Genomic DNA, 57,671 nt, shown 5'->3' on the forward strand with positions numbered 1-57,671 from the left:
GATACCTCAAGGCCCGCATCATCCCCGACAAGGGCGCGGCCGGCACCATCGTCGCCCAACTGGGCATATTCTCGCCGCTGCCGGCCCCGGCGCGCCGGAGCGTCACATACGACAACGGCACCGAGTTCGCCGGCCACTCCACGCTCGTGGAGGCCCTGGGCATGCTGACCTACTTCGCCGACCCGTACAGCTCCTGGCAGCGCGGAAGCAACGAGAACAGGAACGGCATGCTACGCCGCTACCTGCCCAAAGGCGGCAGAATCACCCCGGACATGGCCGACGAGCTGCAGGCGATCGTCAACGAGATCAACAACCGGCCCATGCGCCTGCTCGGCTACCAGACACCCGCCGAAGCCTACCAGCAGGAACTGCTAAACTTACCCCACCAGCCACAGTGTTGCACTTCAATCTAGACAACGGGCTCATTGTGAACTCATCGAAGTATGCAGCCAATAAATCGCTGAAATAGAGTGAAGAATTCAACTGTTTAGAGCATTACTACTTCGCCAAGTTCACAATGAACGATTCACTCCCCGATTTTTTCAAGAATGACATCGAATTCGAGGGATTTCAAGAACGTCAGTGCCCTGAAATGTGAGGGTCTTCCCATTTTTCCGTCTCTGCGATGGATGGCCCGTGATTGTAATCAATCATTCGCCAGCGCAAGGATCCATCTGGCATATCGAGCGGAATCAGGTGCGTCCAATGAGCATTGCGCATGGAAATCAGGCTCGAAAAGTCATCATGTATGCGGTTCAGTCCAAGCAAGGTCTGCAGGGTCTGAGAAATCCAGGCACCATGCGAGAAAAAGAAGAGGTCAGTATCGGAACCAGCCCGTGAAGACCAATCCATGATAGCTGCGGCACCACGCTTGCCCACCTCATCTTTAGGCTCAGCGCCATGCTTGAGTTCGCCACCCTGGTAGTTCGCCCACAGTTTGTAATCCTGAGGCCACTTCGCGCGCATTTCGGAAAGCGAAAGACCTTCCCAATCACCGAAGCTGCGCTCCCGCACTCGTTCATCGGGATGAATCTCGATTCCGAGGGGATCTGCAAAGGCATGAGCGGTTGCCATGGCTCTTCCCAAATCCGATGACACGACAACCTGATGCCCCTGTTCAAGCACCGGGTTCACATAGAGCTCGCCCAATGCCGCGGCGGTCTGTTGAACCTGCCATTGACCCACCGAATCGAGAGGTATGTCAATCTGGCCCTGCAAACGCTGTGCAGCGTTATACGAGGTTCTTCCATGACGCACCAGCGTGATTGAGCGTGCATGGTGATGTGGGTTTTCGACGCTCATCTCAGTTTTCCCGTGAAAGATGCAACGAATTCACGTTAGGCGACGCAGACTCTTCATCTTCGACATCTGCAGTATGCTCTGGCAAATCCAACTCGATCGCCGGGCAATCACGCCAGAGCCGTTCCAGATCATAATATTCGTGTGCCTCACGATTCATCACATGAATAACAAAATCGCCATAATCAAGCAATATCCACTGAGCTTCCTGCAATCCTTCACGCGATCTCGCATCACGCTGTTTCTGGATATGCAGTTGCTTCTCGATCTCCTCTGCAATGGCAAGAACCTGACGGTCATTGTTACCAACTGCAATCATGAATATATCGGTTATTGCGAGTGGCTTGGTCACATCAAACGCCACAATATGCTCAGCCTTGATTGCATCGGCCGCGAGTGCGGCAACCTTCACGCAATCTATTGAGTCCTGAACTGCCGACACGAATCCGCCCTTCTTCTTAACAATTTGTCCTACCCATTATGCCGCATATGCAAGTCTTCGCCAGTACATACTATATTTTCGCTCAGCGCTCCCAGGAAGGCTTCCAATGCTTCTTCTCGTGCTGCGTATTTTCGGAATACACCATGGAATTGTCCGCAACCTGATGACGAATGACCGACCCTGCACCGGTGGTGACACCATCACCGACCTCAACCGGAGCGACAAACACATTATCGGCACCCACGTGCACATTCGAACCAATTTCAGTATGGTTCTTGTGAACACCGTCATAATTGGCCGTTATCGTTCCACCACCCACATTGCTGTGCTCACCAATGTGGGCATCGCCGATATAGCTCAGATGGGGAACCTTCGAACCCTTGTCAATATGAGCCTTCTTCATTTCCACGAAAGCTCCAGCCTTGGTCTGTTCCTTCAGCTCATTGCCCGGACGCATATACGTCCACGGACCGATATTTGCCTCTGCACCGATATGCGATTCCTGCACTCTCGATCGCTCCACCGTCGCGCCCTCATCAATCCGGGCATCGATCAGGGTGGTGTACGGGCCAACCACAGCCCGTTCTGCAATAACCGTATGCCCTTGCAGGAAGCAGCCAGGAAGCACTGTTACATCGCAAGCGATTTCAACGTCATCCTCAATCCATGTGGTTTCCGGGTCGAGAATCGTAACTCCATTCAGCATCCAGCTTTCACACACGCGTCGGTTATGGGCCTTCGCAAGGTGTGCCAACTGTATACGATCGTTCACACCCTCTACAGCCAATGCATCAGGAGCTGCAAATGCTCCAACATGCCTTCCGCTTCGGCGGGCCTCCTCAAGCGCATCAGTGAGGTAGAACTCGCCCTGGGCGTTATCGGAGTCAAGCCCCTCGACTGAAGCACTCAAGACGTCTGCATCAAAGACATAGACGGAGGTATTCACCTCGTGCACCGCCAGTTCGGTGCTGTTCGCATCCTTCTGCTCGACGATACGAAGCACATTGCCCTGCTGATCGCGGATGATGCGTCCGTAACCGTATGGATTATCAAGCATCGCGGTCAGCACGGTTGCGCCGTTGCCACTTTCGATATGAGCATGAATCAATGACTGCAGTGTCTGAGCGTCAAGCAAAGGCATGTCCGAAGCAGCAATCAACACAGCTCCGGATAGCTTATCGTTCTGTTGCCCGTCGCCACACAGCTGTTTCATCGCGCACTGAACCGCACGTCCTGTTCCAGGAATGTCATCTTGCCGAATGATGGTTACCGCATCATCGTATGATCGCGCAGCTGCGGCCACACGTTCAGCCTGATGGTGCACCACGACTGCAAGTCTCTGCGGGTTCAGCTGCTGAACCGACGAGATGACGCGGTTCAGCAATGTCTTGCCACCCAGCGCATGCAGGACCTTCGGTGTCTGGGAACACATGCGGGTACCTTCACCGGCCGCCAGAATGATTGCAGCGGACACGCCTTCATCAGCCTGCTGCTGAAGTTGCCCATCGTGCTGCGATTTCGATGTTTGTTGTGAATTCTCTGTCGTCAATATCTCGCCTTGATGTGTTGTTCCACCCGCAAAATCGCCACGACTCAAAGCTCAACCTCACCTGTCTGTGCAACGGTGATGAGATCCTTGATGCCGTCGACGACCCAGTCTGGACGGAATGGGAATGTCTCGACCTCGTCGCGCTTCGTGATGCCCGAAAGGACGAGGAAGGTATTCAGACCGGCCTCGACTCCCGCAATGACATCGGTAGCCATACGGTCACCGATCATTGCCGTCGTCTCCGAATGACCGCCTACGCGGTTCAAAGCGGTTCGGAACATGATGGGATTTGGCTTGCCAACGAAGTATGGCTCTCGACCAGTCGCCTTCGTTACCAAAGCCGCAACCGAACCCGCTGCAGGTAGAACACCATGCTCGCTTGGACCGGTCGGATCAGGATTGGTGCACAGGAATCGCGCGCCTCCAAGAATCAGACGAATGGCCGTGGTGATTGCCTCGAATGAGTAGGTTCTCGTTTCGCCAAGAATGACGTAGTCTGGCTTGGAGTCAGAAAGCACATAACCCGCTTCATGCAGAGCGGTGGTCAGTCCGGCCTCACCGATGACGTATGCCGAACCATTGGGAATGGTGCGTGACACAAAATCAGCGGTTGCCAGCGCCGATGTCCAGATGTTTTCTTCAGGAACGTCGATGCCACTGCGTTCAAGACGCGCAGCCAAGTCGCGAGGCGTGTAGATGGGATTATTCGTAAGCACCAAGAAACGGCGGTTATTACTTTTTAATGTATCAATAAATTCTGCTGCACCTGGAAGAGCAGTGTTCTCATGGACAAGAACGCCGTCCATATCGGTCAGCCAGGTTTCGATTTTTTTAACCGTCAATGCAGATCCTTTCCTCCGACCGGAAAGCTTGCCGGCCGCCAGTAATATCACATAACGACCGGTTGGCCCAACTCCGTTCCCCCACCTGGATTCGAACCAAGACTAGAGGTTCCAAAGACCCGTGTGCTGCCATTACACCATGGGGGAAAAGCGGAACGTATTCCGCCAACAAAACATTATGCCATGTTCCGTGGATTTGGAAAGTCCACGGCATGGCGAAAACTCCCACTACCTCAATTTTCATAACGCCTGAAACTGCAATCGTCACCTGCCGGGCAACCGGTAAGTGACGATTTTTATGCATAAAGCCAGGCTGAATCAGTCAGGCGAAAAGGAAACCTTGACCGTGGTGCTCAGGGTAGGTATCGAAGAGTTCAGCGACAGAACCGTCATCGAATACAGCCTTGATCGCACTCGCCAGAAGCGGTGCGATGGAGAGGACCGTGAGTCCGTCCCAGCGCTTTTCCTCAGGAATCGGAACGGTATCGGTCAGAACGACCTCGCGAGCCCCGCAGTTCTTCAAACGTTCGACTGCCGGTCCAGAGAGAATTCCATGGGTTGCCACCACGGTGATTGAATTCGCTCCAGCCTCGTGCAGCACGTTGATTGCCTGAATGATGGTGCCGCCGGTATCGATCATGTCATCGACAAGCACACAGTCCTTGCCCTTCACGTCTCCGACGACGCGGTTGGCAACGGCCTGATTAGGACGTGTGATGTCTCTTGTCTTGTGAATAAAGGCGAGCGGACCACCACCGAGGCGCTGTGCCCACTGCTCTGCAACGCGAATACGACCCGCATCTGGGGAAACGACGCTGATATTGGAAAGATCAAGACGATCCCTGACGTAGTCGACAAGCACTGGCATGGCGATCAAGTGGTCAACGGGACCGTCAAAGAATCCCTGCGACTGCGCTGCATGCAAATCAACCGACATGATGCGGTCAGCCCCGGCAGTCTTGAGCAAGTCGAACATCAAACGGCAGGAAATAGGTTCACGGCCACGATGTTTCTTGTCCTGTCTCGAATACCCGAGGAATGGGCATACGGCGGTAATGGAACGTGCAGAAGCTCGCTTAAGTGCATCAATCATAATGAGCTGTTCCATGATGGACTTGTTGATTGGTGTTGTATGACTCTGCAATACGAATACGTCGGCACCGCGAACCGATTCGGTATAACGAACGTACATCTCGCCATTGGCGAAGTCATAAGCAGTTGTTTCCAACACCTCAATCCCCAACTGCTCTGCCACATCTGCAGCTAGCTTAGGATGAGACCTACCAGCAACCAGAATCAGGTTCTTATCCGGATTTCCTTCGAGAATTGTGCTCACCATTTCTCCAAACTTGGTGTCATTGAAGCGGACAACATCACATAATAACTGCCCGCTGTGACAGAAATCCTTGCAGTGTTGACACTGCTGTCACAAGGCATCTTTAACCGTGATACAAGCCGTGCTTGCCTATGTATTGCACCACGCCGTCGGGAACCAGATACCATACCGGCTCCTGTTTTTCGCAGCGTCTTCTCACATCCGTCGACGATATCGAAAGCGCAGGAATCTCGAGCATGTCAACGGTATGTGGCGGCAAGTCAAGATTCTTCGTAGTCGAGGAATATCCAGGTCGGGACACTGCCACAAAGTGGGCCAGATCCCACATCTGTTCAAAATCCTTCCACCGCATGATCTCGGCAACAGCATCCGCGCCAGTTATGAAGAACAGCTCCGCATCCGGCCGTGCGGCCTTGATATCTCGAAGCGTGTCAACGGTGTAGGTGATACCGGGGCGATCGATATCGACCCGAGACACCGTGAACTTCGGGTTGGAAGCTGTGGCGATAACCGTCATCAGATACCGATCCTCCGCGTTGGTGACAACCTTGTCTAGCTTGAAGATTGGACGGCCTGTCGGTACAAAGATGACTTCATCCAAGTCATAGACCCAGGCCACCTCTGAGGCAGCAACCAAGTGCCCATTGTGAATGGGATCGAAAGTGCCACCCATTATGCCTACTCTCGGCACCTGATGCCTGTTGCCGCGCGTAGACAATCGACTCGAATGGGCGATGTTTCTTTCAGCCGAAAGCGTGGCCATATGTCGTCTTGCAACAGCCTCGCTCACGCCTCGTTCTCCTGCTCTTCATGCTCTTCGCTCTGGCGGTGCCGATGATCCGTTTCCACCTTCATACGTTCGATATCGTCAACGGTCGGATCCGAATTGTCAGGATCGATCCGATCCATATCCGCATCCCACTCCTCCTGCACAACCCTGCGGATTTCCGCAAAGGTCGGCAGAGGGAAGCCAGGCTGATAGATTCTTCTCACCTCTGCCACACGCTCGGTGATGCGAATCAGCGTGTCTGCAAGCCCGTCGACGTTGCCCGTTCTCTCCATATCCTGGAATCTTGGGATATACCCCTCCATGTTGGCAACCTGCTCGTGCACGGTCGCCAATTGCTGAGCATCGACATCGACAACATCCTCGGCATCTTGCTCTGGCCAACCGATCAGCACGGCATCCGCATATTCCAAGGAAGCTCGCTGCGCTGCAGTTGCAATGCCATCCTCAATCTGGACGAGAAAAACGTATCGAGTCAAACTTAACCGTTCCGACGCCACACGAAGCCAGATCTTCGGATCTTGCGATGCTTCGCGTATGCGCTTGACTACCGCTTCATTCATGGACGTATCTGCCCCATTCCGTATCCAATCCATTTGGTCGTGGTCAGTTCCTGAAGTCCCATGGGACCTCGCGCATGAAGTTTCTGCGTGGAAATGCCAAGTTCTGCACCAAGACCAAACATGCCCCCGTCGGTGAATCGAGTCGAGGCATTGACCATAACCACCGCAGAATCAACACGTTTCGTGAACTCCTCGATCGCGGCATAATCCTGCGAAATAATGGCCTCGGTATGCCCGGTCGAGTACCGGTTGATGTGTTCGATGGCCTCATCCATGGAATCAACCGTTTTGATTCCCATCTTGAGCGCAAGATATTCCGTGCCCCAATCTTCAGGCTCAGCAGCCCGTAATTGCAGGCCCTCAATAGCCTCGATGCCATCCGCGCCATCGATGATGTCCCTGGAAATCGCATCTGCATGGAGTTCAACCTGATATGACGACAAGGCGCGAGCGATCACTGGAAGGAATTGCCTGGAAACACTCTTGTGGACAAGCAGTTTCTCTGCCGCGTTGCAGACACCGACACGCTGTGTCTTCGCGTTGATGATGATGGGAACAGCCTTTTCCAGATCCGCGGCAGAGTCCACATAAATATGAACGTTGCCCGCTCCAGTTTCAATGACCGGCACCTTGGAATTCTCAACGACCGAACGAATCAGGCCAGCACCTCCACGAGGTACCAGCAAATCAATGTATCCGCGAGCCTGCATGAGCGCATCGGCCCCTGCCCGTCCGAATTCGTCCACCGATGTCACCAGGTCACTGGAAAAACCTTGATCGGTGAGCGTCTGTGCAATGACTCGCAAGATTGCCTTATTGGTTTCCTGAGCGGCATGACCACCACGGAGCAGCACGGCATTGCCCGATTTCAAGGTCAGGGATGCCACATCTATCGTCACATTGGGGCGAGCCTCATAAATCATGCCCACCACCCCAAGCGGGACGCGAACCTGGGTGAGCCTAAGACCGTTCGGCAGATTGTTGCCCCGCACCATCTCACCAACCGGATCAGGAAGCCCAGCAACGTTGCGCACTCCATCAGCCGTGGCGACGATGCGTTCAACGGTGAAATGCAAGCGATCCAGAAGACCTTTCGACATTCCGCTGTCAAATGCCGCCTGCATATCCAACTCGTTGGCAGCGGCAATGTCATCGGCGTGCTCGACCAATGCATCGGCAATCGCATTCAACAGCAGATTCTTGCGCTGACTGTTTGCCTGTGCAAGCTGTGCCTGGGCCTTGCGGGCCTTCGTCGCCATTGCACATACCTGTTCAAGAGCTCGAGCGAACGGCACCGATGCGTCCGCCTTCGCCAAATGAGCGGAATCCGAGGATTGCGATGACGATAAGGAAATCACTGTTGACATGAGCCTTGTCCTTCCCTTGATGATTCTCGATTCTACGACTCATGCCCGGTACTTCGCAGCCATTACGTCGTCGGTGGACGTGGGCCACGAATCCGCGCCCACGTTATCAACCGATTGTATGCGAAGTTATGACTAGTCGATCTGATCCAGTCCTGGATAGAGCGGGAAGTCATCGACCAGCTTGTCTACGCGAGCCTTCAAGGTGTCTACATCTGCAGATGAGCCCTGAGCGAGCGCCGTGCCGATAATGTCGGCAACCTCTTCGTATTGCGCAGTGGAGAAGCCTCGAGTGGCAAGTGCGGAAGTGCCGATACGCAAGCCGGATGCAATTGAAGCCGGACGGGGGTCGAACGGAACCGTATTGCGGTTGATGGTGATGCCGACCTTGGCGAGCAGATCCTCGCCCTGCTTGCCATCCATGTCACTGTGTCGCAGATCGACCATGACCAGATGCACATCGGTGCCGCCAGTCAGCACGGTGATGCCATTGTCAGCAACATCCTTTGCCATAAGTCTGTCGGCAAGAATGCGTGCGCCCTCCAGGGTGCGCTCCATGCGATTCCTGAATGCAGGTGATCCTGCAACCTTGAATGCCACGGCCTTTGCGGCTACGACATGCATCAAGGGACCGCCCTGCTCTCCGGGGAACACCGCTGAGTTGATCTTCTTCGCGTATTCCTTCTTGGCGAGAATAAAGCCAGCGCGCGGTCCGCCCAGTGTCTTGTGAGCTGTGGATGACACGACATCGGCATAGGGAATTGGGCTGGGATGCAATCCTGTGGCGACCAGACCTGCAAAGTGAGCCATGTCAACCCAGAATTTTGCGCCAACCTCATCGGCGATCTCCTTCATCGCCTTGAAGTCCTCGATGCGCGGATATGCACTCCATCCACCGATAATCATCGCTGGATGCGTTTCAAGGGCGCGCTGGCGAATGATTTCGGGATCAATCAGGAAGGTATCTGGATTCACGCCATATGATTCGGCATGATAAAAGCGTCCGGAAAAATTGATTTTCATGCCGTGCGTCAAGTGACCGCCGTGGGAGAGCGCAAGACCGAGAATCGTGTCTCCCGGCTTTACCAAGGTCTGATATACGGCGGCATTGGCCTGAGCTCCTGAGTGTGGCTGGACGTTGGCAAACTCGGCATGGAAGAGTTCCTTGGCACGTTCCCTTGCAAGCGTCTCGACCTTATCCACTTCTTCGCATCCGCCATAATAGCGACGTCCCGGATATCCTTCGGCATATTTGTTCGTCAGTACCGAACCTTGAGCCTGCAGAACGGCTTTGGGGACGAAGTTCTCCGAGGCTATCATCTCCAGTCCTCGCTGCTGGCGATGAAGTTCCGAGTCCAGAATCTCTGCGACCTCAGGATCACTTTGCGATATTGGAGCATTGAAGATATCAGTTGAAGTTTGCGCCTGGACTGCTTGCACCATAGGTGTCCTCCTTGAACAGAAGAGATGTTGTCGGTTGCAGGCTCTTCGGGTTTGCAACCGAGGTGATGTGGTCAGTCTAGCGCCAGAACGTGTCACGAGAAGAAACAGAACGGAAAATGACCGAAATTTGCCCAGAGAGGCCGTTAGACTGGAGCTGTTTGGATTATCAGGCCAAGATTAATCAGGATTGTTGAGGATTCGACCGTGAACACATTTCATAGCACGCGAAGCAACGCTGACCAGCTCACCGCCAAGCAGGCAATACGCAAAGGCATTGCCAATGATGGTGGGCTGTTTGTTTCCGACTCGCTCGGCGATGTGCAGATTGATCTGGATGCCATAACCGACAAGTCCTATCAGGACATCGCCCGTATTGTCCTTGCTGCGCTGCTTCCCGACTTTACGCAGACTGAACTCGCCGAATGCATAGGCGGTGCCTATGGTCCGAAATGGAGTGACTCGGGAATCACACCGCTGCGTCCGGTTGCCGATGACTTTGTGCTCGAACTCTTCCACGGGCCAACGAGCGCCTTCAAGGATATTGCCCTTCAGATGCTGCCCCGACTGATGGCAAAGACCATCGCAGAGCCCTCCCCGACTGCAGCGGATCAGAGCACATCCGATCAATCCAATGATGCGCGTACCACTCCTGCAAAGGAACGCATCATGATTCTGACGGCAACGTCGGGAGATACAGGCAAGGCAGCACTTGCAGGATTCTCCGATGCTCCCGATACGGCAATCACGGTGTTCTACCCTCAAGGCCAGGTCAGTCCGATTCAGCAATTGCAGATGACCACCCAGCTGGGCAGCAATGTTGCGGTATGCGCCGTGAAAGGCAATTTCGACGATGCCCAGAGTGCCGTCAAAGACATCTTCGCGGATTCTGACATGGCAACGGATCTCTATACCGATTCGAAGACGATACTTTCGTCTGCCAATTCCATCAACATCGGCAGACTATTCCCTCAGGTTGTCTATTACTTCGTCGCGTATTCTCGCTTGTTGACCGATCAGGTGATCAATGTTGGCGACGAAGTCGAATTCTGCGTGCCAACGGGAAACTTCGGCGATGTGCTCGCCGGATATTACGCGATGCGCATGGGTTTGCCCGTTGCAAAGCTTATCGTTGCAAGCGATACCAATAATGTTCTCTGTGATTTCCTCACCACAGGCATCTATGACCGCAATCGTCCGTTCTTTACCACCAACTCGCCCAGCATGGATATTCTCATATCGTCGAATCTTGAGCGCATGCTCTATTATTTGTCTGACGGCGATACGGAACTGATTTCGTCTCTCATGACGGATCTGAAGGAGACTGGACGCTTCGAAATTCCCGAAACACTCAAGAACAAGATTTCGCAGATCTTCTCTTGCGGATGGACCAGCGAGGATCAGGTGAAATCAGCGATTCACGATTGCTGGGAACAACACCATTATCTTATTGATCCCCATACCGCATGTGGCTATCATGTCTTGAACGATATGGAGGCCGATCCACTCACACCGAGAATCCTTCTTTCCACGGCAAGTCCATACAAATTCCCGCGAGTGGTCGGCGAATCGCTCAACCTCAAACTCCCAGACAACGACTTCCAATGCATGGATGCCGTCGCTGATGCCACAGGTATCACACCCCCGAGCCAGCTACGCTTCCTTGAGACGGCTCCCGTTCGTTTCAAGGACGTTATTGCAATCGCAGACATGAAAAACTATGTGCGAAAAGCCTCAACATGGGCAAATCATGAATGATTGCCGTTCATTGTGAACTTGTCGAAGTATAAACAGTGTTTTTGCGCTTGATTCCTCTGAAAAATCGGGCAAAATTCCCATTTATACTTCGACAAGTTCACAATGAACATGGAACACAAGATCCTTGGGTGTTTAATGGCGCTGCCAGCCAGGTTTCCACGTCAACTCATGTCGTATGCACTGCTCCAGAACATATATTCGTGTTCAACGCCGGTAACGAATATGTCAACGAGCCCATCCATCTCTGATTCACTGATATTCATGGCCAACTTGTCGATCGTATTGATCAGCCACACAGCGCCCTGCCAAAAATCATCCGATGCATAGATATCTACCCATGTCCTGTACGGATTTGACGCAAGATTATCCCCAGCTTCGAGCGAGAGACGCCTACCGTAATCCGCATACACCCATGCGCAGGGTAACACTGCAACAAGTATGTCCAGCACTGGTCTGGAAAATGCAATCGAAAGAATGTTCGAAGTGTATGCCCGTGCGAAGGCAGATTGCTTGGCATGCAATATCTCGTCCATGGTGATGCCATATTCCTTGACATACACCTCATGCACGGAACTGCGCTCCTTGGCAATCGCAGCCTGAATCTCTACCATGTGTTCGACGATATTGTCATCCTGCGCCTTGGCCATAATGAGCGCATGTACCTTGGCATAATCGGTGAGATACAGGTAATCCTGAAGCATATAGAAGGTAAAGCGTGCACGCGTGAGTGAACCTGCCTCCAGATCACGGATAAAGGGTTGCTTGTATCCCTCTTCCCAGACCTGCCTGGCGGCATTGTAGAACCGTCTGGCAATCGGTGAATCAGGCAAGTTTCTCAGGGGCGTTCTGAAATCGGCGAAATCCGCATTCGGCTTTTCCAAAAAAGGCCGAAACTGAGCAATCGATGCTGTATCTGCATTGGCTTGCGTGTGCAATGCTGGCAGAGCCGTTGATGGTACTTCGTTCTGTAATATTATGTGTGACATGAAAATCCTTAAGTTCTATTGAATTACAAGATGCTTGGTGCATCGGAAAAATCGTTCAGCGTGCCGTCGGCAATCAGCTGAATTGCTGCCCAATCCTTTTCTGATGAGGCGTCGTACATGGCCCACGTCTGCATCCCCGCTGATTGCGCGGAGTGAACGGCAGTGAGCAGGTCTTCAAAGACAGTGCATGATTCAGGTCTGACTCCAAGAAGACGAGCCGCATAGAGGTAGATATCGGGGTATTCCTTCCCCCGGCAGTTCCCGTCACCCGTGCTGCAGACCGTATGAACATAGGGTGCAAGACCCGCATGCTTCATGGCTGGTTCTCGCAGTGTCGGAGGCAAGGTTGTTGCAATCGCAAGTTTCGCACCTGTCTCGTGCAGATGACGAACATACGCTACAGCATGTGGCTTTGGCACCACATTATGGGCGTATTCATACGCAGCCATACGATTCCATATGGCCATCAACTCTTCGGGAGTATCGGAGAAGTGAAAACGCTGCTTGACGTACACTGCGATTTCATGAAACTGCATGGACGCAACGGATTTGGAAAAATCCTGAGGGCATTCGATGCCTCTCCCTGCGAAGAATTTCACATCCATGACATCCCACACACGCATGGAATCCAGCAAGGTACCATCAAGATCGAAAATTGCAGCCTTGCCCTCGTTCGATGTGGACGAAATGCTCATTGTTTAGCGAACCACCTGGCTCTTGCCAACAACGGAATCATCCAAACCATGCTCATAGAGGTCCCAGAAATGATGTGTTGGTCCGTTACCATTGCCAAGCATGAGTGCATGCTGTATGGCCACGGTGACATATCGCTTGGCACGTGCAATGGCCTGGCCTCTTCTATAACCAAGTGCCAGCTGGGAAGCGATGGCAGAGGAATAGGTGCAGCCCGTACCATGCGTATTCTTTGTTGGAATTCGGGATGTGGTGAACTCATGGAATTGTTCGCCATCGAAGAGGACATCTCTGGCATCTCCGTGAGCATGACCACCCTTGACCAGAACGCTCAGGCAACCCATCTTTTGTATGACCTGTGCCGCCTTGCGCTGATCAGCAACGCTCCTGATCTCCATATCTGAGATTCGCTCGGCTTCGGGAATATTAGGTGTCAGGACACCTGCACGGGGAATGATGATATCGATCAGGGTTCCAATGCAGCTCGGATCCATCAGCGCAGCACCATTCTTGGCATACATGACTGGATCAATCACCACATGCTCCGGATTGTATTGTTCGAGTTTCTCGGCAACGGCGTGCATGATTTCAGGACTGCCGAGCATGCCAATCTTGACCGCCTTGGGAGGAATATCCTCGAAGACGGCATCGATCTGATCCTTGATGATATTCACATCGATATTCTGCACGCTGATGACACGAGCGGTGTTTTCTGCAACGACCGAGGTGATGACCGACTCTGCGAATACCCCGTTGGCGCTCATCGTCTTGAGGTCTGCCTGAACTCCTGCTCCACCCGAGCAATCTGAACCTGCGATCGTAAGCACAGGAATCAGCCTGGTTCCCTCATACACACCAGAATTCTTGATGTCTGCGGCAATATCGACCGGATCGCCATGATTTGTCGCTGGGCTTTTTGTGATTATATGTTCTGCAGTGTTATTCACCATTGTTCCTCCCTACGCTGGTATTAACCAACAGGTTCTAAGGGTCAGGCATATGCCTATCTCAACTCTCAACGAGTTCCCCTGTAACTGACAACATGTCGAAGCTAACTCGCGACACCGACAACTGTCAGGATTTTAGGTAAGGAACGAAGTGCACTACATCCGGCTCGCATTGAGCAGCTCATGAGCATGGCGCAACGAAGTAGCCGACTCACTGCCAGCCAGCATCCTTGCAATTTCATGCTGTCGCGAGTCGCCTTCTACCCTGTTCACCACAGTTTCGATATGGCTTCCCCCTGCTCCATCCGATGCAGATTCAACGGTCCGCTTGCTGACTGTAAATTGAGTCTGTGCCCATGAGGCTACTTGTGCAAGATGCGTGACCACAATCACCTGAGCATTGCGGGAGAGTATGGCCAGTCGTCTGCCGAGCTCGACCGCAGCCTTGCCGCCGACCCCAGCATCGACTTCGTCAAAAATGAAGACCATGCCCTGTTCCACTGCCGAAGCTGAAGTATCGTGACCGGCTTCTCTCTCTGCCATGGATAATTCCAAGGCAAGCATCAGACGGCTCAGTTCACCACCTGATGCACTCTTGCCCATAGGCAATCGCGCAGAGCCGGGAAAAGGTGTAAACAGGAACTCAATGTCATCGCAACCATGTGAATCCAGCAACCGCTCATCCACATCAATCTGCGATGACGCACCATCAGCGGTATCGGAACGAGCAGACTCAAGCGAAGCAACAGTGGAGGCATCAAATCGTGAAGTCACCTGAACATCGAGACAAGACCCTTGCATCGCCAGGGAATCCAACTCCGAACTGACCTGGGCGCCAAGCTTCTTCGCTGCGCTCGACCGTGACTTCGAAAGTCGCACAGCACTCTCGCCAACTTCATGAAGCAACTCGATACGCTGAAGTCTCAGCGCTGCCACATGCTCGGGCGATGCTTCCACATCCTCGAGTTCAAGCTGCGCCTTATCCCTCCATTGCAACACATGCTCGACATCAGGACCCCATCGTTGAACGAGACCGTTCAAGGTGTGGATTCGCCCATTGATGACATCCAGATCGCCATCCTCGTCATTACTGTCAAGCTGACCCGCGAGAGAGAATACGATGTCAGCAAGTTCCTCATCAACCGACTCCAACCGTGTGATGCTCTCACCAAAGACTGCGGGAACGCCTATATCCTCCAACGCTCGAACGGCATCATGGATCTTGGTGACTGCGTCGGATTGATCCTCTTCCACATCGATCTGTGAAGCATCAAGTGCTGCCAAGGCCTTATTCACACCTTGAGTGATGGCTGCCAAATTTTCGATGCGTTCTCGCCGTGATTTCAATTCCTCCAGCTCACCTGTATGAGGTGAAGCATCATCGATCGCCGCAATCGAAGCTCGAAGATAGTCCGCGCGATCCTGAGCCGAACTCTGTTGACGATTCAAGGTGTTGAGACGCTCATCCAATTGCTGCAGTGCACGCCAGCGTGCGGCGTATTCCCCGCGAATCTGCTCATTATGCGCATATCTGTCAAGCATGTCTCGTTGTCTGGCACTGGATGCCAGTCTCATCTGATCGGCCTGCCCATGAATGGTGACCAATTCAGAACCAACATCGTGGAGCAGGGAACGCGGCACGGTATGCCCGTTGAGTATCGCGCGGGAACGCTTGTGAGAGGGCAAGGAACGTGTCAGAAACAGCTCTCCATCTTCCAGTTCCACACCCGCGCTTTGGGCAATGGATGAGGCGGTGCAATCTTGCTCCACATGAAATATTCCCTGTGCCCATATGTCCGCACTCGCAGTGTCAGTGCGGCCTGTCTGAACACTGGCTCCAGAAATCAGCCGTATGGCATCAAGAAGCATGGACTTTCCAGCCCCAGTCTCCCCCGTGATGGCAGTCATCCCTGTGCCAAAACCAAGATTCGCATGCCGAATGGGTCCGAGATTACGAATTTCGAGTTCCTCAAGCATCTCGGTCTCCATTCGGAGCATCATATGCCGCCATGCTGTGCGGAGCGGAAGAAGACGAATCCGGTTCGTCGTTGTTGCCGACTGGCTGCGATGGGACAGCATCGTTGTCGGATCCGAGCACTGGATCACTCCCCCCGGTCCGGCGTGATTGCGCATAGCTCATATTGCCGAACTGACCCCTAAAGTGTCGGTTTTCTCTCCAACCGATAACTGGCAGACTGAATTTGGTGACCAGCCGCTTGGTGAATGATGTTCCAGAGAGTCTTGCCAGGCGAAGCCTATCGTGTGACTCACGCACGAGAACACGCGAACCCTTGGGAACCCAGCGCTGACGGCGCCCATCGCAGCAAATCCATCCGTCCGAAGTGGACTCATCAAGAATGTCGAAGGTGAAGGTGGAACTCGAACCGATGATCAATGGCCGGGCAAATAGCGCATGCGCGGCAAGCGGAACCATCTGCAATGCCTGAACATCAGGCCACACGATAGGTCCTCCAGCAGAGAATGCATATGCCGTTGAACCCGTCGGTGTCGCGACAATGACGCCATCACAGCCAAAGGAACTCATCTCAACGTCATTGACCCGAATACTCAGCTCAACCATCTTGCCACGGTCAGAGCGTTCCAGGGTCATGTCGTTGAGCGCCCAATCGGTTATGGGCCCCTTCGATTTGGGAAGCCACAGGTCAATGTGTGCAACCATGCGGGCATCGATGGAATAGTCACGGTCGGCAATCTTGCCGATTGCCTCGCTCATTTGGAAGCTCTCGAATTCGGCAAGAAAACCAACATGTCCAAGATTAATGCCGACTATCGGGACATTCGTGCATTTCACGAGTTCCGCAGCACCCAGCATGGTACCGTCACCTCCTAGAACCACCACGATCTCCGTGTCATCATCGACAACTCGTGGCTGCGAACCATACGAGGGTACCTCAAGATTATCTATCACATTGACGGTGAAACCTGATGCCTGAAGTTGATCCACGGCTTCGCTCACCACATTGCTGCTGGAACGAATACGACGATGGGTGACAACCACAGCTTTGCGTTGAACCATAAATCCATGTTCCTTCCCCAGGCAGTACGCGCTGCGTTCGGCAACGTTCATGTTCTGCAAGCAATCCTAATATCACCCAAAGAAAGATGGGGCCTGTGGCTAAACTCCAAAGGTCGAGGTTGACATTCGACGCTCTGCAGATGAGCCTGCACGTGTGCGATGTTCATCGAAGCGTGAGGTTCAGTTCTTGTGAAAGTCCATCCAGAGCAGATATTCCCTATTGCCATGGGTTCCCTCTATTGGCGAAGGCGCGGATGCCCGAACGACGAAACCCTGATCGCGTGCACAATTGATGACCTTCTGCAAAGCCTCCTGCCGCAACGCTTCACTCTCTACAATGCCATGATGTCCCAGGCGTGTGCGGCCAACCTCGAACTGTGGTTTGATCAGCAGAATACAAGTCGCTGCCTGTTGAAGCAACAAGGCAATTGCAGGAATCACATACGTGAGCGAAATGAATGAGACATCAGAGACGACGCATTGCGGCTGAAATGGCAAATCTTCTGCCGCGGCGTCTCGAATATTGACACCATCCATCTCAAAAACACGTGGATCGGATGCAATCCGCTCATCCAGCTGACCATGGCCGACATCGAGGGCAATGACTCGCCGTGCCCCTCGTCGCAGTGCAACATCAGTGAAGCCACCGGTTGATGCACCAATGTCAAGGCAATCAAGTCCTGCGACATCCGGCATCCCGAGAGGCAGAAAAACTTCGAATGCACCAGCGAGCTTCAGAGCACCGCGTGAGACATAATTCTCACCAAGATCAACCGAAATATGATCATCAGGCAATATGAGGGTCGAACTTTTCACTGCAATCTGGCCATTGACCCTCACCTGGCGAGCGGCAATGGCCTGTTGAGCCTTTGTTCGCGACTGAATGAGATCAGCTTCTACAAGCGCCCTGTCAAGGCGCTTCGGAGGGACGGACATAGACGAACGATCAGTGTGAAACTTCATCTAATTCCTGCTGCAGTCGCTTCAATACCGTGGTGAAGGCCTGAATCTGATCGCTCAAGCTCGACTGATTGACGTGTTCAAGCTCCGGAAAGCGATGCTCAATACCTTCAGCTGATGATGGTGAACCTGGAGTTGACATTGATACGGATCCATCCGTATGATGCTCAGCATATTCATGTGACGCATCCATGATTCAATCCTCTGAAGCTGTGGGTTGAAGAGCCTGCTCGATGACACTGGTGTCGATTTCTTCGGCGGCAACACCGCTATCCATTGCCTCCCAAGCGACACAGCTGGCAGCACGAAGTGCATCCAAGCCATCATGCGCATGAACTGCGGAAGTTGAGGCATCCAATTCAAACCGCTTGCCATCGAGACGCAACACACAATCCCGACAACGCCACTCGCCCATTCTGATCCTGTTCACCGCAGGATGCGCCATATCGAGTCCCAAAAGGTCACGGGCAATATAGCTTGGCCGCTGGATGACCGAGGCAGTCATGATCATTCTTGGAGTGGCAACTCCGGTAAGCACCACGAGCGAGTCATAATCGCCGCGGTTGGCGGCTTCAATATCTGTGTCCAGGCGATCACCGACGGGAAGGCAGGTATCTCCAGGAATGGGATTGCCATCACGGGAGAACAGCATTCGTGCCTCGTCGTACATCGCCGATTCAGGCTTGCCCGCAGAATCGAGTGGATGCTTACCTGTGGTTTCTATGATGGGCAACTGCAACGCGCCATTGCCAGGGGCTATCCCCTGCTCGCGGGGAATCGTCATGTCACGGTTGGTCACGTAATATTGAGCACCCTGCTCAATGGCGTAGGCCGCCTGTGCCAGTTCATTGAAGCTCAAGTCCTTATGCCATGACTGCAACACGGCATCAGGATGCTCGCGAGCATCATCGACTACCTCAAAGCCAACCTTGCGGACTTCATCGCGAAGATGTTCAGCACCAACAATCAGCACCTTGGCGCCACTGTGCAGATGATGGGTCAGCATGCGTGCAGCGACGATTGCCGAGGTGATGATGTCGGATCCTTGAGCATTGACTGCGAAGCCCTGGAGCTGCTTGGCCACGGTATCTGGAAAGCGCGAAGGGTTATTGGTGGTATACGACGGCCTCATGCCATCGGATTGTGCCTTGGCGATGCCCTCGGATGCGTGTGCAACGGGATCATCACCTCGGTACACAACCCCATCCAAATCGAGCAAAGCCAGGGCATAGCGTCTTGCAAGCGGCTCCTTGCTTTCTTTCAGGCATCGCGTGTGATTCATAACCATCAACCTTACCTATGTGATATGTCAGTTGTCACTGTTGTCAAATATAACTGTTGCCAGTTGTCACTGTGCATCAGTTGTTGTTGGATTGTGTCTCGGGCTCACCGGCATCATGGGACTCGACATCAGTTTCAGCCTCCTGTGGTGCATTCGTGCGTCGAACATCATTATGGAATGGGCGATCGCCGCGTGTCTCATGTCGACCATGACGATCGGAATATTCGTCTCTATCCGCTGCAATGCCAAGATCCTCGAAATCTCTTTCTGAGATTTCCTCCAGATCATGGTCAACGACAATTTCCTCGGCGGATTCATCATCGTCGGCATCGGCATATTTGGTCTCAAGCTTATCGAGAAGTGTGTCAAGGTCAGCTGCCTCATCGGTCTTGCCGGCCTGCTCCAGGAAGTTCTGCTCAGCCTGAACAGCACGCATGCGATATTCACCAGAAAGTCCCTTGGCGTTTGCAAGGGTTGCCACGGTATCCACAGCCTTATCCAAAAGTCCAAGGTCGGCAAGAGCTCCTGCATAGACAAGGAACATCTCGGCCTTGGCTTCGCCCTTCAGCTGCTTGCCTTCATCGGAAGATGCGACCTCCAGCGCCTTTTTAGGATTGCCTACACCACGTTCACAGTCAGCGATGAACGGCAGGTAATCCAGATAGCCATTCATGCGGAATGCAGTTCTGAATTCGCGCATGGCAAGCTTGTATTCGCCTTGACGATAGGCGATGAATGCCAGGGTTTCGCGTGCAACATCGACGCGAGATGCCTGCCTTGCTATCCACTTCGCATGATCCAAGGCAGCTTGGGGATCATCTTCTTCAAGAGCATAGGCTGCGAGCATGTGCAGTCCGGTGTTCTCTGCATGCTCCTTGCTCAGGCCGCGCAAACGCTCCTTCTCATCCTTGGAAAGCATGGACCATTCCATGCCACGAGGCATGCGTGGCTCACCAGGGCGTCGATCCGTATATGGATTCTGCGATGGGAAGCTGATCGTGCCATCTGAATTGCGACGTGGCTTATCGACTCCTCGTTCGTCACGGTGCTGATAGTTGTCGGAACCGCGATGCTCAAAGTGTCGATTGTCACGATATTCTCCGCGGCTGGCACCTTTTCTATCGAAGCTGCGATGCTCGAATCGACGCTCAACACGTCCGCCGTCATGATCATGATCGCGTCTGTCGTCACGATGATCGTCGTATCGTTTGAAATGACGCTCCCCGCGATCATTGCGATCATTGCGATCATTGCGATCGTGATGCCCGTTGCGATCAAAGCGGCGATTGCCGTAGCTGCGACTGCCGTAATCGCGACGTTCTCCACCCCGGCTATCGCCGCCACGGCTATCACGACGGTCATCGTGATTGTAACTCTTGTGGAAGTTGGGACGTTCGCCGGCCTCTTGGCGATCCCTTGATGAAAAACGACGATCGTCATGACGACGATCCCCATAAGCAGCGTTGCGATCGCCACCTCCCCGATTATCGCTGCTATGGTTGCGATTGTTGAAATGACGGTCACCATAGTTGCGGCGATCATCAAATTTGCGATGCTCACCATTGCTGCGACGATCATCATTGCGACGATCATTGCTGCGATGGTCGTTGCCAAAACGACGATCCCCATAGTTGCGATGCTCACCATAGTTGCGATGCTCGCTCGAATTCCTGTGCTCGCTCAATGTGCGGCGTTCACCATCGTTGTGACGCTCATTACTGCGACGATCGTCATTATTGCGATGATCATTGCCACGACGGTCAAAACTGCGATGATCGTTGTCGCGACGTGCATTGCCAAAGCGACGGTTACCACCATTGCGTCGATCGCCACCAAAACGACGATTGTCATTGTCACCACCTTCGCTGTGAGAGCGATTATGCTCAAATCTGCGAGATCCGTCATACTGACGATTACGGTTTTCGTGAGACCTGTGCTCGCCCGAAGCTTCATGATGCTCGGATCTCACACCCTGATCCTCTCTTCTGCGATGATCACTCGATGAACCGCGCGATTCAAAGCCACCACGAGCATGCGAACCGCCACGCGAGCCGCCGAAGTTGCCACGCGAACCTGAGCGCTGTGGCCCTCCTGAACGCCCCTTATAAGATCCTCTTCTCTGAGATGAGCCGCCGGCTCTGTTGTGATCGCCGTTACGATTGCCGCTATGCCCCGACTGTCCGGAGTTACCTTCATGCTCTGCCATATTCTTATCCTTATTCATACTGTTTGTGACATCACATTGATGCCAATGCGTTCTTTCTCAAACGCCAAGTCACTCATCACTCACTATTATGTTGTTGCCATGGGTCATTGCCGGGCAGCTCATAACTACTGTCCCAGCCGCAATATGCAATGCTATTTCTGCAAGCGAACTGCACCTATGGTTTTCTTTCCCCTACGAATAACTGCAAATCCGCCTTGCAGGAAGTCTTCGGCATCAAGTTCGGTGTCGGCAAGTTCCACACGAGCGTTATTGAGGTACATCCCACCCGATGCGACGATTTTACGCACCTGCGACACAGAAGCAAATAATCCTGCGCTCACAGCCGCCTCAACGAGGCGCTCTCCGACCACTGCCGGCGCAAAGTCCTTGCCCGTGCCATCGCCCAGCGCCACCTTCACACCGTCCAGCGAAGCGGCCAAGGTGTCGCCATCGATCTCGTGCAGATCAGCACCTCGTCCAAAAAGTGCCGAAGCCGCATCAATGGCCTGCTGCGTGGCATGCTCGCCATGCACGAAGCTTGTCACTTCCCATGCCAGCACCTTCTGCGCGTGCCGTGCACCGGGATCTTGGGCAACTTCCGTTTCAAGATGCTCAATCTCCTGTTTGGGTAGGAAGGTGAAATACTTCAAGAGTCTGATGACCTGATCGTCAGGCTGGTTGAACCAGAACTGGTAGAACCGATATGGGCTGAGCATGGTCGGGTCAAGCCAGATGGCACCACCCTCCGACTTGCCAAACTTCTTGCCCTGGGCATCGGTGATGATCGGGGAGGTCATGACACTGACATTCTCGCCACGCATCTTATGAATCAGATCAAGACCACTGACGAGGTTGCCCCACTGATCGTTGCCGCCAAGTTCAAGGACACAGCCATAGGTATCAAAAAGATGCAGGAAGTCATTGCCCTGCAAGACCTGATAGCTGAATTCAGTGAACGAGATTCCCTCGTCGGAGTTGAGACGGCGAGAAACGATGTCTTTGTTCAGCATGGTGCCGAGTCGAAAGTTCTTGCCCACGTCGCGCAAGAAATCGATGACAGACATCTTAGCCGTCCAGTCAAGATTATTCACAAACTGCACGCCGTTGTCGCCATCGGCCGAGAGAAAACGGCTGATCTGCTGGCGCAGACGTTCTGCCCACTGCTCCACGATCTCAGCAGGGTTGAGCGTTCGCTCCCCCGATTCGCGAGGATCCCCAATCAGCCCCGTTGCCCCACCAACAAGCGCGTATGGCGTATGCCCCGCCGCCTGTAAATGACGCATGTTGATGAGCTGGACAAGATTGCCTATATGGAGTGAAGCAGCCGTGGGATCAAAGCCTGCGTAAAAGCTGATCGGTTTTCCATCAAGGGTTTCAAAAAGACGTGTCTCGTCAGTGTGCTGAGCTAGTAAACCGCGCCATTGCAATTCGTCGGACAACGAATCGAATCCCGCCTGCCTGTAGTTCGTGACTTGCACCATGATCCGTGCCGCTCCCTCTGTACGCTGGAAAAACCGCGATTTATCGCCAAGCCAGTATGTCAGAGAGCACCGACACCATTAGAGCAATGCCAAGAGACCTGACTCATTCACGAGCCAGGTCAGCATTCCAAGCTTGTTCCAGCTCGTACACAAACCAGCCAGTGGAACATGCAACAGAATTCAAACCCAGGTAAACCGAGATTTTCGAGTTTTGTGGCAAATTCAAAGTATATATGCCAACAATCGTTGAAATGGCATACGAGGTTAAGCCAATTTCAGTGGTTTATACTTACGGATTGCCACAAAACTCGAAAATCTCACTTTGAAATCCAGTTTGTAAGCGCTTTCATTTTGTTTTCAGCATCATGGATCTGCTCTGAAACGCGTTCGGGAGCTGTTCCACCCTTACCGTTGCGGGCCTTGACCGAACCTTGGGTAGTGAGCACCTCACGAACCTGCGGAGCAAGGTCACCATCGATGAAACCATCGAAGATCTCGATGAAATCTGAATCTTTCAGATCCCACAGCTCTTCGCTCTGGCCTTCAGCACGTTTGACACATGCACCTGAGAGTTCATGGGCATGACGGAATGGAACGCCATGCTTGACCAGCCATTCGGCAATGTCAGTTGCCAGCGCAAAGCCGGTCGGAGCCTCCTCTTCCAGCCGTTTGCCATCGAATTGCAAGGTGGCAACCATACCAGAAAACGCGGGCAGCACCACCTCAAGCGTATCCACCTGATCGAACACTGCCTCCTTATCCTCCTGGAGATCTCGTGCATAGGCGGTGGGCAGGCCCTTCAGCGTCGTCATCAGCCCAGTCAGATCGCCAATCAGTCGACCTGCCTTGCCACGGGCAAGCTCTGCTATGTCTGGATTCTTTTTCTGCGGCATGATGGATGAGCCGGTCGAATATGCATCATCCAAACGAACGAACGCGAATTCCTGCGTATTCCAGATGATGATTTCTTCGCTCAACCGTGACAGATCGACGCCAATCATGGCAGCGATGAATGCAAATTCTGCAACGGCATCACGTGAGGCAGTGCCATCAATGGAGTTATCGGTGACACGTGAAAAACCAAGATCCTTTGCAACGGCCTGAGGATCAAGCCCCAGCGTGTTCCCCGCAAGAGCGCCAGAACCATATGGGCTTGCATCAGCTCGCTTATCCCAATCAACAAGGCGGTCAACATCACGCAATAACGGCCATGCATGAGCCATAAGCTGGTGAGCCAGCAACACAGGTTGGGCATGCTGCATATGGGTACGACCTGGCATCACCGTAGTGCCAGCCGTCTGTGACTGTTTGATGATGGAGGCAACCAGGCCAAGCACATCCTTGGCAACCACGCGCGCATGGCGCCGTAGCCACATGCGGATCAGGGCCGCAATCTGATCATTTCGTGAGCGACCCGCTCTGAGCTTTCCACCCAGTTCATCGCCTGCAATCTCAAGCAAGCCACGTTCCAAAGCAGTGGCCTCATCCTCGTCCGATTGTTGGGGAACGAATTCACCCGTATCAACCCTACGCTGGAGTTCATCGAGTGACGTCTCCATACGATGAAGCTCATCATCGCTAAGGAGACCTGCTCGCGCCAAGGCGCGGGCATGAGCGCGAGAACCGGTGATGTCATCATCGGCAAGACGCCAATCAAACTGAGTGGATTTGCTCAATTGTGACAGTTCTGGTGAAGGACCCGACGTAAATCGTCCTCCCCACAATGCGATTGATTCATGACCTTGCTGAGTCATACTCATGCCCCTATTCCCATCATCAATTCACTGGTATCAACTATTTGACATCGCCCTGTGGAACTTCCACCGCGTTGCCAAACTTCACATCACGCGCTGCGGCAACCTTGCTGGGAAGACCGTAGATCTCGATGAATCCGTTCGACGCCTTCTGATCGAAGGAATCGCCAGTTTCATACGTGGCAAGTGAGTAATCATACAGTGAGCTATCTGAACGACGACCCGTCACGACTGCACGACCGCCGTGAAGACTCATGCGAATCTGACCGGACACGTATTCCTGCGTGTCCTTGATGAAAGCAGTCAGCGACTTCACCGCTGGTGAATACCACTGAGCGTCATAGACCAGTTCACCCCAGCGCTTATCAATATCGCGCTTGATGCGATGCTGTTCACGTTCAAGGCAGCAGTTCTCAAGTTCCTCGTGGGCAGTAATCAAGGCAATGGCCCCTGGTGCCTCGTAGAGTTCTCGAGACTTGATGCCAACCAGTCGATCTTCAATCAGGTCGATGCGACCAATGCCCTGTGCTCCTGCACGACGATTCATCTCTTCGATTGCCTGCAGGGGTGTCACATCCTTGCCATCAATCTGGACGGGGATGCCCTTGTTGAAGGTAATCGTCACTTCATCCTCGACGGGAGGGAAGGCAGGATCATCAGTGTATGAATAGACATCCTTGGTTGGTGCGTTCCATGGATCCTCGAGATAGCCAGTCTCGATAGCGCGTCCCCATACATTCTGATCGATTGAATATGGGCTCTTCTCGGTCTGCTCGATCGGCAGCTTGTGCTCCTTGGCATACGCAATTTCAACGTCACGCATCAGACCAAGATCACGAATAGGGCTGATTGCCTTCAGCGTCGGGTCAATGGACATGATGGAAACTTCAAAGCGAACCTGGTCATTGCCCTTGCCTGTGCAGCCATGGGCAATCGTGTCGGCACCAAACTGATGCGCCGCATGGACCAGATGCTTCGTGATCAATGGTCTGGAGATTGCCGACACCAGTGGGTATACACCCTCATACATGGCATTGGCCTGAAGAGCCAGCATGCAATATTCGTCTGCAAACTCGTTGCGCGCGTCGACAACGTACGATTCGACGGCTCCGCATGCCAGGGCACGCTGCTTGATGGTTTCCAAGCGTTCGCCGCCCTGACCAACGTCCAGAGAAACGGCAACGACATCCTTGCCGGTGCGGTCTTTCAAATATGGAATGGCAACTGAGGTATCCAAACCTCCTGAATACGCCAATACGATTCTTTTCTTGTCACTCATAGCAACCCTTCCGATGTGTGTTCCACATGTATTATTCATGCAACGCATGTCAATTGCGCAAGCCGGTGAGCAATACGCAGCAGACAGACGAGACTACCCTTTTTGTTTTGAACTCATATGTGCCGATTCTCCTCCGGAAGCGAGCAGTAGAAACCATTCTGCCTTTTCCTGAGCGGTATCGACATCAGCTGCAATGGCCATGACCGTGTCATCACCGGCAATGGTGCCTACAACTCCCTGAATGGACTGACGATCCAACACACTGGCAACATATTGCGCAGCTCCCGAAGGAGTGTGAATCACCACAAGATTTTGTGCAGTGGCGACAGAAGTCACGAGACCCGTCAGCGTTCTCGACAACTGCTGCTCATAACGATTCAAGGCACTGTGCTCTGCATCATGTTCATCGTCAAACGCGAGGTGGACCTTGGGGAATTCCCCAGAAACGGTTGATTCCGGTACCACATAGGCAAAGCTTCCATCAGACTGACGCTGCTTGCTCGCATGCATCTCATCAAGATCCCGGCTCAAAGTCGCCTGAGTTACCTCAATACCTTGAGTGGCGAGCACCGCGGCCAGTTGCTGCTGAGAGGTAATGACAGAGTTGGAAAGTGCCTGCTGGATTGCACCGTGCCTCGCCGCCCGCGTCGGTGGCCGCCTGAGTCCCGAGTATGCTTCATCGCTCACGTCATTACCTCCTTGTCCCTGTGGTCGATGTTCAATGTCCTACTGCGTATTCCCCTGATATGCTCAGCTACCGATGTGATCTGACGATAGCCGATGCAAAGGCAATGGCCTTGCATATCATGCGAGAAGATTGTCATCCTCGCGCTGCCTGCCAATCAGCCAGGTCATCAGCGCCTTCTGCGCATGCAGGCGATTTTCTGCCTCGTCCCAGACGACAGACTGTGGACCATCAATGACCGAAGCGGTCACTTCCTTGCCACGGTATGCGGGAAGACAATGCTGGAACAGAGCGTTCGGAGCGGCATGACTCATAAGCTCATCATTGACCTGATAATCCCAGAATGGCTTCGAACGAGTCGCGTATTCGCTCTCCTCGCCCATCGAGACCCACGTATCAGTGAAGATGCAGTCGGCATTCTTCGCCGCTTCATAAGGATCAGTGGTGACAAGAATCGAACCGTCGTTCTGCCTCGCAATGGCCTTGGCATCGTCGACGATTGCTGGATCAGGCAGATATCCATATGGTCCGGCAACGGCAACATGCATGCCTGCGGTCGCCCCCGCCAGCAGATAGGAATTCGCCATATTATTCCCGGCATCTCCAAGATACGCGATGCGCTTGCCTGCAAGACTATCGACACCTCCGCAATGCTGCGCAATAGTCAAAAAATCTGCAAGCACCTGGCAGGGGTGGAACTCATCGGTCAGTGCATTGATGACGGGAACGGTGGCATAGCGTGCCATTTCCTCAACACGATTCTGACCGAACGTCCTCCAGACAATCGTTGAGGTCATGCGCGTGAGTACGCGTGCAGTGTCGGCAACAGGCTCGCCACGACCAAGTTGCGAACCGCCCTTGTCAATCACGAGGGGATACCCGCCAAGCTCGGCCACTCCCACGGAGAAGCTTGATCTCGTTCTGGTACTGGGCTTGTCGAACAGCACCGCAACGGCTTGCGGCCCTTCGAAAGGTCGTGCATAAAAACGGTTGGCTCGGAATTTCATGCCAAGTCTTAAGATCTGCAGTTGTTCGTCATGCGAAACATCGTCATCGCGCAACATATGCCGTAGAGGTGCTGTCATCTCCATCTCTTCCTTTCATCCTTTTTCTCAGCTTGAAAGCCTTGAACTCCCATGCTGTACCACTCCAATCCCCTGGCCCAATGAACACAACGGATAATCATGCATTCACATGCACGAGTCATCTGCAACATTCACCAGCGCCATGCTCAGTCGTCAGGCAAATCCTTGGGCACCTGTGCGAGTATCGAAATGCACGTTTCGACGTCCTCGGCGCTGGCCACCAATGATGGGGCCAGACGCAAGGCATTCGAAGCAACGGCATTGACAATCAGGCCATGTTCCAATGCCCAGTCGACCACAGCATGCGCGCACGAATGCGAGAGCAACACTGCGTTCAACAGACCACGCCCTCGTGTGGAGACAAACAGATCATTTCCACACGCGTCTATACCTGCACGAAGTTGCTTGCCACGTTCCTCGGCGTTGTTGACGAGACCGTCATCCTCAATGATCTGCAAGGTTGCCAGAGCTGCGGCAGCACCCAGAGGGTTCCCACCGAAAGTCGAACCGTGAAGCCCTGCGGTATACATGTCGGAAAGCTTTGAACCAAAGGCAATCATGCCGCCCATGGGAAAGCCGCCTGCAACCCCCTTGGCGAATGTGACAATATCTGGCTGGATACCCCCGCTCAGATCCTTGCGCTGGAAGGCGAACCAGGAGCCGGTACGGCCAATGCCCGTCTGGACTTCATCAACTATGAGCAGCGCCTTGTGCTGGTCGCACAGCGCACGCAATCCCTGCACATACGCTGGATCGAGTGGCAAGACTCCAGCCTCACCCTGGATCATTTCGATGATCACCGCAGCGACAGGTCCCTCGGCATACCTGCCAATGCCAGTCCTGGCAAAGGCATCATGCATGGCATCGATGTCGTTTGCCTCGACAAACGCGACATCCGGAATCAAGGGTTCGAAGGGCTTGCGGATATCCGGTTTCCACGTTGCACTCAGAGAACCCATGGTACGACCATGGAAGCCATGCTTCAGCGCAATGATTCGTGGTTCCTTGCCTCCCATGATCGAATGCGCATTGGGCAGGGTGCGGCCATACAGCTTGGCCAGCTTCAGAGCCGCCTCATTGCCTTCAGTGCCGGAATTGCCAAAATAGACATGCGAACCCTGCGGTGCTCCCGCTAGCTCGATCAGCTTCTGAGCCAGCCTGATCTGCGGTTCGGTGGCAAAATAATTGCTGACATGGGCGGCCTTTGCTGCCTGAGCAGTCAGAGCCTCAATCCAGCGAGGGTTTGCATAACCTACGGAATTGACGGCGATGCCGCCAAGAAAATCGAGATATTCATTGCCATCGACATCCCAGATATGGGTGCCCTTGCCATGATCAAGCACGCGAAGCGGCTTTCCAAAGACATGCATGTGCACATCCTGATATTCGTCAAGCCACTGCTCGTCAAGCTTCCCCAACTTTTCACCTGCTGACATACGAACTCCTCATTTCTATTCCGTCTTCAGGAACGACCATCGTGCCAATTCCGGCTGAAGTGAATATCTCATTCAACAGGGAATGCGGCTTGCGGCCATCGATAATATGCGCCTGAACGACTCCCCCATCAAGCGCGCGCACACACGCCTCCATCTTCGGTTTCATTCCGGATTCCAGATCAGGAAGCATATCTCGAAGATTTTCGACCCCGATGCGGCCGATCAACGAGTTCTCATCCGGCCAGTCGGCATAGAGACCATCGATGTCGGTCAGAATGAGGAATTTCGAGGCGCCGACAGCAGCGGCAAGTGCTGCCGCGGCCGAATCAGCATTCACATTCAGCACCTGCATCGGATTTGATTCATTCGGAGCGACCGAGGACACCACTGGAATCCTGCCAGCGCTGACGAGATCCTCAACAGCCGAGGCATCGACACTGACAACGTCACCGACGAGACCGATATCCGTCGCAACACCATCAATCATGGGTTTGCGCTGCATTGCGGAAAACAATCCGCCATCCTCGCCTGAAAGACCCACTGCATAAGGTCCATGAGCATTGATCATGCCGACCAGCTCTCGAGACACCTTGCCCGTCAATACCATGCGAACGACATCCATGGCTTCTGGCGTGGTGACGCGCAGACCTCCCCTGAACTCCGATTTGATGCCCAGCGCCTTGAGCATTCTAGAAATCTGAGGTCCGCCTCCGTGAACGACAATCGGGTGTAGCCCCACCTGGCGCAGGAACACCATGTCTTCAGCAAAGCATTGCTTCAGTTGCTGATCCACCATCGCATTGCCACCATATTTGATGACAATGCGCTTGCCAGAGAATTCCTCAAGCCACGGCAGTGCTTCAATGAGCACTTCAGCCTTCTGATCGGCTCTCAAATCGGTATGGACATCGAAATGGAAGCCCGGTCCCTTTATCTCGCTCATATCATCAGCCTTATGGTGGTGTGCCGTTGTGTCACGGTTCGTCTCATATTCGATGCCGTTGTGATCTTGCACTGATTCGTCATGATTCATAGTCTGAGTTGATTCGCACATATTCATGAGTCAAGTCGTCGGTCCATATGGTTCCCTGAGATTCTCCTGCATGCAGATTGATAACGATATCTACATGACGCGGGGTCATGTCTACAAGGGAACGGTCCTGACCGGGTTTGCCACCGTCGCAGACACGGATGCCATTGATGTCAACGCTCACCTTGTTCGGATCGTATGGAGCGATTGATTCTGGAACCGTGCCAATTGAGGAAATGACCCTCCCCCAATTGGGATCATTGCCGGCAATGGCGCATTTCATCAGATTCGATGATGCAACTGCTCGCGCACACGCCAGAGCTGCCCGCTCATCGCTCGCTCCGATCACGGTCATATCGACATCATGTGAGGAGCCCTCTCCGTCACCAACGATCTGGTGGGCAAGCGAGGCACAAGCCTCGGCAACGGCCTGATTGAACTCTTCAATGTCTGGGGTGACTTCACTTGCACCGGAGGCAAGAAGAATAACCGTATCGTTGGTGGACATGCAGCCGTCAACGTCAATGCGATTGAATGAGGTCTGAGTGCCCTGGTGAAGGGCCTGCTGTGCCTGTGCTGGAGTCACCACCGCATCGGTGGTGAGTATGCAGATCATCGTGGCAAGCTGAGGGGCAATCATGCCTGACCCCTTGACCATACCTCCAACGCGAAATCCCGAGCCTTGGATTTCCACGGTTTTGACCTTGGTATCGGTGGTCATGATCGCATGTGCGGCATCTGAACCAGCCTGCTCTCCATCGTCCAAGTGTTCGAAGGCATCATCGACACCTCGCAACACATGGTCGAGAGGAAGCAGTTCGCCAATCAACCCAGTCGAGGCGACGGCAACGCTGTGCGCATCGGCTTCCAGAAGCCTTGCGAGTTCTTGCGCAGTCTGTGTGCTTTGTTCAAGTCCTGCCTGACCTGTACACGCGTTGGCACCGCCCGAATTCACCACGACACCCCTGAGATGTCCGTCCTGAACAGCCTTTCTCGACCACTGTACCGGTGCGGCACAGAATCTGTTCGGTGTGAAGACACCGGCTACCACATCAAGAGGCCCCTGGTTGACGACCACGGCAAGATCACGCTTGCCGTGATGACTCGAAATCCCCGCAACAACCCCCGCTGCCTGAAAACCCTGTGCAAATGTGACGCTCATGGCGCTACTCCTATCGTTGTCAAACCAGTAATCTCGTTAAGTCCTAGAGCAATGTTGAGCGACTGAATCGCCTGACCAGCAGTTCCTCGATTAAGATTGTCGATCGCGGCAAACGTATAGAGACGCTGTGAATTTCGATCAATGGCAATCTGAAGATGAGCGCAGTTCGAACCCACGATGTTCTGCGTCGCTGGCATCACTCCTTCAGGCAAGAGCTGCACGAATGTCTCATGGTCATAGAGTTCTTCCCAGAACGAACGAATCGTGGCATCACTCATGCGCAGTGCAGCATCGCTCAGATGTGCCGAGACCGTGGCAAGAATTCCACGGCTCATGGGAACAAGCATCGGTGTGAACCCTATGGAAATTTCATGCCATTGCGCAGACGTACGACCCGCTGCATGCGTGAGATTCTGAAGCATTTCAGGAATATGGCGATGCGTGCCGCCAACAGAATATGGCGTTGCAGAATTGAAGGCTTCAGCAGCAAGAAGATTCATGCGCTTCAGATTCTTCCCAGCACCTGAATAGGCGACTGCAAGATCTGCAACGATGTCATGTTCGTCGACGAGCTGGTGAGCGATGGCTGGTTGAAATGCGAGTGTGACCGCTGTGACATTGCAGCCGGGTCCAGCGATGCGAGTCACGCCGTGAAGCAAATCACGCTGCTTGGAAAGCCCGCCCTGATCATTGCCGGCTATCATTTCAGGCAGGCCATACGTCCAGGAATCGACATAGGTGCCACCATAATAGGTGTCCCACATCTCCTGCTCCTCGAGCCGATGGTCTGCTCCCAGATCAACGACAATGGAGGAGCTATCCAGTTTTGCAGCCAACGCACCGGAAGCCCCGTGAGGCAATGCAAGAATGATGATGTCATGGCCATTGAGCACATCAGGAGTCGTGTCCTGAATCTTTAGACTGGCCAGACTCGGAATGTGCGGAAGATATTCACCAAGCTGGTGGCCAACGGATGAATGGCCAGTAACGCACGTGACCTGCATATTGGGATGGGCCGCCAATATGCGCAGGGCCTCTCCACCTGCATAGCCTGTGGCACCTGCCACGGCAACCGAATATTGTGCCATGTATAACTCCAAAGCTGTTCAGGCGACAAATCTTGTCTGCCGACGTGCAACAGTATATACATGTATGCAAGACATTGCATAATTATGCAGAAACGGAGTTTCCTGTCGTCCCCGATACGCTTCCAATCCAGTCATAGATATCCTGATAGAGCTGGTTTGCATTGATATGGTTGAACCACATCCAAATCATCAGGGCTGAATACAACAGGTTGATGACAATGGCTGCAATCGCAAGACCCTTGCCCTTCATATGGAAGAAACGCGTTCGATAGACGGAAATCGCACCCATGATTGCCGGCATGAAGGGGAAGGGAAAGAACAGCGCCAGTACAAAGGAAAGAACCGCATAGGGATCCCAGCGGCCATACAGTGGATTTTGATTGGGATCATTGGGATCAATGGTCGGATACATGCCACGTCTATTGAGATTGCCGGCGTTGCCATATTGCGATGATGGGGATGTCGGCGAGCCCTGCCGGCGCACATCACGTGAATTCCCATTCCTCTGGGAATCATTGCCACGAGCATCATGCGGAGTGCCCAGATAGGGATTTCCTGCCCAAACGCCTTGATTGTGCTGCTGTTGCGTCGACTCGTCCGCTGCCTTCTCCTGCCGAGGCTGTTCAGGTTCGCCATACACATAGGGATTCCATCCCGGATACTGACTGGCCATGGCACCGTATTGAGGTTGCGGATCCTGAACGCTGCCGCGCTGTGCCTGCTGACTTGGTAGGTTCTGATTATGGGAATCCTGGGATTGAACATGCTCAACATTGCCATGTTGTGGCATCGGATTGCCCGGATGTTGAATTCCATAATTCTGTGATGGACCCACTTGATCCGGGTTACGTTCACTCGAACTCATTGATACCGTCCCCCTTGTCGTTTTCTCAAGTATAAGCCACGTATGCAAAATCCGGCGATAGTACCGATACTAGTCGCCGGATAGAAAATGATGGGCTATGATGTCGGACTCAAGCTCTGAGCACAGCGCCCAAATCCTTCGCAGCATCGACAATATGCTTGCGAATTTGCTCGCTGTCCTGCGAGGTCAATGTTTTTTCAGCTGATCTGAAGGTTACCGAAAATGCAAGTGACTTCTCATGCTCTTCGACCTGGTCCCCCGTATAGACATCGAAGAGTTCGATGGATTCAAGGTCACTGCCGGCTGACTTGCGAATGCAGTCCGTGAGCTGGTCAGCGGTAACTGTCTTGGGCACCGTGAACGCCAGATCCTGACGCACCGGCGGGAATGTTGAAATCGGCTTGGCCTGAACAGGCTTGCTGTCAACCGCATCGAGCAGATCGGTCAGATTGAGCTCGAATGCAGCGGTGTGCTCAGGAAAGTCCAGCGCCTCATTCACATGCGGATGGAACTCTCCAACCGTGCCGACAACGGACCCATCAGGTAATACCACCTGTGCCATGCGTCCTGGATGCCAAGATGATTCGACATCTGCAGGTTGTGGCTGATGAAGCGTCAGATGAGCACCTATGCGATCGGAGATGCGGTGCACGATCTCGACTGCATCGGTCCAATCCACCGAACGGTTCTCGCCCAGCCAACCGGAATGTTCCGCATCGCCAGTGAGAATACCCGCTACATGCAGAGGCTGCTGCGGCAGTCCTGCATCAAGCGCCTTCAACTGGTCATCACTGGGTCTGACACCGCCAGGCAAGGCCGGAATGGCCGGAGCCTTGGGATCCCAAAGGAACACTGATCCGAGTTCATATACGCTCACATTATGCATGCCACGGCGAATGTTGCGCTGTGCAGTCAAGGCAAGGGTCATGAGCAGTTCTCTGCGAAGATATGGCCGATCTCCCGCCAGAGGATTCTGTAACTCAACGCTCACCGGTTCGATCTTCTGAGCATCGACCGAGAATGCCTTGAAATCTTCCTCTCCGACGAATGGGTAGCTCAGCGTTTCGACGAGTCCATATTCTGCCAAGGTGTCAGCAACCCAGCGACGGCGCAGCTGCTGAGGTGTAAGCCCGCTCTTTCCAAGCACCGGAGCAGAAGGAACCTTCACTGGAATCTTGTCATAACCAACAAGTCGTGCAATCTCTTCGACCAAGTCGCAGGCTTCAGTGAGATCAGGTCGCCATGTCGGAGGGGCAACAAGGAATTCCCCATTGCCACCACCACCCAAGCGGCAGCCTATGTCTTGAAGTCTGGAGGAAATCTCGTTCAGATCACAGGTGAGACCCGCCAGACGCGCGACCTCCCTAGCCTTGAAATGAATTGGCTTCGGGGCCTTCGTGCTGTCCACATCGGTAAACGCCGAGCTCGCCTCACCCTGACCGTAGTGTACGAGCATGTCAACGGCCATTTGAGCAGCTGCTGGCTGCAGCATCGTATCAACACCACGCTCGAAGCGTCGCGAAGCCTCGGAAGGAAGCTTGTGACGGCGGGCCGAGCGTGCAATCGTAATCGGATCGAAGTGTGCGGATTCAATCAGAATGTTCTTGGTATCTTCCGTTACCTCGCCATATTGGCCGCCCATGACACCGGCAAGTCCAAGAATACGTGAGGCTCGATTGCCTTCCGGCGAATCAGTGATCAACAGATCTTCGGGATTCAACTCACGCCGCTTGCCATCAAGCGTCACCAAGCTTTCGCCCTGTATGGCACGCCGAACGACGATCGGCATGGAAATCTTGTCAAGATCATAGGCATGCAACGGCTGACCCAAATCCATCATGACGTAATTCGTAACGTCAACCGGCAATGAGAGGCTTCGCATGCCTGCGCGTACCAAACGCCGGCGAATCACATGAGGGGTGTGGGACTGTGAAGCGTCGTAACCACGGATGATCCGCGCATAGTAGCGGTCGCAACCGACCACATCATGAATCGGGTTGCTGTCTTCGATTTCGATCGAGACCTCGGAACGATGTTCCTTGGGCCCATCAGACATTGCCGGATCGGGCTTCGGCAGTTCCCTGTTCAGTTCGAGAACCGGATCGGTAAACTTGGCACCCGTGGAATTGTGGTATTCACGGGCAACGCCGCGATATGAGAATGCATAGCCACGATCAGGGGTGATGTTGATCTCAAGAATCGGATTATCGAGATGAAGCAGATGCATGACATCGTCGCCAGGCTTCAATGCATCATATTGTTCCTTGGTGAAGCCATAGTCACGAAGCAGCAGAATGCCATTGTGCTCCTCGCTCAATCCCAGCTCACGTTCCGATGCACACATGCCATCAGAAATATGGCCATAGGTTTTGCGCGGCTCTATCTTGAAGTCACCGGGAAGCACTGCTCCAGGAAGCGTAACGACTACCTTTTCACCGGCTGCCATGTTTGGTGCGCCGCAGACAATGCCACGAGGTTGAGGTTGTCCGTCCTCGTCCCTGTCATTATATTCATCACCGACATCAACCTTGCACCAGTTGATGGTCTTGCCGTTCTTCTGCTCTTCGGGTTCTGCAGAAACGACGTATCCGACGACGATTGGACCGACTATCGTCGTCGTATGAATCATTTCCTCTTCAAGGCCAACACGAACGAGGTCCTTGGCAAGCTGTTCATACGAAAGATCGGCAGGCAGCTTGACATGCTCCGCAAGCCAATCAATATCAACCATTGGCATGACTGATCACTCTCCCATAACGAATTGACGGCTGAAACGCACATCGCCCTCTACGAGGTCGTGCATGTCATTGATATCGTGACGCAGCAACAGCGTTCTTTCCATACCAATGCCGAAGGCGAAGCCTGCATACACATCTGAATCGATGCCTGCGGACTTCAATACATTCGGATTGACCATGCCGCATCCCCCCCATTCAATCCAGCCAGGACCACCCTTCTTGTCAGGGAACCAGAGATCCATCTCTGCACTCGGCTCGGTGAAAGGGAAATACGACGGACGCAGACGCGTACGGGCATCCTTGCCGAACATGGCGACCGCAAGCTTGTCGAGCACGCCTTTGAGGTCTGCCATCGTCAGATTCTTGTCAACCGCTATGGCCTCACACTGGTGAAATACTGGAGTGTGCGTGGCATCGAGCTCGTCGGTTCTGAAAACGCGTCCTGGGCATGCAACATACAGTGGCACACCCATACTCAACAGCGAACGGGCCTGCACAGGCGAGGTGTGGGTACGCATGACCATGTTCGATCCCACGAACCCGGCTGCATCTTTGGCCTGGTTACCCTTGATATAGAAGGTATCCTGCATTTGGCGAGCAGGATGGTCCGGTCCGAAGTTCAATGCATCAAAGTCATACCATTCCGCTTCCACTTCTGGACCCTGTGCAATCTGCCATCCCATGGAGACGAAGAAATCCTCGACATCCTCCAACAGTTTTGCGAGAGGATGGCGAGCGCCAATAGGATCTCGTCGAATCGGCAGCGTCATGTCGACGGCCTCGCGTGCGAGCTCGTCGCTTTCCTCCTGTGCCGCAAGCATTTCCATGCGAGTGGAAAACGCTCGGCCGAAGTCCGCTCGTAACTTTCCCATGAGTTTTCCGGCATCTTTTTTCTGATCTGTCGGAAGCGACTTAATTGATTTGCTCCCCAACGTCATCGCGGAATCTGCACCCGCGTATTGTGTTCTGAGCTTGCTCAGCTCTGCTGTACTTGAGGCTTCCTGAATTTTGCTGATTCCCTCGGCAACCTGTGCCTCGATTTCGTCAGCGTTGAACGTTGCAACGTCTGCCAACTGCGGACCTTTCCTCAATTTCACGGTTCAAGCATTCGCAGTGTCTTCCTAGGCATGCGAAGAGACGATCACAGTAAGCCCCATGGGCTCGTGCGACCCTAACAGAACTCATATTCTTCCAACATGACTCGACATCGCCAAGGTATGGAGCATGATGGCTGCGCTGGTCGCAAGGTTGAGCGATTCAGCCTTGCCATACATGGGAATGTAAACGATTTTTTGACATCTGCGCAAGATATCGTCTGACAATCCTCGCGCTTCGTTACCGAAAAGAACAGCCATCGAGTCCTTACCGAGCGATTCACTGTTCACCAGTTCTGGCAGCGATTCGGATTGCTGTCCTTCGACTCCATGAACGTCGGCGGCAGTAACGTTGATTGCCGCATCTTTCATGGTGGTGAAGAAAGTATCAGTAGCCATGCGAATCAGCGGAATATGGAACAGGGAGCCGACTGTGGAGCGTACAACCTTGGGATTGGATGCATCGACGCAATTACCCACAAAAATAACGGCATCGCAACCTGCTGCGTCTGCAGCGCGAATCACGGTTCCCGCATTGCCCGGGTCTCGAATTTCCCAGAATGCCGCTAGGCGTATCGGTTCATTCTCCTGTCTTTTCTGCACCATTGCAGCAAGATCGGATGAATTCGACTTCATGCGGCCAAGATCGGCTACGGCAACGATTCCTTGCGCATCCTGACTCATCTGCATCATCACCTCGGGGCTCACATAATGAACATACATGTCTCGAATATGAGGATGCTCGAGGATGCGTGTAACCACTTCCGACGCAGCTTCCCCCTCATCCTGAGCATCTTGATAATCAGCATGTGCCTGAATATAAAGGTCTTTGACCAGCTGAGGCTCATAGGTGACCAGCTCTCGAACTGACTGGGGCCCTTCAACAAGGAACAATCCAGAACGCTGGCGAGCCTTGGCTTTCGAAAGGCGTGCAACATGTCGAACCCTGTCGGCATGCGGATTATCCATGAATTCATTTGAAAAAGGCATGACTCTCAGTCTAAACTCCCCTCACAACACCAGCGGTCCGGGGTTTTCAGCAAACCATCAGAATTCTTTGGGGCTGATTTAAGCAATGCCACAGAAGTCACACACGAAGGCCGTGTTGTATGTATATCACGGGACGCATCAGATGTCGCAGGATCGGACCCGGCCACTTCATTAACGGTAAGGAATCCAATGTTCGTGTTCAAAAACGCATGGAAAAGCGTCGTGCGGAACAAAGGCCGCAATATTCTCATCGCGATAATCGTCGCAATCATCGCGGCAGCCGCAACAATCGGACTGTCCATTCGTCAAGCTGCTGACTCGGCAAGGGCAACAGGGTTGGAAAATACCTCGGTCACAGCACAGATCAGCGTCAATAGAGAAAAACTCATTGCAGCTGCACAGTCAAGCAGCAGCAGTAGCACCAAACCAGATTTCTCAGCCGCCCGCACCGCACTGACCAGCAAATCGTTGTCTCTGGCCGATTACGAAAAATACGCCAAAGCTTCAACGGTAAAAACGGGAACATATTACACAGAGACATCCTCAGTCTCCAAGACGGATTCCTTCCAACCCGTTTCCACGACTGACACTACGTCTTCGTCTAGCTCAAGCAGCTCATCCTCACAAGGCACCACGGGAGAAAGCAAAGGAGGGATGGGTGGCGGCGGTTTCGAAGCTGAGGCGACCCAAGCCGGAGACTTCAAGCTCGTCGGCTTCTCCTCCGACACCGCAGTGAAGAATGCCGCGAACGGCACCTTTACCATGACCTCCGGCAAAGTGTTCGGCTACACGAGTACTTCCAACAATGACGTGATCATCAGCAAGTCACTTGCAGACTTCAACAAGGTTGCGGTTGGCGACACCATTTCCGTCACGAATCCATATGACACCAGCAAAACGATCTCCTTGAAGATCGTTGGCATCTATAAGAACTCAACCGATACAACGACCACAAACAATGGTCCTCAGCAGTCGAACTCGTCAGACCCCTCCAATGCCATCTATACTTCAATATCGACGCTGAAGGCGCTTGGGCTCGATACTTCCAGTGAGGTCACTACGACCGATTCATCGGGAGCATCGACCAAGTCAGCAGCCGCACAGCTGAGCTATACCTATGTGCTTGGCAGCAAAAGCGCCTACACCACGTTCACCAAGGATGTAAAGAAGGCGGGTCTCTCCTCTGACTACACAGTGTCTTCTTCTGATGTGGAAGAATATGAGTCGAGTCTGCTGCCACTGAACAACTTGGCCAAGTTTGCGTTGACCTTGCTTCTTGTAGTGCTGGCCGTGGGTGGTGTGGTACTCATCGTGCTCAGTCTGTTCAATGTTCGTGAGCGTAAATACGAAGTCGGCGTCCTTACGGCAATGGGCGTGAAGAAGGCGAAAGTAGCCACTCAGTTTGCCATAGAGCTGCTGATTGTCACGATGATCGGTCTTGGCGTGGGCGCTGTGGCAGGGGCAGTTTCATCAGTGCCAGTTTCGAACCAGCTGCTCGCCAGCCAGGTTTCGCAGCAGGAATCCCAGACCTCATCGCAGCAGTCGCAGTTCGGACGCGATGCCAATGTTGGTGCTTCCGGCTCCACTACAACCGGTAATTCGAGCTCAACGAGCGGCTCAGGCACAGGGACGACCGGTAAGACGACAGCGGCTCCAACCCAGGGTGCAGGCAATCCATTCAGCACTCGCGCTGTGAATTATGTATCGTCCATCAACACGACGGTAAGCATATCGATGGTTGGTCAGCTTTTGCTGATTGGACTCGGGCTAACACTGATATCCGCTCTGGTCGGCGTCATATTCGTCATGAGATACGAGCCTCTTCAGATACTTGCAGACCGATCGTAGATCGTCCTGTCAACACACATCCCCGTGAATCTCTGCACGTTTTAACAGTTAGGAAATGCAATGAACGAAACACAACGAGTCGATGAGGCGGCGCCATCATCGAGCAATAACTCCCCTGTCAATGTCAATGACAATGACAATGACAATTCGGAGAACCTTGACATCAACAATGAAGTGGCATCACGTACCGCCAGTGATACCGTCACATCCGCTACGGGACCGGCAATATTGGAACTGGCCGATGTCTCGTACTCATATAAAAAAGGAGGCAAGAAGGTTCTGCACAATCTCTCGCACGCATTTAAGCCGGGCGTGGTATATGCGATCACAGGGCCCTCCGGTGCTGGAAAGACGACACTGCTCTCTCTGATTTCAGGTCTCACTTCGCCAACTGAAGGCAAGGTGATCTATCAGGGCAAGGACCTTGGCAAGCAGGATCGTTACGACTTCAGAAGCCACGATATCGGAGTCATCTTTCAGAGCTTCAACCTTCTCCCCGCACTGACGGTGATCGAGAACATTGTGCTCTCGATGGATGCCTCGGGCAAAAAGTTCGAGAAGCCCAAGAAAGAGATAGCCCTCGAACTTCTCGAAGAGGTGCACCTGCCCGATGAATATGCGAACGAAAGAATTCTGCACCTATCCGGTGGCGAGCAACAACGCGTCGCCATCGCACGCGCCTTAAGCTACGACCCGAAAATCATCGTCGCCGACGAGCCCACCGGCAATCTTGATCTGGGAACGCAGCGCGACATCATGGATATCTTTGCAAAACTGGCTCATGATCACAATAAATGTGTGATCATCGTCACGCATAGTCCAGAAGTGGCGCAGGAATCCGATGAGGTCTTCCAATTGGCTCCATTGCGCAGACGCAAGCCAACGAAAACGGTTCGCCCTGTTGCAACCCGTCGTCGATAAAGCGTCAATTCGATAGCAGTGACTAGTGGAATTATCACTCAGCGCGAACAACGACCGTTGGGAAAGCGGTGATTTTCCACTAATGTTATCGCTTAAGGCCGCAGCTTTGGCCTGGAGCAACACGAAACAAATAAATCACATCACGTGGTTTCTGGGGAAGTGTTCCCGAAACCCAGTCAAAGAGGAGGGCTTTATGCCAATCTATACTTTGCCGGATTTACCTTATGATTATTCGGCACTGGAGCCGTACATATCCGGAAAGATCATGGAACTTCATCACGACAAGCATCACAAGGCCTATGTCGATGGCGCCAACACGGCTTTGGAACAGATTCATGATGCAGCGGATTCTGGCGATGTCAAGACCTCGAACCTGCTTGAGAAGAACCTCGCGTTCAACCTTGCAGGTCACAAGAATCACACCATCTTCTGGAAGAATATGGCTCCTTCCGATGGTCAGGAACCACAGGGTGAATTGAAGGCTGCCATCGAAGACCAGTTCGGGTCATTCGATGGTTTCAAGACCTATTTCACCTCCATGACTGCCGGCATCCAGGGTTCAGGTTGGGCTGTGCTCGCGTGGGACACGCTTGGCGAACGCCTGATTACGCTGCAGCTCTACGATCACCAGGGCAACCTGCCTGTTACCGTATTCCCACTGCTGCTTCTGGATCTGTGGGAGCATGCCTATTACCTTGACTATCTCAATGTTCGCGCCGACTACGTCAAGGCCTGGTGGAACATCGTGAACTGGGAGGATGCCACCAAGCGTTTCGATGAGGTTCGCAACATCAATACCACGCTCGCAAAGTAGCAAAACACAAATATCCAGAGGAATACATGAATTTGGGGGGAAGACGCCTCGGCTTGCATCAAGCCGAGGCTTTTTATTGTGCGATTTCCTTGGGTTTCACTTCTTGGCTCCTCCGGTTCTGGTGTATACAGACTATGTGACGTTGAAACACATGTCCCTACCCCGTCATCCCAAGCGAACACCACCCCGTCCGTCATCCCGAGCGAGCGATTGTTCCATTATGCGAGATGCGGCGTCTCACTTTTCGGTATTGACGGTCGTGTGGCATTCAGGTTGTGCCTTGGCAGTCGGTTCTTGAGCAAATCCGGCCAAAAACGATTTGCAAAGCACAACGTATGTAATAGCAATATGTGTATGGGAGTGCAGGTGACGCAACCGACGCGGCATGCACCTCAGCCGATGAATACGACCGGCTTGATGAGGTCGCGGGGCTTATCCTTCATAAGCTTGATTGCATCCTCAATATGCTCGAAGCCTTCGAATCGGTGGGTTATCATCAACGATGGATCAACCCGTCCATGTACGATCATGCTCGCCAGACGCTCCATCCGCAATCGACCTCCTGGCATCAGGCCTCCATGAATCGTCTTGTGCCCCATGCCCACTCCCCAATCCAGACGTGGAATCTTGACATAATCGCCACTGCCGAGATAATTCACGTTGCCGATAGCCCCGCCAGGCTTGAGCATCCGAATGGCAGGGGCAAAGGTATCAACATCACCTCCGGCAATCAGCACACGATCGACTCCCTCACCCTCCGTCATCTCAAGTATCTGATCGTCAATCGGGCCATCCTTGTAGCTGATGATGTCCGTTGCACCATATTTTCTGGCAACCTCCACACAGATGGGACGCGATCCTACACCAATAACCCGGGATGCACCGCGAAGCACCGCACCCCGCAGACACATCAGCCCCACTGGTCCAATGCCAATCACAGCGACCGATTCACCAAAGGTCACCTTCGCCATTTCCGAGGCATGGAAGCCTGTCGGCATCATGTCAGGGAGCATGCACCCTGTTTCAGGGCTGATCTCTTTCGGCAGTAGAGCCAAGTTCGCGTCAGCCTCATTGATATGGATTTTCTCAGCAAAGACTCCATCCTTGCCATTCGAGAACTTCCATCCACCCAACATGCCACCTGAATGAACCGAATAACCTCGTTGAGCTTCTCTTGATCCCCAGTCTGGCGTGATTGCAGGCATGATGACCACATCACCAGGTGCAAAATCCTTGACCAGACCGCCAACCTGGACAACTTCGCCGACTCCTTCATGCCCCAGCACCAGATTGTGCCGATCTCCTATGGCACCTTCCCAGACCGTGTGAACGTCTGAAGTGCATGGTGCCAGGGCAACTGGTCTACAGATTGCATCGAGCGGACCGCACACAGGATCATCCTTGTGTATCCAGCCCGTCTCATTCAAACCAAGCATTGCATATGCTTTCATTAGGATTTCCTTTCCACAATGGTCTTCATTGACCGTTCTTCCGCCATGACGTGCGGAGGAAACACTGCAATCCTAACAAATTGATACAGACTTTATGAATTTATCCAGCTTTTCAATACTGTCCCCAACGATGAACTGGATCAAGGCTGTTTAGTTTCCACCCAAAAATACGTATGTTCCTGTGCATACCGCAGAAATCAAGGCAACAATGGGAATAGTTACACATATTCCCATGAACCAATAGTCGATCCCGTGCAACTGTGATATCCGAGCGTGGCTTCTTGGCAGCGTGCTGCCAAAGCCTCGTGTCTCCATGGCCGTTGCCAGCATGGTCGAACGACGAATCGAAAGCACCAGCAGCGCAAAGGCCTGAGGGAAGAACGCGACAACCGCGTTCTCATCGCCCAGTCCACGCGATCTGCGCGATGAAGTCAGAGCAGCCCAATCATCCTGCAATACACTGAACAGACGTATCCCCGCCAGACCCCCATAGACGAATCTGTCCGGCAGATGCAATATCTGCGTGAACGAATCGGCCAAATCGGTCGCATCAATACCAAACACCATGATTATTGCAGGAATGCCAATCGCAAGAATACGGATGGCGGTCGCTACCGCCAGTGTCGCGGAGCGATCGGTGATATGGATCATTCCCCACTGCCACCATGTATCGCCACCGACCTTCCCATAGAGCAGCACCGCGAGTGCAGCGCCGGGCGCTCCCACGAAGATTGGCCATGAATATTTGAGTATTCTCCATGGTGAGAGGCCAGCGCAAAGGAAGAACAACAGCTCAAGCCCCAGTGCCATGCTTGCAGAAACCCAATCAAGACTCAGCAGCAGCGGAATGGTCACTAGCATGGCACCAATGAGCCGTATCGCCGGGTTCAATGCCGCAATGAAGCGGGAATGACTGGATTGGCGTGGCTGTTCCTTGCGAGCTGCAGCGTCACTCACCACAATCGTATCGTCATGAGTCTGACTGCTCGCATGCTCGGCTTTCCATGCCTGTTCGGAATCCGACGATGCTGGAACCAATTCAACGACACGTGCATCGAGTGCCGTGACCATCTCGCGATCATGTGTCACGACGATGACGCAGACCCCGTCGCAGCGCAGGGAGTTGATATATCGAACAATCTGCATCCATGTACGTCTGTCCTGACCGAAGGTGGGCTCATCGAGCAGGAGCACCCTTGGTGCCGCGGCCATGGCGGACGCGACCGTCAGCCGTCGCTTCTCTCCCCCAGAAAGGGTATATGGATTCGCCTTCGCATACTGCAGTAGATTGAACCGCTTCAGCAATGTGCGCGCAATGGACTGCGCCTGAGACTCTTCCATGCCAATCTTCAGCGGTGCGAGCATGACTTCTTCCAATACGGTTCCCTTGGCAAACTGATGCTCAGGATTCTGGAACACATATGAGATTCTCGAAGCCAGAGCCGTTGACTTCCACGCATATGGATCATCGCTCTTAAGATCGCCCGCAAGTTCAGGTGTGGCCTGAACCACACCATCCACCGGCTTCAACAGGCCAGCGAGTGTCATGGATAACGTTGACTTTCCAACTCCATTGGCACCTACAAGCGCCGTTATCTGACCTTGTGCAAAGTCAAGGTTTATATGCTCGGCAATCGCCCGACCATTTCGCCCAATAGCCAGATCGCGCGTGGCAAGGATCGTCGTCCCCGTTCCGACCTGTGGCGACGCATCCGGTTCACCTTCACCGTGCACGCGGTGTATCTCGTCCGAGGCCTTCCGATACCGCTTGGGCATCCATATGCCCAATTGCCCAAAATCCAGCGTCTCATCGGTAAACACCTCATCCGGTGTGCCATCGGCGACTATCACCGTGCGCCTGAAACCCTTTCTGGAGCTTTCGTCCTCCGCCGCATCAGATGAGTTGGAAGGGTCTGCACTGTCACGCTCGAGCCCAAGTACAACCACTCTGTCGATCATATCGATCCATGGCTCTGCCCTGTGCTCCACGAGCACCATCGTGGAGTGTTGGGAATCCACGACATTGCGCACGGCACCAACAATCTGGCGCACTCCATCAGGATCGAGATTGGCCGTTGGCTCATCGAGGAGAAGAACACCGGGACGCATGGCGAGCGCACCCGCCAGCGCAAGTCGCTGCATCTGGCCTCCACTTAAATGAGTGGTGGAACGATGCAGCTGCACATCATCAAGACCTACTTCATGAAGGCATTCTTCGACACGTTTCCAGATCTTTGACCGAGGCACATTCATGTTTTCTGGACCGAAGGCCACATTGTCACCAAGACGCTGAAAAATCGCCTGTGCATCGGGGTCCTGCAGCACGAGTCCAACCCGCCCTATGGCATCATAAACCGGTTGGTTCCCAACAAAGATTGAACCTTCAGTCGTGCCACCATCACTGTCTACGAGTTGGGTGATCGACGCACGTGATGGTGCATTCGATGGTTCATTCGATTGAGAAGAATCCGCCAGAGCGGCTTCGACCGCATCGACTCCCAGCAGCCCGGCAGCTCCCTCAAGAATCGTGGACTTGCCAATGCCAGATGCTCCAAGCAGCAGCACACGTTCACCGGCATGAATGTCGAGATTCAGGTTTCGTACTGAAAAGTTGCGCCGTGATGCATGGCGGTATCCCCAGTTGCGAAATGACAGCGGAGCCGCTCGCCCAGCGGCTATTGCCTCCGCCTGGATGGAAGGAGAGACGTCTTCTGCCTCCTTCTGCACCGTGCTGGAACTTATTTCAGGAACGTGTATCTGCATAGCAATCGCCAAATGTCTTCTCCGTTGGGTCTATATCAATGACGTTCAGGCAGTGATTCCGCGAACATCGCGGCCGGACGCAAAGCGATCGAGTGCGCCTGTATGTGCTATGGCGATATAGAGATACCACATCAGGACTCCAGCGACGACCACAGCTGAGATGATGGTGGTTATCAGATTGATGAATCCGTATGAGCCAGCCCAGTCGATGGCCTGAAGATTGGTGAAGAATGTATAGCCCCAACAACCGATGCCTGCGAGAAGACCAGATAACGCAGTCACCGCAAGATTCCATGTGCGATACATGAAGATGACGAATGCAATCTCAGCCATGATTCCCTGAACCAGACCAATATAGAGCGTTGAAATGCCCCATGCATTGCCCAGAATGGCTTCGAGCACAGCTGCAATAACCTCCGCGTACACCGCTGCCCCTGGCTTACGAACGATAATGGCGGCAAGAGGTCCTGCAAAAAGCCACAGCCCGTTGAGCAATCCGGAAAGACCAGGAACGACGGCCTCCATAGGACTTCCGGCCACGTTCCAGAGCAATGCCGCCGCCCAGAAAATCAATGAGCTTACCACTCCTATTACCGACGCAACCGCAATGTCGACAACGCGCCAGCGAAGTGAAATGCGCGAGGAACCTGTAACTGATGTCATGATGTGCCTTATTCTCTCTTGTATGCATCTCTGATGTGCATATCCCTAAAGGCACGGGAAAGATTGGACTTCCGTGCGCCGGCATTACCCGGTATACGTTCGTTCGGTCGAGGCTAAGCCTCATCTCAGCCATCCGTTGATCCGGACAGCCCCCGTGTCTGAACTCGATAATAACCCATGCCATGACCAAGGCGAAAACCGAGCAAGTTCCCTATATTCAGTTATCAAAGCATTCAGTAATCAAGCCAATGAGCCCAAGCCAGTGAGCCATCAGAGCGTGAAACACCACTCTATCGAGCCAGAGCACGCATCAGCAATGCCTCAGCAATGATATTGTTACGCAATCCGTATAGCGAGATAGATTCGTTCGGACTGTGAGCATTCGATTGTGGATCTTCAGGTCCGGTGACCAGTACCTGGGCTTGAGGGAACAGTTTCTGCAGTTCAGGAATGAACGGAATCGAGCCTCCCTCTCCCTTGTTGATAGGTTCAACGCCAAATGCCTGAGTCATTGCTGCCTGCGCATCATGGACCGCCTCGCTGCTTGGATCCATTGCCCATCCCATGCCATTCTCCAACGGCTTGACTTCAACAACGGCTCCAAATGGCGCATGCTGCTTCAGGAAGTCCGTCAATGCCTGCTGCGCCTCTTCAGGACGCTGTGACGGCGCCGTCCGCAGGGAAAGTCTGAAGGCGGCCGAATCTGCAAGAACATTGAAAGAGCCTTCAACCGGATGCGCATCAAATCCAATGACGGAGACGCTCGGCTTGGTCCAGAGACGCGAAGCCAAGGAATCTGTGCCGGTCAGCTTCCATGAAGGCAGTACTGCGGCATCGTGGCGAAGTGTTGTCTCATCGATGTCCTGCTGCAGTCCACCTACGGGCTCCTGACACTTCAACCCTGGAATCTGCAAGGAACCGTCTGCATCATACATGCTTGAAATAAGCATGGCCGCCACAGTATTGGCATCGAGAATAGGACCGCCAAATTGTCCCGAATGCACCGGGTGACCGAGAACCCGGACGATGACATCAACGGCGGTATTGCCACGCAACGATGTGGTCAGGCTTGGAATCTTATCGGACCAATTGCCCGAATCGGCAACGATGATGACATCTGATTCGAAGGCATCTTTATGAGCCTTGATGAAAGGGATGAAGCTCGGCGAGCCCATCTCCTCCTCGCCTTCGAAGAAAACCTTGATGTTGACCCCCAGATCTTCGCCAAGAGCCAGCAGACTTCCGGCATGAATGGCGATACCGCCACCATCATCGGCGGCACCGCGACCGAAAAGACGATCACCCTTCGTGGTGGCAGTGAATGCGTCGGTGTTCCATTGCGAAGGATCAGGAACAGGCTGAACATCGTGATGCGCATATAACAGGGCTGTCGGTGCATCATCGTCAACAATCTTGGAACCGACAACCTCAAATGCCCCTGGCGTTCCGTCGGGATTGGTCGACTGCACGACCCGAGTATCGACACCCAGCTTCCTGAGTTCATCGGAAACGAACTCGGCAGACCTGCGCATATGATCGCCGGTGATTCCCTTCGCGGAAACGGCGGCAAAGGCGACCTTATGCGACAGCAAATCGACAATCGCATCCCAATGCTGGTCAACGCGAGACCTTATTTCGTCCAACGTGATTTCGGTCATGATCTATCCCCTTTGCTTGCACATTCGGCCTACTGAAACGCCTCACGCGTCTACACGTCACCGTAACCTGTTCGCATGACATGGAACCCATTCAAACGTAAGAATGACGCGGATAATGCGGCACAAGTAACCTTCGATTCAGAGCCGGAAGGCGCGGGCAAAGGACGCCCGACACCAAGGCGAAAGCAGGCCGAGGCTGAGAATCTTCACCCCATCGTTCCCAAAGATCGAAAAGCCAGTCGAAAGGTCGAGCGCGAAAAGATTCGCGTCCGTCAAGACAGCGAATATGAAGCCATGCGCAACGGTGACGTCAATCATATGCCGAAGGCCGAGCGGCTCACCTCTCGTGTGTATGTAAGGGATTACATCGACGCTCGGTGGAACATTGCCGAGTTCTTCGTTCCTATCGCATTCGTGATTCTGGTGGTTTCGTTTATCGTCTCCTCGTTCTATCCCGTGCTTTCGGTGCCGCTGCTGATCCTGATGTACGTATATCTTTTCGCCTCGATCATCGATATTGCCATCATGTGGCGCGGTCTGAAACGCAAGCTTATCGCCAAGTTCGGCGAACAGTCAGTTGCCAGAGGTTCCCGTATCGCAACCTACGCATGGTTACGCTCACTGCAGATGCGCCGCTGGCGCATGCCTCGCCCTCGTAACAAAAAGCGCGGAAACTGGCCAAAGTAATTCGTCACAGTCATAGGGCACAGGCAAAGGCACAGTCATAAGGCATGCCGTTCGGCTCCCATACCGTACCAATTCGCATTCGTCCACCGTGAATAGGAATCAGCGAATCATCAATGCCGATTCCTATTCACGGTGGGCGTATTATTTCCAATCCCTGTAAGAACGTGACTATGTCCTTATTCTTGAAGTTAGACACGTTGGAAAGTCAAACTTTCGACTTGCACACACGTGGTAACTGAATCGATACACCTTGGAGGTCTCACAGATGACTGATTCACCGCAAGCACAAGACTCAAACGACAGCTTTGATCTGGTAGTCATAGGCTCTGGTCCGGGTGGGTATACGGCTGCCCTCCGAGCTGCTGAACTTGACAGAAGCGTGGCGGTCGTCGAAAAGGATGACGTCGTCGGTGGAGTGTGTCTGAACCGAGGATGCATTCCCACGAAGGCTCTGATCACCGCCGTACACGACATTGAGACCGCGAAGCACGCGCAGTCCGTTGGCGTCAATCTGGAATTTCACGGCATCGATTACGGTGCATTGATGAAGCATAAGCATCATATGATGCACACGATGACCGAAGGTCTTTCGGCGCTGTTATCACACCGCAAGGTGACGGTTATTCACGGTGAGGCAAGCATTGATGAGAATCACGATGTCTTAGTGGACGAAGGCGATTCGAGGCGCACACTCAAGGCCAGGGACATCATCGTGGCGACTGGTTCGGTGGCCCGAACATTCAACGACCTACCATTCTCGCACTCCGTCATCGATTCCGATCGAGCTCTTGCACTCGATACCTTCCCTACCAGTGCAGTGATCATCGGTTCCGGTGCCGTTGCTCTGGAATTCGCCAGCCTATGGAACACCGCCGGAGCCAAGGTCACGCTCCTGGCGCGACGCGACCGCGTCCTCTCGCACTGGAGTCGCAGAGCGGGCATGACGCTTACCAGAGAGTTGAAGCGCAATGGAATCAAGGTCATTACCCATGCCGATACCACGAGCATCGATAGCGGTGAGAACCTCGGTGTGACCGTTCATTACGATTTGGTAGAACAGCAAGCTCAGGAATCCGACACCGATGGCAAGAGAGAATCCACCTCTGAGCATCAGGTATCTGCCGATGTGGTGCTTGTGGCCATAGGACGCACTCCATCAACAGGCGCTGCATGGTTCAAGGATGCAGGCATCGACCTTGACAGCCATGGCTTGGTGAAAACCGATGAGCTGGGTCAGACCAGCGCCGAACATATCTGGGCAGTCGGCGATATTACCGCAGGCCACCAGATGGCGCATCGAGCATTCGAACAGGGCATGACGACAGCTGAGGCAATCGCTGGACTCAAGCCTGAGCCTGTTGACAATGACACGATTCCTTCAGTCGTCTTCAGCTCTCCAGAGGCTGCGTGCGTTGGTCTTACACTCGAAAACGCCGATGCACGCGAAGACCTGGACGACGTCAACGAGACCGCCTTCCCCATGCTTTCAAATGCACGCGTGCAGATGACGGGGCAGAATGGCTCTCTTTCGGTGGTAACCGGATGCGAAAAATCGCATCCCGACACCCCGATCGTTCTTGGAGTGCACATGGTTGGGCCATGTGCCACAGAGCTGATAGCCGAGGCAGAGGAGATGGTAGGCAGCAGGATGCCGCTGAGCAGAGCGGCACGCCTGATCCATCCACATCCAACCATAAGCGAAACCATTGGTGAGGCATTGCTCAAGGCAGATGGAAGGCCGTTGAACACGCGTTGAGACCGAGGCGATGCGCTCCCCCAAACCATCATTGAAGCATGCGTAAGGTGAATGTATCGGCGGATATCTGCCGCTGAAGGACTCGCTCGTCCGGTTTCTTGATAGACTATCTTGGCAGAGATTCACATGCAGATGTTCCCGAAGCAACATCGCATGTTGACCTTATATGCGTGGCCAAATCGAATGAGGGATGGTAATGGCAGACAAGACTGAGAAGACGAGCGCAAAGAAGTCCGGAAAGAAAAAGGACAGCACACTCTCCCAGATCATACAGATCTATAAGTTCACGGTTAAGGACGATCCGGCGCTTCCCTGGTTCCTTGCAGGCGCTCTGATAGCGCCAATCCTGTTGGCAGCAATCCTTCTGTTCGTGTTCCATATGGGCATCATTTCAGCGATTATGACCGTCATCACCGGTATCATGCTCGGCGTCCTTCTCGCGACGGTCACATTGACCCGCCGCTCCGACAGAGTCGGATACAAACGCATGGAGTCTCGTACAGGTGCAACTGGCGCGGTGCTGAATCGCATCACCCGTGGAGGATTCAACTTCCCACAGGATCCGGTTTGGATCGATATGAAGACTAAGGATGCCGTGTGGCGCGGGTCAGGCAGAACTGGCGTATATCTGGTTGGCGAAGGCGATTATGGCCGTGTCATGAAAGCTCTGGACCGAGAGGAATCCAAGATCAAGCGCATCACCCGTGGATCCGACATTCCCATCTATAAGATCAGCGTAGGTCATGGCGAGAGGCAGATTCCTCTGAACCAGCTTCAACGCACAGTCATGCGAAAGAAGATCAAGCTCACCAAACTCGAACTCGGTGTGTTGAACGAACGCCTGACCACGTTGCAGCAGAAATCCTCATTGGGCGTTCCCAAGGGCATCGATCCAAGCAAGGTGCGCATCAATCGCAGGGCAATGCGAGGTCGCTGATCCTCGTCCTGCCGTTAGGATTGCGGTCTGTGGGTATGTCCCTGGGTAGGGGTCTTGCAAGGGGGATACACGGTTGATGAATGAGAAACGCAGCAATGTTTCCACTCGTAGGCGGTTTCGATGAGTGATTGCTCATCGAAACCGCATTTTTATAAGCTTTTGGGCCATTCAACACTCATACGAAACATCCTCGTAACCTAAGAGTCTCGTTTGTGAAACCCTTGCTTCTAGACTTGTTATTGTACGTTCTCATGAAAGGAGCAGTTCATTGAGTGAACTGAAGACAAAGGCCGATTGCGAGGCTCTGATTAACAAAGAGGGTGTTGAGTACGTTTCCGTACGCTTCACCGATTTGATCGGCATCCAGCAGCATTTCACGGTGCCGGCACAGGACTTCCTGAACGATGCGTTCACTGATGGAATGCCATTCGATGGTTCCTCAGTGCAAGGCTTCCAGGCCATCAATGAATCGGACATGAAGCTCGTCCCAGATCCAACGACGGCTTTCATTGATCCATTCCGCAAGCACAAGACCCTCGATGTGGCCTTCTCCATCGTTGACCCAGTCACCGATGAACCATATTCGCGAGATCCACGTCAGATAGCTGCCAAGGCTGAGGCCTACCTCAAGTCCACCGGCATTGCAGACACTGCATCATTCGCTCCTGAAGCAGAATTCTTTATCTTTGACAAGGTTCGCTTCGAGAACAGCATGAATCGCTCCTTCTATGAAGTCGACTCCATCGAGGCTCCTTGGAATTCCGGCACAGACATCGAAGATGACGGCACTCCCAACATCGGTTTCAAGAACCGTGTCAAGCGCGGATACTTCCCCGTACCCCCAACGGATCACAACCAGGATCTTCGCGACGACATGGTTGCCAACCTGCAGAAGGTCGGTTTGATTCTCGAGCGTTCACACCATGAAGTCGCCGGTGCTGGCCAGCAGGAGATCAACTATCGTTTCAATACCCTGCAGCATGCAGGCGACGACTTGATGAAGTACAAGTATGTTGTCCACGAGACCGCAGCTCAGGCAGGCAAGGCAGCAACCTTCATGCCCAAGCCCATGGCAGGAGACAACGGAACCGGCATGCACTGCCATCAGTCCCTGTGGAAAGATGGCAAGCCACTCTTCTACGATGAGCTCGGCTACGGTGGTCTTTCTGACATCGCTCGCTGGTATGTCGGCGGTCTGATCAAGCACGCTCCAACCGTGCTCGCCTTCACCAATCCTTCGATGAACTCCTATCACCGCTTGGTTCCAGGCTATGAAGCTCCTGTCAACTTGGTGTATTCGGCACGCAACCGCTCCGCTGCGATCCGTATTCCTCTTGCAGGTACTTCGCCAGCGGCAAAGCGCATCGAGTTCCGCGCACCAGATCCAAGCTCGAACCCGTTCCTCGCTTTCTCCGCCCAGATGATGGCCGGTCTTGATGGCATTCTCAACCACATCGAGCCACCGGATCCTGTTGACAAGGATCTCTATGAGCTTCCACCGGAAGAGCACGCAAAGATCGCTCAGGTTCCAGGATCACTTGAAGAGGCACTCCACGCCTTGGAAGAGGATCATGACTTCCTGCAGGCCGGCGATGTCTTCACCGACGATCTCATCCAGACATGGCTCGATATGAAGAGGGGCGAACTTGATTTGGCTCGCCTCGCTCCAACTCCACTCGAGTACGAGCTCTACTTCCAGATCTGAGCTTGTCTGTAACTGAATGTTTCTGTTGCAGAAGAAGCCGCCCGACCACAACCGTGGTTGAGCGGCTTCTTCGTTTTCTTTCTGTCATCCCGAGCGAGCGAAGCGAGTCGAGGGATGACAAAAAAGCGACGCACAGGATGATGGAAGGAGAACCCACAGGATGCCAACAGCACTCGAAATAACAAGAAGAGAGGCATTCGGAATGACGAAGGAGACCCTTGGCGTCATATGGAACGTATTCCATCTCAACGTCAGAAAAGACTAATTGCCCACCCTTTTGCCTATAACCCCATTTTGATCTCCACTTTGAGCCAGTGCCATTTGTTGGCATGAAGATGTGCCATACATCGAATTAGTCAGTATGTCTTATTCTCACTACACCGTCCAATCATGCTAAAGTGCATAATCTTTACGACACCAAGCGCCACCCTATATATCATCATGGATGATAAGAAACACGGATAGAAAATAGATACATACTGGACCTATTACACAGAATGGAGACTTTCATGGATGATAAGCATTCTTCATCTGGTGGCACTGGCACTGGAGATCTTGAACTCTATCAATCCTCGGATGGACTCATACAGTTAAAAGTCCACGCAGATGGAGACACTGTCTGGCTCACTCGCCAACAAATGGCTACCTTGTTCGGTCGCGATGTCAAGACGATCGGCAAGCATGTCACCAATGCCCTACGAGAAGAATTATCGGGGATGCCAGTTGTCGCAAATTTTGCGACAACTGCCTCTGATGGCAAAACATACCAAGTGAAGCATTACTCACTCGATATGGTATTGTCCGTCGGCTATCGCATAAAATCTACGGAAGGTATTCGTTTTCGACAATGGGCGAATCATATACTCCATCGTTATCTTATTCAAGGAGCGGCTCTTAACGAGCAACGACTCCAGCAACTTAGTCAGGTCGTTACGATTCTTTCGCGTTCATCAGATGAATTAGTCGCAGGCACTGCGGATGTGCTCTCAACATACCTGCCAAGCCTGGAGCTCCTTCGGGATTGCGATACCGGAGCAATCAGCGCTTCTCCGTCATCTCGGAGCAACCCTTTCTCCGTTATCTCGAGCGTAGTCGAGAGATCTCCACAGTTGGTATCCAATGAAAGGAGATCTCTCGACTACAGCTACGCCTTCGCTCGAGATGACGGAGAAAGGGTTGCTCGGAAGGACAGGAGAAAAACACGGCGAAGAACAGGAAAAACCTCGGAATGAGCGGTTGGGCATTGTCATATGGTGCAGCGTAATCAATGATGATACACTCGAAGAGCCGTTGTTTCTGGACTCCCCACATGCCAAGGAATCCATATCGAAAGGGATAATCCGTTGCTTTCTCGTTGACTTCAAACACACAGCATTATTCTTCTATGCAATTTTGGAGCAACTTTGAAACAATTATCCGTACTTTCTTTGAATCATATTTCCTTTGCCTATCCCAACTCCCCCGAAGCCGTGTTTTCGGATATTTCCGTGACCTTTCCCCTCGGCTGGACAGCGGTCGTCGGCGACAACGGCATCGGGAAAACGACGCTCATGCGCATCGCGATCGGTCAGACGACAGCAAGCGAGGGCACGGTGGTGCCAGACCCGAAGCGGGCGATATACGGCTATTGCCCGCAGAGAAGCGATAGCGCACCAGAGAACCTTGATGACTTCGCCAACGACTGGTCGACCGAGACGATGGGAATTCGGCGCATACTCGACATTGAAGACGACTGGCCCTGGCGTTTCGACACGCTTTCTGGTGGCGAACGGAAAAGACTGCAACTTGCGTGCGCACTCGCCGTTCGCCCCGACATACTGGTGTTCGACGAACCCAGCAATCATGTGGATTCACGGACTCGTAGCGCCATCGCCACGGCCATGCAGGGCTTCGATGGCATCGGCATCCTTGTCTCGCATGACGTCGATCTGATTGATGCGACGGTCTCGCAATGCGTGTTCCTGCAACGGCAGCATGTTGGGGGTCTTAATCGCACGATTGCCGTCACGCGCAACGGCAATTACACCCAGGCCGAGAGCCAGCTCAAAAACGAAACGGCACGATCGCAGCGGGATCTCATGCAGGCGCGCGGTGAATTCCAGCGTCTCACGCGCGAGCAGACCCAAAGGAACCAGCATCTTCAACACATCGAGAAGATGAAAGATGGCTGTCATATCGATCGAAAGGATCATGACGCCCGCAATACCCATAAGCTGGCAAAAAGCACTGGTATGGATCTCAAGGCCTCTCGACTGACAGCGAATATGGCCAGCAGGGTCAGGCAGGCCGAACTCGCGGCCTCGAACATCATTACCGCAAGCAAGCGCTATGACGGCGACATCTGGTTCGACTGCGAGCCAAGCCACCGCCGAGAGCTCGTGCGCGTCGAGGCAGAGTTGATTCCCTTCGTTCCAAGTGCCGGCAGAGCGGCTGTCGGCGACTCTGTTCCAGAAACGAAGGTTCCAGAAGCGAGCGTTGCTGGCGTGATCGTTCCGACCTTGAGCATCGGGCCACAGGATCATATCGGGATCAGCGGCGACAATGGAACCGGCAAGACGACCTTGTTCCGACATATCGAATCGTTGCTCGATTCTTCCCACGATGTTGACACCAGGCTGCTCGCTCCCCAGCTGGGAGTTCAGGAGCAGGAGCAGTCTCAGGAGCGGAAACTGCGGGTGCTGATCATCGAGCAGGAGATGAATGAGGCCCAGATCGCCGCAACCTTTGACACAGTCGATGAACTGGGAAAGGAAGAATATTCGCAGCTATGCAGCTCTCTGGCGCAGCTTAACGCCGATCCCGAGCACATTCTCGCCGAACGCTCACCTTCCGCGGGCGAGGTGCGCAAATTGCAACTCTGCCTCGGAGCCCTGCGCCACCCTCACGTGATCATGATGGACGAGCCGACCAACCATCTTGACTTGCACTCAATGGAATCGCTCGCTCGCGTGCTCAAAGCGTTCACGGGATCGCTGGCAGTCATTTCTCATAATGAGCATTTTCTGAGCCAAATTACCAATATTCGCTGGCAAACCGAGCGCGATTCCAGAGCTCACACGCGTCTCAGGATCGAATAGCGAAGTATTATGGCACTTCCGGTTTTAGCGTGCAATGACTCTGTGGCTTCGTCATCTCGAGCGTAGTCGAGAGATCTCCACAGTTGGTATCCAATGAGAGGAGATCTCTCGACTACGGCTACGCCTTCGCTCGAGATGACAACAGAAAAACAGTCGAGATGACGGAAGGAAGGACTATTCGGGTTTGCCGGTGTCGAGAAGGCGGTGGAATGCGGCTTCGTCGAGGGTCGGAACGCCGAGTTGCTCAGCCTTATCAGCCTTGGAACCAGGATTTTCACCAACAACCACATAGGTGGTCTTCTTGCTCACAGAACCCGATGCCTTGCCACCATGCTCAATGATCGCCTCCTTCGCGGAATCACGTGAAAAGTCCTCAAGCCCACCGGTCACCACAACCGTCATGCCATCCAATGTCTGTGGACGATGAACTTCGGCAACTCCTTCACCCACACCATTGCGCTTCCAGCTTTCAAGAATCTGACCGCGCCAATCGCCTGGCCTATGTGCCTCGGTGAACCATTCGACAATGGATTGGGCTATCTCCTCGCCAACTCCATCAAGTTCGGCCAGCTCGTCTATGCCAGCCTCTTCAACCTTGGTAAGTGAACCAAAACGAGAGGCAATACCACGAGCCGATGTCGGCCCCAGATGACGAATCGAAAGCGCTACCAGCACTCTCCACAGATCAGCCTTTCGCGCCTGATCGATCTCTGTGATCATGTCTTGCGTCGTTCGAGAAGGAGCCGCCTTGCGAATCGACGTTCCCTCTTCCTCGGACGCATTCAACGCCTGCGGCTGAGCAGCAGATTCCTTGGTTGCTCTTGTATTCTTCGGCTGATTGTAGAAGGCATAGATCTGATGCCACAGGCCACTTCCGCCAATCCTATGCCGCTGCCGACGGCGTTTGCCATTCGATTCAGTCTCACGAATCTCTATGATCGGTGCTTCTCGCCACACTCGAACATCTCTCAGATCCTTAGTCTCAATATCAAAGAGACCCGCCTCGCTGGACAGCACCGGATGCTGAACGGGCGGAAGCCTGAGCCCCTCCATGGGTTCATAAGGTTCAGGTTCATCGCCTGCCTTGACAACGACCTCGGTGATATTCGGCGCAAAAACCTCCACGGACTCTGGTCTGTTGTCTTCTGGATTGGTCAATGCAATGGCACTCTGCTCCCCCAGATGCTCAATGTCGAACGCCTTCCGAGAGGCC

At 53.4% G+C, this 57,671-nt stretch carries 47 protein-coding genes, 1 tRNA gene and 1 riboswitch (1 of these 49 running past the window's edge); of the genes, 11 read left to right on the forward strand and 37 right to left on the reverse strand.

The window, feature by feature from the left end; genetic code table 11:
* The coding region (locus BAQU_RS08095) for an IS30 family transposase (RefSeq protein ID WP_143241984.1) at positions 1-413 on the forward strand (413 nt) is incomplete at its 5' end.
* A gap of 166 nt (positions 414-579) precedes the next feature.
* Here BAQU_RS08095 and BAQU_RS08100 read toward each other — a convergent pair.
* From BAQU_RS08100 to glyA, 10 genes are all read right to left on the reverse strand, one after another.
* Entirely contained in the window at positions 580-1,302 is a 723-nt protein-coding gene (locus tag BAQU_RS08100; RefSeq protein WP_094694557.1) for a histidine phosphatase family protein, read from the reverse strand.
* A gap of 1 nt (position 1,303) precedes the next feature.
* Entirely contained in the window at positions 1,304-1,741 is a 438-nt protein-coding gene (gene rsfS / locus BAQU_RS08105; RefSeq protein ID WP_094694559.1) for a ribosome silencing factor, read from the reverse strand.
* 82 nt (positions 1,742-1,823) lie between these two features.
* On the reverse strand, positions 1,824-3,215 hold the full coding sequence (glmU, locus tag BAQU_RS08110; RefSeq protein WP_275542242.1) for a bifunctional UDP-N-acetylglucosamine diphosphorylase/glucosamine-1-phosphate N-acetyltransferase GlmU: 1,392 nt from the start codon (positions 3,213-3,215) through the stop codon (positions 1,824-1,826).
* 119 nt (positions 3,216-3,334) lie between these two features.
* The gene (locus BAQU_RS08115) at positions 3,335-4,132 is read right to left on the reverse strand and encodes an HAD-IIA family hydrolase (RefSeq protein ID WP_094694882.1); all 798 of its coding nucleotides are present in this window, start codon (positions 4,130-4,132) and stop codon (positions 3,335-3,337) included.
* 76 nt (positions 4,133-4,208) lie between these two features.
* Positions 4,209-4,279, reverse strand: a tRNA-Gln gene (locus BAQU_RS08120).
* A gap of 175 nt (positions 4,280-4,454) precedes the next feature.
* On the reverse strand, positions 4,455-5,471 hold the full coding sequence (locus BAQU_RS08125; RefSeq protein WP_094694561.1) for a ribose-phosphate diphosphokinase: 1,017 nt from the start codon (positions 5,469-5,471) through the stop codon (positions 4,455-4,457).
* 100 nt (positions 5,472-5,571) lie between these two features.
* Positions 5,572-6,231 carry a nicotinate-nucleotide adenylyltransferase gene (nadD, locus tag BAQU_RS08130; RefSeq protein WP_094694563.1) on the reverse strand — a complete coding sequence of 220 codons (660 nt, stop codon included), beginning with the start codon at positions 6,229-6,231 and terminating at the stop codon, positions 5,572-5,574.
* A gap of 23 nt (positions 6,232-6,254) precedes the next feature.
* Positions 6,255-6,818: a phosphoribosylglycinamide synthetase gene (locus BAQU_RS08135; protein ID WP_094694565.1), complete on the reverse strand. Its 564-nt coding sequence runs from the start codon at positions 6,816-6,818 to the stop codon at positions 6,255-6,257.
* Positions 6,815-8,185: a glutamate-5-semialdehyde dehydrogenase gene (locus BAQU_RS08140; RefSeq protein ID WP_094694567.1), complete on the reverse strand. Its 1,371-nt coding sequence runs from the start codon at positions 8,183-8,185 to the stop codon at positions 6,815-6,817. Before BAQU_RS08140 ends, BAQU_RS08135 begins: the two co-directional genes overlap by 4 nt.
* A 132-nt stretch (positions 8,186-8,317) precedes the next feature.
* Positions 8,318-9,625 (reverse strand): serine hydroxymethyltransferase, encoded by a 1,308-nt coding sequence (gene glyA, locus BAQU_RS08145; RefSeq protein ID WP_094694569.1) that lies wholly within the window; start codon positions 9,623-9,625, stop codon positions 8,318-8,320.
* A 204-nt stretch (positions 9,626-9,829) separates the two neighbouring features.
* Here glyA and thrC point away from each other — a divergent pair, with 204 nt between their 5' ends.
* Positions 9,830-11,380, forward strand: a complete 1,551-nt coding sequence (gene thrC / locus BAQU_RS08150) for a threonine synthase (RefSeq protein WP_094694571.1) — start codon at positions 9,830-9,832, stop codon at positions 11,378-11,380.
* A 161-nt stretch (positions 11,381-11,541) separates the two neighbouring features.
* Here thrC and tenA read toward each other — a convergent pair whose 3' ends face one another.
* The 22 genes from tenA to BAQU_RS08260 all read right to left on the reverse strand — a co-directional run bounded on the left by tenA (position 11,542) and on the right by BAQU_RS08260 (position 38,178).
* The gene (gene tenA / locus BAQU_RS08155; protein WP_244568491.1) at positions 11,542-12,366 is read right to left on the reverse strand and encodes a thiaminase II; all 825 of its coding nucleotides are present in this window, start codon (positions 12,364-12,366) and stop codon (positions 11,542-11,544) included.
* Positions 12,367-12,389: 23 nt separating this feature from the next.
* The gene (locus BAQU_RS08160; protein ID WP_094694573.1) at positions 12,390-13,061 is read right to left on the reverse strand and encodes an HAD family hydrolase; all 672 of its coding nucleotides are present in this window, start codon (positions 13,059-13,061) and stop codon (positions 12,390-12,392) included.
* A 3-nt stretch (positions 13,062-13,064) separates the two neighbouring features.
* Positions 13,065-14,009 (reverse strand): bifunctional hydroxymethylpyrimidine kinase/phosphomethylpyrimidine kinase, encoded by a 945-nt coding sequence (gene thiD, locus BAQU_RS08165; protein WP_211277148.1) that lies wholly within the window; start codon positions 14,007-14,009, stop codon positions 13,065-13,067.
* Positions 13,999-14,099, reverse strand: a riboswitch (TPP riboswitch). (Overlaps the previous gene by 11 nt.)
* Before the next feature lie 63 nt (positions 14,100-14,162).
* On the reverse strand, positions 14,163-15,983 hold the full coding sequence (gene recN / locus BAQU_RS08170) for a DNA repair protein RecN (RefSeq protein WP_094694575.1): 1,821 nt from the start codon (positions 15,981-15,983) through the stop codon (positions 14,163-14,165).
* The gene (locus tag BAQU_RS08175) at positions 15,976-17,043 is read right to left on the reverse strand and encodes an NAD kinase (RefSeq protein WP_094694577.1); all 1,068 of its coding nucleotides are present in this window, start codon (positions 17,041-17,043) and stop codon (positions 15,976-15,978) included. Before BAQU_RS08175 ends, recN begins: the two co-directional genes overlap by 8 nt.
* A gap of 180 nt (positions 17,044-17,223) precedes the next feature.
* Positions 17,224-18,006, reverse strand: coding sequence for a TlyA family RNA methyltransferase (locus BAQU_RS08180; RefSeq protein ID WP_211277149.1), 783 nt, complete (start codon positions 18,004-18,006; stop codon positions 17,224-17,226).
* Positions 17,990-18,196, reverse strand: a complete 207-nt coding sequence (locus BAQU_RS08185; RefSeq protein ID WP_094694581.1) for a hypothetical protein — start codon at positions 18,194-18,196, stop codon at positions 17,990-17,992. Before BAQU_RS08185 ends, BAQU_RS08180 begins: the two co-directional genes overlap by 17 nt.
* A 3-nt stretch (positions 18,197-18,199) precedes the next feature.
* On the reverse strand, positions 18,200-19,285 hold the full coding sequence (locus BAQU_RS08190) for an HAD-IIA family hydrolase (protein ID WP_094694583.1): 1,086 nt from the start codon (positions 19,283-19,285) through the stop codon (positions 18,200-18,202).
* A gap of 76 nt (positions 19,286-19,361) precedes the next feature.
* Entirely contained in the window at positions 19,362-21,491 is a 2,130-nt protein-coding gene (locus tag BAQU_RS08195) for a helicase (protein ID WP_244568492.1), read from the reverse strand.
* 152 nt (positions 21,492-21,643) lie between these two features.
* Positions 21,644-22,972: a tyrosine--tRNA ligase gene (tyrS, locus tag BAQU_RS08200; protein ID WP_094694585.1), complete on the reverse strand. Its 1,329-nt coding sequence runs from the start codon at positions 22,970-22,972 to the stop codon at positions 21,644-21,646.
* Between the two features lie 317 nt (positions 22,973-23,289).
* Entirely contained in the window at positions 23,290-24,726 is a 1,437-nt protein-coding gene (gene argH, locus BAQU_RS08205; protein WP_094694587.1) for an argininosuccinate lyase, read from the reverse strand.
* Between the two features lie 40 nt (positions 24,727-24,766).
* Entirely contained in the window at positions 24,767-26,005 is a 1,239-nt protein-coding gene (locus tag BAQU_RS08210) for an argininosuccinate synthase (RefSeq protein ID WP_094694589.1), read from the reverse strand.
* Positions 26,006-26,098: 93 nt separating this feature from the next.
* Positions 26,099-26,692 carry an arginine repressor gene (locus BAQU_RS08215; protein ID WP_094694591.1) on the reverse strand — a complete coding sequence of 198 codons (594 nt, stop codon included), beginning with the start codon at positions 26,690-26,692 and terminating at the stop codon, positions 26,099-26,101.
* 117 nt (positions 26,693-26,809) lie between these two features.
* Positions 26,810-27,775: an ornithine carbamoyltransferase gene (gene argF / locus BAQU_RS08220; RefSeq protein WP_094694886.1), complete on the reverse strand. Its 966-nt coding sequence runs from the start codon at positions 27,773-27,775 to the stop codon at positions 26,810-26,812.
* A 146-nt stretch (positions 27,776-27,921) separates the two neighbouring features.
* On the reverse strand, positions 27,922-29,211 hold the full coding sequence (locus BAQU_RS08225; RefSeq protein WP_094694593.1) for an acetylornithine transaminase: 1,290 nt from the start codon (positions 29,209-29,211) through the stop codon (positions 27,922-27,924).
* The gene (gene argB / locus BAQU_RS08230; protein WP_094694888.1) at positions 29,198-30,154 is read right to left on the reverse strand and encodes an acetylglutamate kinase; all 957 of its coding nucleotides are present in this window, start codon (positions 30,152-30,154) and stop codon (positions 29,198-29,200) included. Before argB ends, BAQU_RS08225 begins: the two co-directional genes overlap by 14 nt.
* Before the next feature lie 79 nt (positions 30,155-30,233).
* Complete coding sequence (gene argJ / locus BAQU_RS08235; RefSeq protein WP_094694595.1) at positions 30,234-31,403, reverse strand: bifunctional glutamate N-acetyltransferase/amino-acid acetyltransferase ArgJ; 1,170 nt, start codon at positions 31,401-31,403, stop codon at positions 30,234-30,236.
* Positions 31,400-32,491: an N-acetyl-gamma-glutamyl-phosphate reductase gene (gene argC, locus BAQU_RS08240; protein ID WP_094694597.1), complete on the reverse strand. Its 1,092-nt coding sequence runs from the start codon at positions 32,489-32,491 to the stop codon at positions 31,400-31,402. Before argC ends, argJ begins: the two co-directional genes overlap by 4 nt.
* A gap of 82 nt (positions 32,492-32,573) precedes the next feature.
* A complete protein-coding gene (locus tag BAQU_RS08245) occupies positions 32,574-33,356 on the reverse strand; it encodes a DUF4190 domain-containing protein (RefSeq protein ID WP_094694599.1) in 783 nt (260 codons plus the stop codon).
* 109 nt (positions 33,357-33,465) lie between these two features.
* Positions 33,466-36,093 (reverse strand): phenylalanine--tRNA ligase subunit beta, encoded by a 2,628-nt coding sequence (pheT, locus tag BAQU_RS08250; RefSeq protein ID WP_094694601.1) that lies wholly within the window; start codon positions 36,091-36,093, stop codon positions 33,466-33,468.
* Between the two features lie 6 nt (positions 36,094-36,099).
* Positions 36,100-37,167 (reverse strand): phenylalanine--tRNA ligase subunit alpha, encoded by a 1,068-nt coding sequence (gene pheS / locus BAQU_RS08255; RefSeq protein ID WP_094694603.1) that lies wholly within the window; start codon positions 37,165-37,167, stop codon positions 36,100-36,102.
* Positions 37,168-37,275: 108 nt separating this feature from the next.
* Entirely contained in the window at positions 37,276-38,178 is a 903-nt protein-coding gene (locus BAQU_RS08260; protein ID WP_094694605.1) for a TrmH family RNA methyltransferase, read from the reverse strand.
* Positions 38,179-38,367: 189 nt separating this feature from the next.
* On the opposite strand from BAQU_RS08260, the gene BAQU_RS08265 reads away from it, so the two are divergent.
* From BAQU_RS08265 to BAQU_RS08275, 3 genes are all read left to right on the forward strand, one after another.
* Positions 38,368-40,026, forward strand: a complete 1,659-nt coding sequence (locus BAQU_RS08265; RefSeq protein WP_094694607.1) for an ABC transporter permease — start codon at positions 38,368-38,370, stop codon at positions 40,024-40,026.
* A 60-nt stretch (positions 40,027-40,086) separates the two neighbouring features.
* Positions 40,087-40,947, forward strand: coding sequence for an ABC transporter ATP-binding protein (locus BAQU_RS08270; RefSeq protein WP_094694609.1), 861 nt, complete (start codon positions 40,087-40,089; stop codon positions 40,945-40,947).
* 193 nt (positions 40,948-41,140) lie between these two features.
* On the forward strand, positions 41,141-41,761 hold the full coding sequence (locus BAQU_RS08275; RefSeq protein WP_094694611.1) for a superoxide dismutase: 621 nt from the start codon (positions 41,141-41,143) through the stop codon (positions 41,759-41,761).
* Between the two features lie 392 nt (positions 41,762-42,153).
* Here BAQU_RS08275 and BAQU_RS08280 read toward each other — a convergent pair whose 3' ends face one another.
* The 4 genes from BAQU_RS08280 to BAQU_RS08295 all read right to left on the reverse strand — a co-directional run bounded on the left by BAQU_RS08280 (position 42,154) and on the right by BAQU_RS08295 (position 48,296).
* Positions 42,154-43,212 (reverse strand): NAD(P)-dependent alcohol dehydrogenase, encoded by a 1,059-nt coding sequence (locus BAQU_RS08280; RefSeq protein WP_094694613.1) that lies wholly within the window; start codon positions 43,210-43,212, stop codon positions 42,154-42,156.
* A 150-nt stretch (positions 43,213-43,362) separates the two neighbouring features.
* The gene (locus BAQU_RS08285; RefSeq protein WP_094694615.1) at positions 43,363-45,975 is read right to left on the reverse strand and encodes an ATP-binding cassette domain-containing protein; all 2,613 of its coding nucleotides are present in this window, start codon (positions 45,973-45,975) and stop codon (positions 43,363-43,365) included.
* 45 nt (positions 45,976-46,020) lie between these two features.
* Positions 46,021-46,638 carry an ECF transporter S component gene (locus BAQU_RS08290; protein ID WP_094694617.1) on the reverse strand — a complete coding sequence of 206 codons (618 nt, stop codon included), beginning with the start codon at positions 46,636-46,638 and terminating at the stop codon, positions 46,021-46,023.
* A gap of 290 nt (positions 46,639-46,928) precedes the next feature.
* Positions 46,929-48,296, reverse strand: coding sequence for a dipeptidase (locus BAQU_RS08295; RefSeq protein ID WP_094694619.1), 1,368 nt, complete (start codon positions 48,294-48,296; stop codon positions 46,929-46,931).
* A gap of 75 nt (positions 48,297-48,371) precedes the next feature.
* Here BAQU_RS08295 and BAQU_RS08300 point away from each other — a divergent pair, with 75 nt between their 5' ends.
* The 6 genes from BAQU_RS08300 (at position 48,372) to BAQU_RS08325 (ending at position 56,458) form a co-directional block, all read left to right on the forward strand.
* Positions 48,372-48,983 (forward strand): DUF3043 domain-containing protein, encoded by a 612-nt coding sequence (locus tag BAQU_RS08300; protein WP_094694621.1) that lies wholly within the window; start codon positions 48,372-48,374, stop codon positions 48,981-48,983.
* 265 nt (positions 48,984-49,248) lie between these two features.
* Positions 49,249-50,739, forward strand: a complete 1,491-nt coding sequence (lpdA, locus tag BAQU_RS08305) for a dihydrolipoyl dehydrogenase (protein ID WP_094694622.1) — start codon at positions 49,249-49,251, stop codon at positions 50,737-50,739.
* 196 nt (positions 50,740-50,935) lie between these two features.
* On the forward strand, positions 50,936-51,676 hold the full coding sequence (locus tag BAQU_RS08310) for a DUF4191 domain-containing protein (protein WP_094694623.1): 741 nt from the start codon (positions 50,936-50,938) through the stop codon (positions 51,674-51,676).
* Between the two features lie 268 nt (positions 51,677-51,944).
* Positions 51,945-53,381 carry a type I glutamate--ammonia ligase gene (gene glnA / locus BAQU_RS08315; RefSeq protein ID WP_094694625.1) on the forward strand — a complete coding sequence of 479 codons (1,437 nt, stop codon included), beginning with the start codon at positions 51,945-51,947 and terminating at the stop codon, positions 53,379-53,381.
* Between the two features lie 509 nt (positions 53,382-53,890).
* Complete coding sequence (locus BAQU_RS08320; RefSeq protein WP_094694890.1) at positions 53,891-54,613, forward strand: virulence RhuM family protein; 723 nt, start codon at positions 53,891-53,893, stop codon at positions 54,611-54,613.
* Positions 54,614-54,784: 171 nt separating this feature from the next.
* Positions 54,785-56,458, forward strand: coding sequence for an ATP-binding cassette domain-containing protein (locus BAQU_RS08325; protein WP_094694627.1), 1,674 nt, complete (start codon positions 54,785-54,787; stop codon positions 56,456-56,458).
* A 174-nt stretch (positions 56,459-56,632) separates the two neighbouring features.
* On the opposite strand, the gene ligA is transcribed toward BAQU_RS08325, so the two are convergent.
* Positions 56,633-57,671, reverse strand: the 3' end of a protein-coding gene (gene ligA, locus BAQU_RS08330; protein WP_094694629.1) for an NAD-dependent DNA ligase LigA. It continues 1,571 nt past the right edge of the window; 1,039 of the gene's 2,610 nt are visible here — the last part of the coding sequence; its start codon lies off the right edge, out of view; the stop codon is at positions 56,633-56,635.

Origin of the sequence: Bifidobacterium aquikefiri (genome assembly GCF_002259795.1) — a bacterium.
In the GTDB taxonomy this organism is placed as follows: Bacteria; Actinomycetota; Actinomycetes; order Actinomycetales; family Bifidobacteriaceae; genus Bombiscardovia; species Bombiscardovia aquikefiri.

Excerpts from the sequence above, each read along its gene's own strand:
- BAQU_RS08100 (WP_094694557.1), bottom strand. The coding sequence starts at position 1,302 with ATGAGCGTCGAAAACCCACATCACCATGCACGCTCAATCACGCTGGTG.
- nadD (WP_094694563.1), bottom strand. The coding sequence starts at position 6,231 with ATGGCCACGCTTTCGGCTGAAAGAAACATCGCCCATTCGAGTCGATTG.
- BAQU_RS08210 (WP_094694589.1), bottom strand. The coding sequence starts at position 26,005 with ATGAGTGACAAGAAAAGAATCGTATTGGCGTATTCAGGAGGTTTGGAT.
- BAQU_RS08195 (WP_244568492.1), bottom strand. The coding sequence starts at position 21,491 with ATGGCAGAGCATGAAGGTAACTCCGGACAGTCGGGGCATAGCGGCAAT.
- BAQU_RS08265 (WP_094694607.1), top strand. The coding sequence starts at position 38,368 with ATGTTCGTGTTCAAAAACGCATGGAAAAGCGTCGTGCGGAACAAAGGC.
- recN (WP_094694575.1), bottom strand. The coding sequence starts at position 15,983 with ATGCTTGAGGAACTCGAAATTCGTAATCTCGGACCCATTCGGCATGCG.
- BAQU_RS08180 (WP_211277149.1), bottom strand. The coding sequence starts at position 18,006 with ATGAAGTTTCACACTGATCGTTCGTCTATGTCCGTCCCTCCGAAGCGC.
- BAQU_RS08160 (WP_094694573.1), bottom strand. The coding sequence starts at position 13,061 with ATGAGCATTTCGTCCACATCGAACGAGGGCAAGGCTGCAATTTTCGAT.
- BAQU_RS08135 (WP_094694565.1), bottom strand. The coding sequence starts at position 6,818 with ATGAATGAAGCGGTAGTCAAGCGCATACGCGAAGCATCGCAAGATCCG.
- pheT (WP_094694601.1), bottom strand. The coding sequence starts at position 36,093 with ATGCCAATGGTTGATATTGATTGGCTTGCGGAGCATGTCAAGCTGCCT.
- BAQU_RS08310 (WP_094694623.1), top strand. The coding sequence starts at position 50,936 with ATGGCAGACAAGACTGAGAAGACGAGCGCAAAGAAGTCCGGAAAGAAA.
- BAQU_RS08285 (WP_094694615.1), bottom strand. The coding sequence starts at position 45,975 with ATGCAGATACACGTTCCTGAAATAAGTTCCAGCACGGTGCAGAAGGAG.
- argC (WP_094694597.1), bottom strand. The coding sequence starts at position 32,491 with ATGGCACAATATTCGGTTGCCGTGGCAGGTGCCACAGGCTATGCAGGT.
- BAQU_RS08320 (WP_094694890.1), top strand. The coding sequence starts at position 53,891 with ATGGATGATAAGCATTCTTCATCTGGTGGCACTGGCACTGGAGATCTT.
- BAQU_RS08270 (WP_094694609.1), top strand. The coding sequence starts at position 40,087 with ATGAACGAAACACAACGAGTCGATGAGGCGGCGCCATCATCGAGCAAT.
- BAQU_RS08225 (WP_094694593.1), bottom strand. The coding sequence starts at position 29,211 with ATGTCAGCAGGTGAAAAGTTGGGGAAGCTTGACGAGCAGTGGCTTGAC.
- BAQU_RS08260 (WP_094694605.1), bottom strand. The coding sequence starts at position 38,178 with ATGCCTTTTTCAAATGAATTCATGGATAATCCGCATGCCGACAGGGTT.
- argH (WP_094694587.1), bottom strand. The coding sequence starts at position 24,726 with ATGACTCAGCAAGGTCATGAATCAATCGCATTGTGGGGAGGACGATTT.
- BAQU_RS08245 (WP_094694599.1), bottom strand. The coding sequence starts at position 33,356 with ATGAGTTCGAGTGAACGTAACCCGGATCAAGTGGGTCCATCACAGAAT.
- BAQU_RS08125 (WP_094694561.1), bottom strand. The coding sequence starts at position 5,471 with ATGGTGAGCACAATTCTCGAAGGAAATCCGGATAAGAACCTGATTCTG.
- BAQU_RS08190 (WP_094694583.1), bottom strand. The coding sequence starts at position 19,285 with ATGAATCACACGCGATGCCTGAAAGAAAGCAAGGAGCCGCTTGCAAGA.
- BAQU_RS08300 (WP_094694621.1), top strand. The coding sequence starts at position 48,372 with ATGACATGGAACCCATTCAAACGTAAGAATGACGCGGATAATGCGGCA.
- BAQU_RS08290 (WP_094694617.1), bottom strand. The coding sequence starts at position 46,638 with ATGACATCAGTTACAGGTTCCTCGCGCATTTCACTTCGCTGGCGCGTT.
- BAQU_RS08280 (WP_094694613.1), bottom strand. The coding sequence starts at position 43,212 with ATGAAAGCATATGCAATGCTTGGTTTGAATGAGACGGGCTGGATACAC.
- BAQU_RS08175 (WP_094694577.1), bottom strand. The coding sequence starts at position 17,043 with ATGGTTCAACGCAAAGCTGTGGTTGTCACCCATCGTCGTATTCGTTCC.
- argB (WP_094694888.1), bottom strand. The coding sequence starts at position 30,154 with ATGAGCGAGATAAAGGGACCGGGCTTCCATTTCGATGTCCATACCGAT.
- BAQU_RS08275 (WP_094694611.1), top strand. The coding sequence starts at position 41,141 with ATGCCAATCTATACTTTGCCGGATTTACCTTATGATTATTCGGCACTG.
- argJ (WP_094694595.1), bottom strand. The coding sequence starts at position 31,403 with ATGAGCGTCACATTTGCACAGGGTTTTCAGGCAGCGGGGGTTGTTGCG.
- thiD (WP_211277148.1), bottom strand. The coding sequence starts at position 14,009 with ATGGTGAATAACACTGCAGAACATATAATCACAAAAAGCCCAGCGACA.
- BAQU_RS08185 (WP_094694581.1), bottom strand. The coding sequence starts at position 18,196 with ATGGATGCGTCACATGAATATGCTGAGCATCATACGGATGGATCCGTA.
- argF (WP_094694886.1), bottom strand. The coding sequence starts at position 27,775 with ATGACAGCACCTCTACGGCATATGTTGCGCGATGACGATGTTTCGCAT.
- tenA (WP_244568491.1), bottom strand. The coding sequence starts at position 12,366 with ATGTCACACATAATATTACAGAACGAAGTACCATCAACGGCTCTGCCA.
- glyA (WP_094694569.1), bottom strand. The coding sequence starts at position 9,625 with ATGGTGCAAGCAGTCCAGGCGCAAACTTCAACTGATATCTTCAATGCT.
- BAQU_RS08295 (WP_094694619.1), bottom strand. The coding sequence starts at position 48,296 with ATGACCGAAATCACGTTGGACGAAATAAGGTCTCGCGTTGACCAGCAT.
- tyrS (WP_094694585.1), bottom strand. The coding sequence starts at position 22,972 with ATGGTGCAAGTCACGAACTACAGGCAGGCGGGATTCGATTCGTTGTCC.
- BAQU_RS08140 (WP_094694567.1), bottom strand. The coding sequence starts at position 8,185 with ATGTCAACAGTGATTTCCTTATCGTCATCGCAATCCTCGGATTCCGCT.
- lpdA (WP_094694622.1), top strand. The coding sequence starts at position 49,249 with ATGACTGATTCACCGCAAGCACAAGACTCAAACGACAGCTTTGATCTG.